Source organism: Bordetella genomosp. 6, assembly GCF_002119705.1.
Taxonomy (GTDB): Bacteria; Pseudomonadota; Gammaproteobacteria; order Burkholderiales; family Burkholderiaceae_B; genus Bordetella; species Bordetella bronchiseptica_F.
In genome coordinates this window covers 1,803,843-1,860,642 of record NZ_CP021107.1, presented here as the reverse complement: position 1 = coordinate 1,860,642, position 56,800 = coordinate 1,803,843, and the positions used below count along the sequence as shown (strand labels likewise).

The following is a 56,800-nucleotide window of genomic DNA, read 5'->3' as shown; positions in this document are numbered from 1 at the left end:
ATCCGCCTCCGAACAGGCCGCGGGCGCCACGCCCGCCTCGAGCACGATGTCGAGCTGCTCGCGCGCGATATCGAGGGAGCGCGCCAGGAAATCGGCGTTGTCATGCTCGACCATGCTGGCCGCTTGCATGCCCTTCCAGGCATAGCCGATTGCCGCCGCCGCCAGGCCGCAGGCCACAATAGGAACGGCGAAGAAAAGCAGTCTGTGCCGGACCGGAAGATATCTGATCGTCATGTTGTTGGCTTCCCGCCCGGACATGACGTGGCCCTGCGTCATGCCCATTTCGCCTGCCGGCGGGGCGTCAGACAACCGGCCGGGATTGCCGGCCACTTACTACCAGGCCCATCCTGCGCGCAATGCGGAGCTGGCGACATCGCACTCGAATCAACGGCGTTCCACGCCGCTGGATCGGATGCTAGCAGTTTGTTTGACAAAACGCATCCAAGAATTGCGTCAAATGTCAAAATTTTGCAGCATTCGCCATTTTGCCGCTATTTTTCCAACCCGGCGCGCGCCGGCGGTTTTCCGGGCCAGGACAGGCGCGCCAGCCCTCCGCCTTCGGCCAAACGCATGACATTCCCGTTCCCGCGTAAGGCCTACTGACACCGGCCGATACAAGCTGGCCCGCGCTTTCTCTATGGTTGCCCTGGAACCGTACGTGCCTGGAGGGAATCGTGAAAAGACGGAGAAAGGAGGATGCCGACGAACGCGTCGGCTGGAGCTCTTACCTGCATGTCGCCGGCATCGCGTTGGTGATCATGGTCTGCGCCGTCGAGCTGGTGGAGTGGCTGCTTGCGCGCGGTTCATGACGCCGCGGACAGGCCTCGCGCGCCCGCTTCCCGGCGCTGAAAGGCCACGCCACTTGGAACGCCCCCGCGGGCTTGTTATAAACGTGGCTGTGTTGTCTTTGCCGGGCTGGAACAGATGTACGTTCAAACATGGAGTCGATGGGCCGCGTCGCTGTCCCTCGTCGCGCTGGTTTCCGGGTGTTCCTGGATCGGGTTGGGGGATTCGGATCGCAGATCCACGTCCAGCCGGGTCAGCGACGAATGCAGGTGGAACCGCAGCGGATGTATCTACGAGGGCTCCTACGAGCCCGACGAGCGCGACTACGCCGAGGCCGAGGCCAGGCGCCTGAACCAGGCCGAATCGGCGCGGCTGCGGCGCAGCGCCGGCAACTGAACCGCAAGGGCATCGCGCCGCCGCTTTCCGGCGCCGGGCGTCCAGGGCCCGCCGACAGGCGGGCCGTGAGCAAAGCGGCCGCGGGCCCTAATAGGACTTGGGCAGCCCGAGCGCCTTCTCGGCGATGAAGCTGAGGATCATCTGCGGACTCACGGGCGCCAGGCGCGGTATCCACGCCTCGCGCAGATAGCGCTCCACGTGATACTCCTTCGCGTACCCCATCCCGCCGTGGGTGAAGATGGCGTTCTCGCACGCGGCATAGCAGGCTTCGGCCCCCAGGAACTTGGCGCTGTTGGCTTCCGCGCCGCACGGCTGCTGCTGGTCGTAGAGCCAGGCCGCTTTCTGCACCATCAGGTGCGCGGCTTCCAGTTCCATCCAGGAACGCGCCAGCGGATGCTGGATACCCTGGTTCTTGCCGATGGGCCGATCAAAGACCTCGCGCTCCCTGGCGTAGCCGGCGGCCTTGCGCAGCGCTGCCCGGCCCAGGCCGACGGCTTCCGCGGCGATCAGGATCCGTTCCGGATTCAGGCCGTGCAGGATATAGCTGAACCCCTTGCCCTCCTCCCCGATCCGGTCTTCGACCGGGATGCGCAGGTTATCGATGAACAACTGGTTCGAGTCCACGCACTTGCGGCCCATCTTCTCGATTTCATGCACTTCGATGGCGGCGCGGTCCAGGTCCGTATAGAACAGGCTGAGGCCTTCGCTGCCGGTGCACGCTTCGATGGGGGTGGTGCGCGCCAGCAGCAGGATCTTGTTGGCCACCTGCGCGGTGGAAATCCATACCTTCTGGCCGGTCACCACGTAGTGGTCGCCCTGGCGCACGGCGCGCGTTCTCAGTTTCAGCGTATTCAGGCCGGTGTTGGGCTCGGTCACGCCGAAGCAGGCCTTGTCCTGCCCTGCGATCAGCGGCGGCAGCCAGCGTTGCTTCTGCTGCGCCGTGCCGAACACGACGACCGGATGCAGGCCGAAAATGTTCATGTGCACGGCCGAGGCGCCCGACAGACCCGCGCCGGTCGCCGCTATCGTGTGCATCATCAGCGCCGCGTCGCTGATTCCCAGCCCGGCGCCGCCGTACGCTTGCGGCATGGCGATGCCCAGCCAGCCTGCCTGCGCCAGCGCCTGGTGGAACTCGTGCGGAAAGCCTCCCTCCCTGTCCCGGTTGAACCAATACTCGTCGTCGAACGGCTCGCACAAGCGTTCGATCGCCGATTTGATTTGCTCTTGTTCGTCGCTCAGACGGAAATCCATGTGTTGTCCTGCCAGGTTGAATGTGGAAAGCGTGCTTCAGCGGCCCGAGGAGACGGGGAAGTCGAACTCGAGCTGGTGCTGGCCGAAGCGCGGCGGCGGCATGCGGTAGCGCGCGGGCGTGCGGCTCAGCTTCACGGGCGAGGCCACGCCGGCGTAGCCGTCGCGCTGCACGACCATTTCCCGATGCACGGCCTGCGGGTGCCGCAATGCCTGGGGGATGTCCAGGACGCTCGAGCAAGGCACGCCCGCGCGGATGAGCCGCTCGGCCAGCTGCCGCGCCTCGTGCCGGCGCAGCAGCGCGGCCAATGACCCGGTCAGCGCCAGCCGGTTGGCGCAGCGCTGCCTGTTGGAGGCGTAGCGCGGATCGTCGGCCAGCGTGGCCGCGCCAAGCGCCTCGCACAGGATCCGGAATTGCCGGTCATTGCCGACCGCCAGGAACAGCGGATCGGTTGCCGTGGGGAAAATGTCGTAGGGAGCGATGTTGGGATGGGCGTTGCCGGTGCGCCCGGGCGTCGTGCCGGCGGCAAAATGGCTGGCCGTATGCGGATGCAGGATCGAAAGCGCGCAATCGAACAGCGCGATATCGACGAACTGCCCGCGGCCGCTGCGCTGGCGCTCCTGCAGCGCCAGCAGCACGCCGATCGCCGCGTTCATGCCCGTGACCATGTCCACGATGGGCACCCCCACGCGGGTAGGCTCGCCGCCGGCGTCGCCGTTGATGCTCATGATGCCCGACATGGCCTGGATCGCCGCGTCGTAGCCGGGCATGCCCCCCATGGGGCCATCGGCGCCGAAGCCCGATACCCGGCAATGGATCAGGCGCGGAAACCGCTCGCTCAACACCTCGAAGCCCAGCCCCCAGCGCTCCATGGTGCCGCACTTGAAGTTCTCCACCAGCACATCGGCGCCGTCGAGCTGCGCCAGCAGCGCGGCGCGCCCGGCCTCGGACGAGAGATCCAGCCAGGCGCCGCGCTTGTTGCGATTGATGCCCTGGTAATAGGCGGCGGCCTCGCCCGCGAACGGCGGCCCCCAGGTCCGGGTCTCATCGCCGCCCGGCGGTTCGATCTTGATCACGTCCGCGCCGTGGTCGGCCAGTATCTGGGTGCAATAAGGCCCGCTCAGCACCCGCGACAGGTCCACGATGCGTATGCCGTCCAATGCGCTGCCCGCCATGACGGCCGCGGGCATGTCAGCGGCGTTTCTCATGGGCGGATGTACGAGGTCTTGAGGCTGGTGAAGAACTCGCGCGCATAATGGCCCTGCTCACTGTTGCCGTAGCTGGACGCCCCGCGCCCGCCGAACGGAACGTGGAAGTCCACGCCCGAGGTCGGCATGTTCACCATGGCCAGGCCGCTCTGGACGTGGCGCCGGAAATGCGTGGCATGCTTGAGCGACTGCGTGCAGATGCCGGCCGACAGGCCGTACTCCGTGTCGTTGGCGATGGCCAGCGCGTGCTCGTAGTCCTGCGCGCGCAGCACGCAGGCAAGCGGGCCGAAAACTTCCTCGCGGGCGATCCGCGCGTCCGGGCTCACATCCAGGGCCAGGCAAGGCTGCAGGTAATAGCCGCGCTGCGCCCGCTGCAAGGCTTCGCCGCCGACGACGCGCTGCGCCTCGTCGCGCGCCAGCGCGATGTACGACAGGTCCTTGTCGAACTGGGCGCCGTTGGACACCGGACCGATCTGGCTCTGCTCGTCCAGCGCATGGCCCACGTTCAGGGCCATGACCCGTTGCGCCAGCTCCTGCACGAAACGGTCGTGGATACCCGGCGTGACAATGAGCCGGCTGGAGGCGGTGCAGCGCTGGCCCGTGGCATGGAAGGCGCCGTCGAGCGCGCAGGCCAGCGCGATCTCCAGGTCGGCATCGTCCAGTACCACCAGCGGGTTCTTCCCGCCCATTTCCATCTGCAGTTTCTTGTGCCCGGCAACCGCCGATGCGGCGATCTTCCGGCCGGTGGCGCTCGACCCGGTGAAACTGACGCCCGAGACCGCCGGATGGCTGGTCAATACCTGTCCGACGTCCGCTCCCGTGCCCAGGACCAGGTTGAACACGCCGTCCGGCACGCCGGCGGCCCGGATGATCTCGGCCAGCATGACCGCCGTGGCGGGCGTGAACTCCGACGGCTTCAGCACGACCGCATTGCCGCAAGCCAAGGCCGGCGCCGTCTTCCAGGCGGGAATGGCGATGGGGAAATTCCACGGCGTGATCAAGGCCACGACGCCCAGCGGATCGCGCGAGATCTCCACCTCGACGCCGGGGCGTACCGACGGGAACATCTCGCCGCCCAGCCGGAACACCTCGCCGGCGTAGTAGTCGAAGATGTCCGCGGCGCGCTGCACCTCGCCGCGCGCCTCGGGCAGGGTCTTGCCCTGCTCGCTGGCCAGGGTATGCGCAAGCTGCTGGCTGTTGGCCGCGATGCCGCGGCCGATGTCCTTCAGGATTTGCGCCCGCGCCGCCAGGCCCGTGGCGGCCCAGCCCGGCTGGGCCCGCCGCGCCGCCTCGACGGCTTGCGCCGCCTGCTGCGCGCTGGCCTGGGACACCAGGCATACCGGCGCCGACAGGTCGGACGGATTGATGTTCTCGCTTTCGCCGCAGCCGGCCACCCATTGGCCGTCGATCAGGCTGGTGATGGTTCGCATCTCGTCTCCTTCAGCGCGCGCCGGCCTGCTCGCGCGCGGCGCTGATCATGGCCGAATAGGGGTAGTACGGCGGGAACGGCCCGATGGCGTTCATGTCCACCTCGACCAGCGTCGGCCCGCGCGTGGCCAGGGCCTGGGCCACCGTCGCGCCGAAATCGGCGGCACGCTCGACCCGCCATGCCGGAATGCCCGCCAGCTCGGCCAGCTTCAGCAAGTCCGGCGCCAGCAGGCTGCTGTGCGCATAGCGTCCTTCGCACATCGCGTCCTGCATGTGCTTGATGACGCCATAGCCGCCGTCGTTCATGACGATCATCACGATATCCGCGGCTTCCTGCACGGCCGTCCACATCTCGGTCATGTTGAAGAAGAAACCGCCGTCGCCCGTCAGCAGCACCACCTTGCGGTCCTTGCTGCCTATCGCCGCGCCGATGCCCAACTGCAGCCCCTGCCCTATCCCCGCGCCCACCGGATAGATGTTCTGGCTTTGCTCGTGCAGCGGGAACAGGCGATGGCCCCAGGTGCTGTTGCTCAGGGTGATGTCGCGCGCGAACACGGCGCTGGCGGGCATCACCGCGCGCAGCTGCGACGCGAAATCCTTGTAGGGACCCAGCGTCTGCCGGAAGTCCTCGGCGGCCTTGGGCTTGGCCTCGCGCACCGCCTGCGTGAAGGCCGCGTCGATGTCCGGCCCCTGCTCGCGCAGGCGCTCCAGCAGCCCTTGCAGCGTGACGGCGGCGTCGCCGCACACCAGCAGCGCGCTGGCGTAGCCGCGCGCCTGCGCGGCGGGATCGACGTCGATCCGCACCAGGTTCTGCGGCAACTCCAGCTTGTGGTCGAGCGTCTCGTGTCCGCGCAGGCGCGAACCGACCACCAGCAGCAGATCCGCCTGATCGTACAAGGCCTGGACCGCGGGGCTGCCCGGCCCGTTGAGCGCTCCCAGGTTGGCCGGATGATCGTCGCTGACGACCCCGTGTCCGTTCCAGCTGGTCACCATGCCGAAGCCCAGCTCCACCAGGGCGGCCAGCTCCTTGCCGGCGGCCCGCGCGCCGCCGCCCGCCCAGATGAGCGGGCGCCTGGCGGCCCGCACCTTTTGGGCCAGCTGGTCCAGCGCCGACTGCGACGGCGCCAGCGCCTGCGGCGCGGCAACCCGATACGCCTGGCTGTCGGCCGGCCGGGCCACGGGCGTGCGCTGAATGTCGATGGGAATCTCGACGCTGACCGGGCCGCACGGCGCGCTCATGGCCTGCGTCCATGCCTGCTTCAGGACATCCAGCGTTTCCTCGGCCGACCGCACCCGGTACGCCTTCTTGCTGACGGCGCCGAGCATGCCGAGCTGGTCCGGCACATCATGCACCGCCCCGGTATCGCGGCCGAGATGGGCCGTGGCGCTCTGTCCGGTGATGTGCAGCAGGGGCGTGCCGGCAAAGCGCGCCTCGACCAGGCCGGGCACGGTATTGGAAGCGCCCGGCCCGGTGCTGCTGATCACCACGCCCATCGCGCCGGTTGCCCGCGCCAGCCCATCGGCCATGTGCGCGGCCCCCGTCTCGCCACGCGTCATCACCATGCGGATGCCCTTGTTCAGCGTGATGCCGTCCATCATGGGGATGTTGTGGACCGAGATAATGCCGAAAACGGTCGCCACGCCGTTATGGGCAAGAAAATCCGCGACCAGATGACCTGCAAGGTATTTCGACATCAAACCGCTCCCTCAGAATTGGCGAAGATTGGCGCGCTCGGCCAGGTCCTGGAATTGCTTGCCCTCGCGCGCCACGGTTGCGCCCAGTTCCTGCGGCGAGCTGGCCGTGATCGTGTAACCCGATGCCTGCATCCGGTCGCTGAACGTCTTGTCGGCCAGTATCTTGCGCGTCGCGTCGGCCAGTGTCTTGACGACGGCGTCTGGCACCCCGGCCGGCGCCAGGATGCCCAGCCATCCGTCGAAAATGAAATTCGGGTAGCCGGCCTCGGCCATCGTCGGCACGTCCTTGAACATCGGGTTGCGCTGGCCGGAGGTCACCGCCAGCGCCTTGACCCGCCCGCTTTCGACCAGCGACTTGGCCGTGGTGTTGAGGTCGAACAGCATGGTGATCCGGTCGGCGATCAGGTCGCTCTGGGCCGGCGCGTTGCCCTTGTACGGGACATGGCTGAGCTTGATGTCCGCGTTGTCCTCGAAAAGTTTGCCGGACAGATGGTTCGACGCGCCCACGCCCGCCGACCCGTACGTCAGCTTGCCGGGATCGGCCTTGGCCGCCGCCACCAGGGCCTGGATGTCCCGGTACGGCGCCTGGGCGTTGACCAGCAGCACATTGGTGTAGCTCACCACGGAGGCCACCGGCTGGAAGTCCTTCACCGGGTCGAACGGCGTTTTCTGCAGGGCCGGGGTGATGGTGACGGTCGGACTGGCCGTGAAGAACAGCGTGTATCCATCGGCCGGCGCCCTGGCCACGGCCTGCGCCGCGATCGTGCCGCTGGCGCCCCCGCGGTTTTCCACCACCACGGACTGGTTGAGCAGGCGTCCAAGATGCTGCGCGTACTCGCGCGCCACGATATCCACCGAGCCGCCCGGCGAATAACCCACCATCAACCGTATCGGCTGGTTGGGATAGCTGCCCTGCGCCATGGCCGTGCCGAACGCGAGCGCGCCCAGCCAACCCGCTGTCGCCAGTGTCTTGAACCCGATCTTCATGTTGTCTCCTGAATGTGTCTTGCGCCATACCGGAACCCGCGCGGCCGCTCTATGGCGTCTTCGGACGGGTCAGAAAACTATATCACGAATAATTCCCACCATTGAATATTTATTCCTTCACAAGAATTTTATGATGCGCAGGCGCAAAACGGCGCCGGCGCGTCGGTGCGGGCCGGAAGGCGTCGAAAGTGGATGGGGTCGCGCCAGCCTGGGCTGGCGAGCGCTTGCCGCGCGCGGGGTGTCGGCCGCGGCAAGGCGCGCGAACAGACGCGCCCGGCTCTCGGCCGGGCGCCAGGATGTGCGTGCGGGGCGCTAGCGCCCGGCTACGCCTGCGCGGGCGGACGAATCAGCCCCCGGCAGAAAAGGAAAGCCGCGCCCGGCGGCTAGTCGACCTTGGCTTTTGCCTGCCTGACGATGGGCACCCATTTGTCGATATCCGCCTTGACCCGCTTTGCCATGTCGCCGGGCGTGCCCTGTTCGAAGACCTCGAATCCATAGTTCTTCAGGGTCTCTTGCAGCTTCGGCTGCGCCATGGCGGCATTGGCGGCCTGGTTCAGCTTGAGGACGACATCCTCCGGCGTGCCCGCCGGCGCCAGCAGGCCGAAATCCACCGACATCACATAGCCGTCCACGCCCGCCTCCATCATGGTCGGGACTTCCGGCAGCATGGGCGTGCGTATGGTTCCCGTGGCGGCCAGCGCGCGCAGCTTGCGCTCCTTGACCAGGCTGGACACGCTGGGCGTGTTGTAGAAGCCGAAATCGGTTTCGCCCGCCATCACCGCGCTGACACCCTGGGGCGCGCCGCCATACGGGATGTGCATGGCCTGCGTATCCGTCAGGGATTTCAGCAGTTCCGACGACAGGTGGTGGGTCGTCCCGTTGCCGCCCGAGGAATACGTCAGTTTCCCGGGCGCCGCCTTCATCGCCGCAATCAGCGCGGCGACCGAGGTATACGGGCTGCTCGGCTTGACGATCAGGATGTTCGAGCCGCCCGCCAGGTACGCGACCGGGGCGAAATCCTCGACCGGCCGATAAGGCAGCTTCTCGTACAGGCCCAGGTTGATCGCCCATGTGCCGTTGGAGCCCATGACGATGGTGTAGCCATCGGCGGCCTGCTTGGCGACATAGCTCATGGCCAGCTGGCCGCCCGCGCCTGGGCGGTTCTCCACCACCACGGTCTGGCCCAGCGCCTTGCTCAGGCCCGGCTGCATGGCCCGCGCCAGGATATCGGCCGTGCTGCCCGCCGCCAGCGGCACGACCAGCGTCACCGGATGGGTGGGAAACTCCGCGGCCAGCGCGCCTTTAGACAGGACGCTGGCCAGCAGCGCCATCCACAACACGTTCTTCATGCACTTCCCCTTGTTTGTCGTCGGGCGCCATCATCGTGTCGGGTGGCACGCCTGCAGGGCAGGTTATCTGAAGGTCTGTGCGTGAAATAGGCGTGAAGCGCTATAGCGTCATGTCGTCATGTAATGGCCCGGGCGCCTCAAAGCCGGCGCAGCACGTCGCGCGCGACCGCCGCGAAGGCCTGCGCCGCCGGGGAAAGCGGATGGTTCGAGAGCCGCACCAGCGAAATCGGCCAGCTCAGGAAGGGGTTGCGGATCGGCACCGCCCGCACGCCGCGAGGCGCCTGCGCCGCCGCCGCATGCGGCAACATGGCCACGCCCATGCCCGCCTGGATCATGCCCACCGCGGTCGACACCAGCACGACGCGCTGTTCCACGCGCGGGTGAATGCCATTGGCCACCAGCAGGCGGCTGATCACCAGCCAGGGCGGCGCGTTGGGATTGAGCTGGATACAGGGCAGCTCGGCCAGTATCGCCGCGTCGATCGCTTCGCGATCGGCCAGGTAATGGTCGTCGCGCATGAACAGCGACACCCCGCCGTCCCATAGCAGCTCGGTCGACAGGCGCGAATCGTCGCTGCCGACCACGGCGCCCAGGCCGACATCGGCCTCATGCGAAAGCAGCTTGTTGCGGATCTGTTCGACCACGCAATCGACCACGATCAGCTCGATATTGGGGTGCCGCTGGTTGAAGGCCACCAGGATGCGCGGCAGCAGGGTCGCGGCGCTGACGTGCCCGACGGCGACGCTGACCGAGCCGGACTTGAGCGCCGACTGGTCGCGCGACTCGCGCACCGCGCCGTCGATGGAGAGGATCGCCCGGCGCGCGATGTCGGCCAGTGCCTGACCCTGGCGGGTCAGCGTCACCTCGCGGCCGCGGACCACCAGCGTTTGCCCCACCTCGGCCTCCAGGCGCCGGATGAGATGGCTGACGGAAGGCTGCGACATGCCGAGCTGCTCGGCCGCGCCGGTGAAGCTGGCCGTATCCCCGATGGAGACCAGGGCGCGCAACTGACGCAAGGAAACCGATTCGATAGCATCCATCATAACGTCGCATCATGCAGGAATAGCTCGAATACTATAGCAATATGGGCTTGTCCTCCATAGCATGGCAAAAACCCCTCCTGTACACCGAGACCGCCATGCCGCACTCCGACTACGCCCGCCACCTCATGGGCTCCGCCACCATCGATCCCACCGGCGCCTTCGAGGCGGGCAGCTTCGCCAGCTTCACCCTTACCTACACCGCCGGCTACTTCGGCATCGACGACACCGGCTCGATCAAGATCGTGCACCGCTTCGCCAGCGACATGGGCAAGCCGCAGTTCACCGATCCGCAGGGCTGGAACTACACCACCATCGAAGCCAGCAATGGCGCGGTGCTGCACGTCGAATACGACGGCAAGCGCAATATCCGCCCGTGGGACAAGACCTTGTTCATCCGCGTGGTGCGCGGCTATCTCGAAGAAGGCGAACAGATCATCGTGCGCTTCGGCGACACCCGCCAGGGCTCGCCCGGCATGCGCGTGCAGACCTTCCACGAACCGACTTTCGAGTTCAAGGTGCTGGTGGACGCTTTCGCCACGTACAACTATGTCGAGATCGAGGCGTCGCCGACGATCTCCGTGGTGGCCGGCCCCCCCGTCCGATACAAGGCCGTGCTGCCCAGCCTGTCATTGGCCGGCCAGCCGTTGCGCCTGGGCTTCAAGGGCGAGGACAAATGGGGCAACCCGTCCGACCAGGCGCAGGGCCGCTACACCCTGCGCAGCAACCTGCGCATGGCGCGGATGCCCGAGTCGTTCGACATGGCCGCCGGCGCCTATGCCCACGCGATCGAAGACATCGTTCCCGCCGAAACAGGCGACCTGCGCCTGGAAGTCCTGCACGGCGACCGGGTCGTGGCGCGCAGCAACCCGTGCCGCGTCGCCGCGCAGGCGGCGCGCAACCACTACTGGGCCGACCTGCACGGCCAGTCGGAAGAAACCATCGGCACCAACTCCGCCGAAGATCTCATCCTGTTCGCGCGCGACCGCGCCTTCCTGGACGCGATGAGCCACCAGGGCAACGATTTCCAGATCACCCAGGAATTCTGGGAGCACCTGAACACCCTGACCGCCCGCTACGACGAGCCTGGCCGCTTCGTGATCTTCCCCGGCTACGAATGGTCGGGCAATACCGGCCTGGGCGGCGACCGCAACGTGCTGTACCTGCAGGAAGGCCGTCCGCTGCACCGCTCGTCCCATGCCCTGGTGGACGATCTGTCCGACCTGGACTCCGACGCCAACAGCGCCGACGCGCTGTTCCAGGCCATCAAGGACGAAGACGCCGTCGTCTTCGCGCACATCGGCGGCCGCTACGCCGACATTACGCTGTCGCACGACCCGCGCATCGAACGCTCCATCGAGATCCACTCAGACTGGGGCACCTTCGAATGGCTGCTCGAGGACGCCTTCAAGCAAGGCTACCGTGTCGGCATCCTCGCCAATAGCGACGGCCACAAGGGACGCCACGGCGCCAGCCATCCCGGCGCCTCGCTGTTTGGCGCCTACGGCGGGCTGAGCTGCCTGATCGCCGATACGCTCGACCGCCAATCGCTGGCCGAGTGCCTGCGCCAGCGCCGCCATTACGCCACCACCGGCTGTCGCGCCTACCTGGACGTGGCGGCCCACTTCGGCGCGCCGGCGCGCCGCTACGCCGACGATCCGAAACTCGCCCCCGATGCCCCCAGCACGCAAGTGCGCAGCGCGGACATGGGTGCCATCCTCGACTGCGACACCGACATGGTGGAGTTCGAATTCGACCTCGCCACCGAGGCGCCGATCGAATCGGTGGAGGTGCGCAACCGCATGGACGTGGTCCAGACCCTGCGCCCCTTCAAGCCAGCCGACCTGGGCCGCCGCATCCGCATCGTCTGGGAAGGCTCGGAGTACCGCGGCCGCGGCCGCCAGACCGTATGGGACGGCAGCGCCACGCTGCAGGACAACGCCTTCGTCGACCCCAAGCCCATCAATTTCTGGAACCTCGACAAGACGCTGCAGCAGCCGCAGCCCGACCGCCTGTGCTGGCAGTCGCTGACCACGGGCGGCTTCAGCGGCGTGGACGTGATGCTCGAGGATGCCGAGCGCGGCACGCTGTGCATCGACACCGAACTGATCCAGGCGCGCATCCCGGTGGCCGACATCGGCCTGGAGCCGCTGGTATTCGAGAACGGCGGCATACGCCGGCGCCTGCAAGTGCTCCGCCTGCCGGACGACAACCCCGCCCGCCATCTGAAGGCGCGCGTCCAGGTGCCCCTGCATACGGGACAGGACAATGCCCTGTACCTGCGCGCCACGACGGAAGACGGGTTCTTCATCTACTCCAGTCCGATCTATATAGAACGCAAGGCGTAATCCCCCCCGCCGTGCCGCGCGCCGCAAGGCCGCGCGGCACGGCAAGCCCGGCCGGCCTCCCCGGCGGCCGCGGCAATGCCACGCATCCGCCCTGGCGCGACGGCCGCCATTTCCGCGCCTCGCCAGCGCCGGTTTCCAGGCCTGCTTCGGCCCCGCCGCCCCCCCATTCAAATTTCTTCCTTCCCGATTCCGTTTCCTGTATTATTAATTGACCGACTATTCTGACTATTATTAATCCGGACGCGCCGCCATGCCGCCTTCGCGCGCGGCGGCGCCGACGCAGGAGACAATCGCGTGTCCAACATTCTGGCTATCGGGGTCCATCTCCCGCGGCTGCGCCTGTCCCGTGGCGCCATGGCGAATGCGCTGGGCTGGCTGACCGGCGGCGCGGGCGCCGGCAAGGGCAGCCGCACCCTGGCCTACTGGGACGAAGACAGCGTCACCATGGCGGTGGCCGCCGCGCGCCACGCCCTGGCGCGGCAGGCCGCCCCCGCCATCGACGCCCTGCAGTTCGCAAGCACCACGCCGCCGTTCGCCGAGCCGCAGAACGCGGCCTTCGTGCGCGCGGCATTGCGCCTGCCGGCGACCACCCTGACCCAGGATGTCCACGGCACGCCGCGCGCCGGCCTGCTTGCCTTGCACATGGCCCTGGAAAGCGGCACGCGGACCTTGGTCGCGGCGGCGGACCTGCCCGCGGCATTGCCGGGCAGCACGGCCGAGGCGCGCGCCGGCGATGGCGGCGCCGCGGTGCTGACCGGCGACGAGCCGGGGCTGCTGCGCTACCTGGGCGGCGCCAGCCTGAGCGCCCCGTTCACCGATCGCTACCGCGCCGCCGGCCACGACTACCCGCAGGAGTGGGAGGAACGCTGGCTGCGCGAAGCCGGCTACCTGGAACTGGTCCATGACGCCATCGGCCGTGCGCTGCAGGCGGCGTCGCTGCGGCCCGAACAGATCGACCATTTCGTCCTGCCGTGCCCCGTGCACGGCGTGGCGGCGGCCGTCGCCGCCAAGGCCGGCCTGGCCCAGGCGCGCCTGGCCAGCGCCCTGGCCGATGACTGCGGCGACACCGGCGCGGCGCATGCCTTCGTCATGCTGGGCCGCGCCCTCGAAGAGGCCGCCCCCGGCCAGAAGGTGCTGGTCGCCCAGTTCGGCCAGGGCGCGACCGCCTTGCTGTTCGAGGCGGGCGAGGCGGTGGCCGGCCTGGCCGCGCCGGTCTCGCCGGCCCTGCAGGACGGGCTGGCCGAAGACAACTACATGAAGCTGCTGGCCTTTCGCGGCCGCATCGCCTGGGACCGCGGCCTGCGCGGGCGCTTCCTGGTCAACGAGGCCTTGAGCACGGCCTGGCGCAACGCGGATGCCTTGCTCGGCTTCGTGGGAGGACGTTGCCGCGAAACGGGCCAGGTCCAGTTTCCGCCCACGCGCCTGGCCGCCGCGGACGGCTTTCATCTCGATACCCAGGAACCCTGGCCGCTGGCCGACCGGCGCGGGCGCATCGCCACCTTTACCGCCGATCTCCTGGCGTTTTCGCCATGCCCGCCGAATTGCTACGGGCTGGTCGACATCGATGGCGGCGGGCGGGTGCTGATGGAGTTCACCGACCCGCGAGCCAGCCAGCTCGAGGCCGGCGCCGCCGTGGCGTTCGCCTTGCGCATCAAGGATCTCGACCCGCAGACCGGCTACCGCCGCTATTTCTGGAAAGCGCTGGCCGCGCCGACGGCCGATTGAGGACAGACTGATGGCTACAGGAATCAAGGATCGCGTCGCCATTCTGGCGATGGGCTGTTCCCGCTTCGGCGAACGCTGGGACGTGGGCCAGGAAGAATTGATGGTCGAGGCCTACGCCGAGGCGCTCGCCAGCGCCGGCATCGAGCCGCGCGCCATCGAGGCGGCCTGGTATTCGTCGCACTACGACGACATCGGCGCGGGCAAGGCCGGCACGCCAATGGCCATGGCGCTGCGCCTGCCCGACATCGGCGTGACGCGCGTGGAGAACTTCTGCGCCGGCGGCACCGAAGCGTTTCGCGGCGCCGTCTACGCGGTCGCCTCCGGCGCCGCCGACATCGCACTGGCGCTCGGGGTGGAAAAGCTGAAAGACACCGGCTTCGCCGGCCTGCCGCTCGCTTCGCGCGGCACGCTGGCGCCCATGTACCTGCCCACGCACAGCAACCCGGGCAACTTCGCGCAACTGGCGCGCGCCTACCAGGCGCGCCATGGCGTCGCCCGCGCAGACCTCAAGGCGGCCATGGCCCATACCTCGATGAAGAGCCATGCCAATGCGGTGCACAACCCCAAGGCGCACCTGCGCAAGGCCATCAGCCGCGACCAGGCCGCCGGCGCGCCGCTGGTGGCCGACCCCATCGGGCTGTTCGATTGCTGTCCGGTATCGGACGGCGCCGCCTGCGCCATCGTCACCACCCCCGAGATCGCCCGCAGCCTGGACCGCGGCCCGCTGGTCCTGGTGAAGGCCATCCAGTTGGCCACCTCCAACGGCTGGGAGTTGCAGCAGTCCGAATGGGACGGCTCGTATGTGCACACCACCCGCGTGGCGGCGCGCAAGGCGTACGCGGAAGCGGGCATCAGCGATCCGCGCGCGCAGCTCAGCCTGACCGAGTTGCACGACTGCTTCTCGATCACCGAGCTGGTGACGCTGGAGGACATCGGCCTGGCCGAACCCGGCACGGCCTGGCGCGCCATGCTGGACGGCCGCTTCGACGCCGACGGGGCGCTGCCCTGCCAGATAGACGGCGGGCTGAAATGCTTCGGCCACCCGGTGGGGGCCTCGGGGCTGCGCATGCTCTACGAAGCCTGGCTGCAGCTGAGCGGCCGCGCCGGTCCGCGCCAGCTGCCCGCGCCCTCGCTGGCCCTGACCCACAATCTGGGCGGCGCGCCCGCGCAGAACGTGTGTTCCATCACAATACTCGGCGCGGCCTGAACCCGGGCCGCCCCGGCCCGCGGGGGCCGCGCACAATCATCAACACCATCCTGCCCACAGGAGGAGACTGACATGCTTCACCCCGAGATAGAATTGCTGGACCGAGACGGCATAATCAAGCTCCAGCGCGAACGGCTGGCCCAACTGGGCCAGCGCCTGCAGCACAGCCCGCAATGGCGCGAGCATTTCGCCAGCGTCGGCATGACGCCCGCCGACCTTGCCTCGCCAGAGGCCTTCGAGCACCTGCCCTTCCTGCAAAAGGCCGACCTGCGCCAGCAGTATCCCTACCCGTTCCTGACCGTTCCCCTCGAAGACGTGGAGCGCTTCGTCGCCACCTCGGGCACCACCGGCCTGCCGGTAATGTTCGGCCTGACGCGGCGCGACCTGCACGAACTGCTGCCCAGCCAGACCGCGCGCCTGCTGGCCGCGGCGGGCGTGCGCCGCGGCGCGCGCGCCTACCAGGGCTACGGCTACGGCCTGTGGATCGGCGGCCTGGCGCTGGACCAGGGCTTCAAGGAAATGGGCTGCGTCAACTTCCCCCTGGGCCCGGGCCGCGGCGACCTGGCGGCGCGCTGGATGCGCGACCATGCCTACGAAGTGGCCTCGATGTCGCCGCTGTGGCTGATGAGCCTGGCGCAGGCCGCGCGCGCCCAGGGCATCAACCCCAAGACCGACTGGGCGCTGCGCACCGCCATCCTGGGCGGCCAGTCGGTCTCGGCCGAATTCCGCGCCCAGCTGGAAGCGGAGATGCCCGAAGGATTCGTGTCGCACAACATCTACGGCACCACCGAGGCGGGCGGCCCCATCCTGGCCATCTCGACCCCGTACACGCACGCCGACGACGAACTGCACCTCATCAACGAAGACACGGTGCTGACCGAGATCCTCGACCCGGTCACGCTCAAGCCGGTCTCCGAAGGGGAAGTGGGCGAGATCGTCATCACCACCCTGAGCAAGGAGGCCTCGCCCGTGATCCGCTGGCGCACGCATGACCTGGTCAGGCTGTCGCCGCGCCCCTATGACTGCCCGTCGGGACGGCGCGGCATGCGCAAGATCGGGCGCATCATCGGGCGCTCCGACGACATGATCAAGTTCAAGGGCGTGATCGTTTTCCCGTCGCAGATCGAGGACGTCATCACCGGCATCGCAGGCGTGGTCAAGGAAGCCTGGCAAATCTATATCGACAAGGAATGCATGACCATCGGCACCATGACCGTGGCGATCGAGGCGGCCGCCCAGGCGGGCCGTCCGGCCGAGCAGCTCAGCCATGAAGTCGGCCGGGAAATCCACGCGCGCCTGGGCATGAAGGTCTGCGTCGAATGCCACCCCGAAGGCACGCTGCCGCGGTATGAAGCGAAGGCCGTGCGCGTGCTGCATCGTCCCGAAGCATGACCGCGCGCGATCCGCTGGCCGCTATCCGCGCCCGCCTGGCCGAGGTCACGGCGTCCTGGCAAACGGCCGCCTCGCTGGCGCAGATCCGCGCCAGCTTCGCCGACTATCTGGCCGAAGCGGGCCCGCGCGGCGCGGCCATGGCCCGCCCCCAGCCCCAGCCCCTGGCGCCGGCGCTGGCCGGCGCCTGGATCGGCCAGGGTGCGCGGCGCGCGCTGTATTGCCATGGCGGCGGCTTCCAGATCGGCGGCGTCGCCTCGCACGCCAGCCTGATCGCGCGCCTGGCCGAGGCCGGCCAGGCGCGCATCCTGGCCGTCGAATACCGGCTCGCGCCCGAGCACCGCTATCCGGCGGCGATCGACGACGCCTTCGCGGCCTACCGGTGGTTGCTGGCCAACGGCGGCGCGCCGGCGGCCATCATCGGCGACTCGGCGGGCGGCGCCCTGGCCTTGCAGACCGCGCAGCGCGCGCGCGACGCCGGCTTGCCGCTGCCGCGCTCCCTCGTGCTCCTCTCGCCCTGGCTGGACCTGTCCATGCAGGGCCGCAGCTATGAGGAGCTGGCCGACCGGGACATCTTCTCCCGGCCGCAACAGCTGCGCGCGATGGCGCGCAGCTACCTGGGGCGCCACGGACCGCCGCCGGATGCGCCGTCGGCCTCGCCGCTGTGGGACGATCTGTCGGGCTTGCCGCCCATCGTCGTGCACGCCGGCGCGCACGACATCACGCTGGACGACTCGCACACCCTGGCCGAACGCGTGCGCGCCGCCGGCGGCCAGGTGCAACTGCAGGTTTTTCCCGGCATGTGCCATCACTTCCAGATCTACGAAGCGCTGGCCGAAGCGGGGGAATCGATCGACGCGCTGGGCCGGCATCTGCGGCAGGACTAGCGCGAGGCGGCGCGCAAGGCGCGCCGCCTCTCCCTCATGCCTGGACGATCAGCCCGCTATCCAGCGCGCTGGCCACGCGTTCGGGCGCCATGCCCCATTCGCGCAGCACCTCGACCGAGTGCGCCCCCACCGCCGGCGCGGCGGCAGGCTCGCGCGCCGGCGTGGCGCTCAGGCGCGGCGCGGGCGCCGGCTGCGTCACGCCCTCGACATCGACATAGGCCCCACGGGCCGCCGCATGCCCGTGATGGGCGGCTTCGCGCCAATCCAGGATGGGCGTGACGCAGGCGTCGCTGTCCTCGAACAGCGCCGCCCAGTGGTCGCGCGGCTGGGTGGCGAACAGCGCCGCCAGCCGCGCGCGCAAGGCCGGCCATCGGGCCGGGTCGCGGTCGTGGGTGTACACGGCCGGGTCCAGCCGCAGCCGTTCGACCAGCAGATCGTGAAAGCGCCGCTCGACGCAGGCCACGGCCAGAAAGCGCCCGTCGGCGCAGGCATAGGTGGCATAGAAATAGGCGCCGCCGTCGAGCAGGTTGCCCTCGCGCCGGTCGGACCAGCCGCCGCCGGCGCGAAAGCCCCAGAACATCGAAGCCAGCAGGCTCGCCCCATCCACCATGGCCGCGTCGACCACCTGGCCCGGCGCCCCGCCGCGCACCGCCAGCAAGGCGGCCAGCATGCCGAACGCCAGCAACATGCCGCCGCCGCCGAAGTCCGCCACGTAGTTCAGCGGCACCGGCGGCGGGCGGTCGGCCGGTCCGATGGCGTGCAGCGCCCCCGTCAGGCCCAGGTAGTTCAGGTCGTGTCCGGCCTGGCGGGCCAGCGGCCCGTGCTGGCCCCAGCCCGTCATGCGCCCGTACACCAGCCGCGGCTGGCGCCGCAGGCAGTCCTCGGGCGCCAGGCCCATGCGCTCCATGACGCCGGGCCGAAAGCCCTCGATCAGCCCGTCGGCGGCGCCAACCAGCTCCAGCAGCAGCTCGCTCGCGCCGGGCGCGCGCAGATCCAGCGCCAGCGAACGCCGGCCGCGCGCCAGCACATCGAAGCGGCTGTCCAGCAAGGGAAAGTCCCCCTTCCTGTGCGCCGCGTGGACGCGCACCACGTCGGCCCCGTGATCGGCCAGCATCATGGCCGCGAACGGCGCCGGCCCCAACCCCACCATCTCGATGATGCGCAAACCCTGCAAGGCGGGCGCCATGCCCTCCGCTTGCGCCGTCATTGCGGCGCGACCCGGACGGTCAACCCTTCCAGGGCCGGGGCGACCGTGATCTGGCAGGAAAGGCGCGATTCGGCGCGGACATCATGGGCGAAATCCAGCATGTCGCGCTCCATGTCGCCGGGCTCTCCCACGGCCTGCATCCATTCCCGGCCCACATGGACATGGCAGGTGGCGCAGGTGCACGCGCCGCCGCACTCGGCCGCGATGCCCGGCACATTGGCGCGCCGGGCGCACTCCATCAGGCTCAGCCCGTCGTCCGCCTGGACGACATGGCGAGCCTCGTTGGAGGTGATGAAAATAATCGTTGTCATACGAGGCGTTCCCGTCGTGTATCAAGCGCCGCAGCCCATCCCGCCGGAGACGCCCAACGCCTCGCCGGTGATGAAGCCGGCGGCTTCGGAACATAAAAACGCAATCGCCGCGGCGACCTCCTCGGGCCGCCCCAGGCGGCGCAGCAGCGTCAACGCTTCCAGGTCGGCGCGCATCTTCGCGCCCGCGGCGTCGACGGCGCGCGCCAGCATCGGCGTATCGACCGGTCCGGGCAGCACGGCATTGGCGGTCACGCCGTAGCGCGCGTTCTCGCGCGCGATCGAGCGGGTGAAGCCCAGCAGGCCCGCTTTGGCGGCGGCGTAGACCGCCCCGCCGCGCGAACCCAGGCGGCCCGCTTCGGACGACACATTGACGATGCGGCCAAAGCGCGCCGCCTGCATGCCGGGCAGCACGCCCAGCGTGAAGGCGAACGCGCTCTCCAGGTTGACGGCCAGCAGCGTGCGCCAGTCCTGCGGCGTCGTCCGGGAAAAAAACGCGTGCTGGTCGGCGCCGACGTTGTTGACCAGGATGTCGAACGGCGCGGCGTCGGCGCAGAATCCGGCCACCGCTTCGGCGTCCGTGGCATCGAGCGCGACAAAGCGCGCGCCGGTGGCCTCGGCCACGCTCGCGCCCGCCACCGCGTCGCGGTCGCAGAACGTGACGCGATGGCCGTCGCGGCGCAACTGCGCGACCGTGGCCGCGCCGATGCCGTTGGCGCCGCCGGTAACGAGCGCGTGCCGCGGCATCAATGCCTCCGGAAAACCGGCTGGCGTTTCCCGATCACCGCCGCCAGTCCTTCCCGGCTATCGGCCGTGGCCGACAGCGACGACACGGTGCGGGCCTCCTCGGGCAGGGCCCGTTCGACCTGCAGCGTGTTCCACAACAGGCGCTTGGTCGCCGCCTGCGCCAGCGGCGCCCCGGCGGCGTAGGTCGCGGCCAGGCGCGCCGCGCTCTCGTCCAGCTCGGCGTCGGCCACCACCTGGTTGACCAGGCCCATCTCGAGCGCCTCGTCGGCGCCCACCGTGCGGTTCGACAGCATCATTTCCATGGCGCGGCGAAAGCCGATCAGGTGCGGCAGGATGACCGAGCTGCCCGCGTCCGGCGCCATGCCCACGCGCGTGGCTCCGGCCAGGAACCTGGCGCCCTGCGCGGCGACGACGATATCGGCCGCGCACACCAGGCCCAGGCCGCCGCCGCCGGCCGCGAAGCCCTGCACCTGCGCCACCACGACGGCATCGAGCCTGATCAGCGCGCCGATGGCCATTTGCAGCCAGGCGGTCACTTCACGCAGGAAGTCGCCCAGGCCCTCGCCTTTGCTGGCGAACTCGCGCACATCGCCGCCGGCGCAGAAATGCTTGCCCGCGCCGCGCAGCAGCACCACGCGCACATCCGGCTCGCGATGGCAGCGCATCACCGCTTCGTGGAACGCCTTCATGAACTCGATATTCATGCCGTTGGCCGCCTCGGGGCGGTTCAGCGTGATGCGGGCCACGTGGTCCGCGTAGTCCAGCAGCACGGGACCCTCGCCGATCCAGGTCTCGGGGTTTGCTGTCGTCATCGTCATCTCCTCATACCAGGAAGGACAGGGTGAAAATCGGTTTTGCGCCATTGACCAGGGCAATCTTCTTGCGCACCAGGCGGAAGGCGCCATCGACCAGCCTGAGCCGGTACTCGTTGCGGGCGGCCCAATGCGTTTCGCCGCGCAGGTTGTCCTCGTAGATCAGCACATTGGCCAGCGCCGTCACTTCCTGCCCCGCGACATCGACGATCTCGATGTTGGAAATCAGGCGCGCCAGCGCCGAGCGCGGCGTCTGCGTATGCCGCCGGCCGGTCAGCAACTGTTCGATGCGGACACGGATGCGCGAGCGGTTGTCATAGATCACCGACATCTTCTGTTCGGGATCGATGTCCTCGCCATTGGCCGGAATCCAGTAGATGGCGTCGTCCTCCCAGAGCGACTCCCAGCCCTGGTAATCGTGCGTGTCCTGCAGCCGGGCCTCGCGGTAGAGAAACTGCGACACCCGGTGGTGCAGCGTCAGTTCGTCCAGCGCCTGCAGATCGTCAACAGCCGGACGGGTTTCGGGGCGTGCGGTCATCCGGATTACTCCTGCATCAGCTTGAAATAGTGGCGCCAGATCCCGCGCTGCGGGACTTCGTCGGTCGAGTGCGCGACGGTGTAGCCGTTCTCGTCCTTGCGCTCGCGATGCAGGCCCCGGGTCAGCATCAGCCATTCCGGGTCGCGGATCTTCGCGCCGCGGTGGTTGCGCTCGTACATCTCCGTGTCGTCGGCCAGCAGCAGGCCGGCCGGCCCGACCGAACCCATGGTCTGCTGGCGCAGCCGGCGGTTGATGTCGGGCGCGTCCTTGAACTGCACCGCCGTCACGTGCTGGATGGTCTCCTCCACCGACACCGGCTGCAGCACGAAGATCTGGATCTCCGCGATGAACAGATTGGGGAAGATCATCGTGTGCGGCGAGCCGTCGATCATGATCTGGCGCGCCCGTTCGGAACCGTAGGCCTGCTCCATCGCGGCCGCGTAGTCCGCCATCCGCTCGACCGACGAGCCGAACCAGTACAGCGGCTTGTCGATGCGCCGCCATTCCGGCCGCAGGTCGAACTCGGTATGGCCGTTGCCGTAGTCGCGCGTCAGCGCGGTCGAATCCTTGCCATAGAGATTGGCGATCGGACTGTTGGTGACCTGGAAGATGGAACCGTGCACGAAGCCGGGGTGGTATCCGTCGGTCTCGTTCTCCAGCATGAACTTCCAGTTGGCCTTGGCCCGGTGCTGCAGGAACCCGGCGCGCAGGTCCAGTTCGCCGTTGGGCGAGTTGTCGCACAACTGGTCGATGGCGGCCTTGGCCCCGCCCAGGTGCTCGTCCAGGCTCGGGCCGGTTTCGGCGAACGACCCGAACACGAAACCGCGATAAATGCCGATCCTCGCCACCTTGCCCAGCCCGACGCCGGCCTTGGAGGCGCCCTCGTAGCCGTCGGCCAGCGCATACCCCATCAGGTCGCCGGTGTTCGAGAACGTCCACGAGTGGTACGGACACGTGAAGGTGCTGCGGTTGCCTTCCTTGTAGGCGCACAGCTGGTTGCCCCGGTGCGGACACTTGTTCAGCAACAGCCGGATCTCGCCATCCCGGTCCCGCAGCAACAGCACCGGCGTCGTGCCGATGCTCTTGGTCACGTAATCGTTCTTGTTGGGCACTTCGCTGACGTGGCCCACGTACACCCAGGTCTTATGCCAGATCTTGTCCAGCTCCTCCTGGAAGATCTCCGGATCGACATACAGGCGGCTATTGATCCGCGTGGGCTCGATCAGCGCCCGGTAGTCGATCTCGTTCCTGATGGAAGACATCGCCCTCACCTCCGATGGTTTGTGAATTATTTAATAATCCGAATGGTCGTTCGATTTATAAATGAGGAGGCGCCAGCATGTCAAGCACAGATTTTTATAACCAATCGCCCATTCGGTTTTTACAACAATTTCTTCCAATCAAATCAGGGGAAACCATTAGGTCGTTTTCTTAAAATCAGCTTAAAAGAAGCGGCAATACATTGATTTATCAATGATTTTCCAAACAACAGCGCCGAATCCAGCGCGTCGGAAAAGCGCGGAAGCAGCTATAGCCAAGCCCTGCAAGCCCTGATAAATTACACGAACGGTTGTTCAATAATAGGCTCACACCATATATCGAGCCGCCATACAGGAGGAGTCATGAACACAAGCAAGGCAATCGTCGCGGGCTTGCTCGCACTGGGCTGCGCCCTGCCCGTCGCGGCCGAGATCCGGCTCGGCGCCTCGGTCTCGGCCACCGGCCCGGCCGGCATCCTGGGCGACCCCGAAGCCCGCACCCTGGAACTGCTCGTGCAGGAACTGAACGCGCGCGGCGGCATCAAGGGCGAGAAGATCAAGCTGGTGCTCTACGACGACGGCGGCGACGCCAACAAGGCGCGCACCTTCGCCACCCGGCTGGTCGAGGACGACGAAGTGCAGGCCATCATCGGCGGCACCACCACCGGCACCTCGATGTCCATCCTGTCGGTCGCCGAAGACGCCAAGGTGCCGTTCATCTCGCTGGCCGGCGCCATCGACATCATCGATCCGGTCAAGCCCTATACCTTCAAGACCCCGCATACCGACCGCATGGCATGCCAGAAGGTGTTTGCCGACATGCGCAAGAACGGCTGGACCAAGGTGGCGCTGATCGGCTCGACGGACGGCTTCGGCGCCTCCATGCAGGCGCAGTGCAAGGCCGTGGCCGGCCAGTACGGCATCGAACTGGTGGGCAGCGAAACCTACGAACCCAAGGACGCCGACATGACGGCGCAACTGACCAAGATCCGGGGCATCCCGGGCGTGCAGGCGGTCCTGAACCCGGGGTTCGGCCAAAGCGCGGCGGTGCTGGCGCGCAACTACCGCCAGCTCGGCATGAACCTGCCGTTCTATGCCTCGCATGGCGTCGCATCGCAGGGCTACATCGACCTGGCCGGCGCCGACGTCGTCGAAGGCTTCCGCCTGCCGGGAACCGCGCTGCTGGTGGCGGACCTGCTGCCCGCCAGCGATCCCCAGGCCGCGCCGTCCATCGCCTACAAGAAAGCCTTCGAAGCCAGGACCGGCGCCCCCGTGGGCACGTTCGGCGGCTATGCGCACGACGCCTTCCTGATCCTGGTCGATGCGCTGAACCGCGCCGGCTCGACCAAGCCCGCCGCGATCCGCAACGCGATCGAGAAAACCAGCAAGCTGGCCGGCACCACCGGCGTCTACACCTTCTCGCCGACCGATCACCTGGGCCTGGACCTCTCGGCCTTCCGCGTGCTCGAAATCCGCGGCGGCAAATGGAAAGTCGTCGACTGAGCGCCTGAACGGCGGCCCGTCGCCGGCGCATCGAGCGCGGGCCCGCCATCCCAGCCCAGACAAACGCCGGAGTGCCCATGTCGGAATTCATGCAGTTCATTTTCTCGGGGGTGACGGTGGGCGCGGTCTACGCGCTCGTCGCCCTCGGGTTCGCGATCATCTTCAACGCGACCGGCGTGGTGAACTTCGCCCAGGGCGAATTCGTCATGCTGGGCGGCATGATCACAGTCTTCGCGCACGGTGCGGGCCTGGCGCTGCCGCTGGCCGCGCTGCTCGCCATCGCCGCGACCGCCGCGACAGGCGTGGCGTTGAACCGCCTGGCGATCGAGCCGGCGCGCGGCGCCCCCGTCGTCTCGCTCATCATCATCACCATCGGCGCCTCGATCTTCATCCGCGGCGCGGTGCAAAGCCTGTTCGGCAAACAGATCCACAGCCTGCCCGCATTCTCGGGCGACGACCCGATACACGTGCTGGGCGCCACCATCCTGTCGCAAAGCCTGTGGATGATCGGCGGCGCGGTGGCCGTATTCATCGTCCTGTGGCTGTTCTTCACCAGGACGCTGACAGGCCGCGCGGTGCTGGCCACCTCGAACAACCGCCTGGCGGCCCGCCTGGTCGGGATCAACACCCGATTCATCATGACCCTGTCGTTCGCGCTGTCGGCGGCCATCGGCGCGCTGGCCGGCGTGCTGATCACGCCGATCACGCTGACCTCGTACGACGTGGGCCTGACCCTGGCGCTCAAGGGTTTCGCCGCCGCCATGCTGGGCGGCATGGGCAGCCCCAAGGGCGCGCTGGCCGGCGGCATCCTGCTCGGCCTGCTTGAATCCCTGACCGCCGGCTACCTGTCGTCGCAGTACAAGGACGCGGCGGCCTTCCTCACCATTCTCGCGGTGCTGTTCTTCATGCCGCAGGGACTGTTCGGACGCAAGTCCACGGATCGCGTATAAGCCATGCGGATATCATCGAAACACTGGACGCTGATCGTCCTGGCCGCGCTGATCGCCATCGCCCCGCTGTTCTTCCCTTCCGGCTATTACTTCCGGGTGGGCTCGACGATCTTCGTCAACGCGCTGGCGGTCACCGGCATCGTCATCCTGACCGGCTACGCCGGCCAGATCAGCCTGGGGCATGCGGGATTCGCTGGCATCGGCGGCTATGCCTGCGCGCTGGCGCCCGTGCACCTGGGGCTGCCCTCGGCGCTGTCGGTAGTGCTGGGCGCGACCGTCTCGGGCGTGCTGGCGTGGCTGGTCGGACGCCCCATCCTGCGCCTGAAAGGCTACTACCTGGGCGTGGCTTCGCTGGGCTTCGGCATCCTGGTCGCCATGGTGCTGAACAACGAGCGCCAGCTCACCAAAGGGCCGGACGGCATCGCCGTGCCCGACCCCGGCCTGCGCGGCTTGTTGAAGGGCTGGGGCCTGGAGCTCTCCAACGGCCAGTTCTGGTACGCCATGACCGGCATCGCGCTGCTGGCCGGGGCCTGGCTCGCGCTGAACCTCTATCACAGCCCGACCGGCCGGGCGCTGCGCGCGCTGCACGGTTCGGAGATCGCGGCCGGCACCGTCGGCATCGACGTGGCCGGCGCCAAGCTCAAGGCGTTTGTCGTATCGGCCGTGTACGCCTCGGTCTCGGGCTCGCTGCTGGCGCTGCAGAACCGCTTCATCACGCCTGACGTCGCGGGCTTCATGCACTCGATCGAAATGGTGACCATGGCGGTGCTGGGCGGCGTCGGCTCGGTCGCCGGCGCGATCTTCGGCGCGAGCCTGCTGACGCTGTTGCCGCAGGTGCTGACGGTGTTCGCCGACTACGAGCCCCTCATCCTGGGGCTGACCATGATGCTGGTCATGATCTTCCTGCCCGAAGGCCTGGTTCCGTCCATCATGCGCACGATACGAGGAAGGAAAAAATGAGCCTGCTGGAAATCCACGGCCTGGGCATCACCTTTGGCGGGCTGCGCGCCGTGCACGACGTCGCGTTCAGCGTCGAGCCGGGCGAGATCGTGTCTGTCATCGGCCCCAACGGCGCGGGCAAGACCACCCTGTTCAACATGATCTCGGGGATCTACCAGCCCGGCGCCGGCCGCGTCGTGCTGGACCGCGACGACGTCACCGGCATGGCGCCGTTCCGCCTGGCGCGCCGCGGCATGTCGCGCACCTTCCAGAACCTGCAGATCTTCCAGAACATGACGGTGCTGGAAAACGCCATCGCGGGCTTTCACCTGCAGGAGCAAGGCGCCCTGCTGTCCGATCTCTTCAACCTGCGCGCTTCGCGGACCCGCGCCCGGCGCGCCGAAGAAGGCGCCCGCGCGCTCCTGCGGCGCGTGGGCCTGGAGCGCGCGGCCGAACGCGAGGCCGCCAGCCTCTCCTACGGCTCGCTCAAGCGGCTGGAGATCGCCCGCGCGCTGGCGCTGCAGCCCAAGGTACTGCTGCTGGACGAACCGGCCGCCGGCTGCAATGCGGTCGAAACCGAGGAGATCGACCACCTGATCGCCGAGGTCGCCGCCACGGGCGTCGCCATCCTGCTGGTCGAACACGATATGAAAATGGTCATGCGCATTTCCAACCACATCGTCGTGCTCGATCACGGCGAGAAAATCGCCGAAGGCTCGCCGGACGCCATCAGCCGCGACCCGGCGGTCATCGCCGCCTACCTTGGAACCGACAGCCAGCCGGGAGAGCGCCCATGCTGACCGTGCAAGGACTACGCTCGTGCTACGGGCGCATCGAAGTGCTGCACGGCATCGACCTGCAGGTCGACAGCGGCGAGATCGTCACCGTCGTCGGCGCCAACGGCGCGGGCAAGACCACCCTGCTGCGCTGCCTGTCCGGCGTGCAGCCGGTCTCGGCCGGCGCCATTACCTTCCGGGGCGAGGCCCTGGCCACCGTGCCCGCCCATCGCCGCCTGGCGCGCGGGCTGGCGCACTCGCCCGAAGGCCGGCAGATCTTCACCAACCTCAGCGTCGAGGAAAACCTGCGGCTGGGCGCCTACCTGTACGCCGACCAACGGGTCGAGCGCGACATGGAAGATGCGTTCCAGATGTTTCCCATCCTGCGTGCAAAACGCCACCTGGCCGCCGGCGGACTGTCCGGCGGGCAGCAGCAGATGCTGGCGATGGCGCGCGCCCTGATGGGCAGGCCGTCCTGCCTGCTGCTGGACGAACCCTCGATGGGCCTGGCGCCGATCATCGTGCAGCAGATCTTCGACGTCATCCGCGGACTGAAGGCACTCGGCGTCACCGTGCTGCTGATCGAACAGAACGCCTACGGCGCGCTGCAGATCGCCGACCGCGGCTACGTCATGGAGACCGGCAACATCACCATGCAAGGAGCGGCGAGCGCCTTGATCGCGGACCCGCGCATACGCGCCGCCTACCTGGGAATATGAGCGATAACGCGCCGGCCGGCGCATTGCCCCCGGGGCCATCTGGCCCTACAATTAGAGGTTGCCTCAGTCATGAGTTCACGCGCTGCTTGTTGCTTCGCATCAGGCAGCGTCCAAGCGGGCGCGCCCGGCCTTCGTCAGGCACCGCCCACTGCAGGCGGCGAATGCACGACAAATGGCGGCACGACAAACAGCCATCGCGGCACTCGCGTCATCGGAGGTGTTTTGGCCCGTACGAGATCTGCGGATTACGAGAATATCCGCGACACCATCATCGAGCGCGCGGCGGCAATGTTTGCGCGCCAAGGTTACTCGGAAACATCCATCGGCGATATCGCCCGGGCCTGCGAGTGCTCGAAATCGCGCCTGTACCATTACTTCGACAGCAAGGAAGCGGTATTGCGCGACATGCTCACCACGCACGTCGACTCCCTGCTGGAGCGCTGCCGCCAGGTCCTGTACGGTTCGAATGAACCGAAGGCGCGCTTTCTCCAGATCGTAAAGCTGTTTCTCGAGATCTACGCCACTTCGCGCGACCGGCACGTCGTGATGCTGACCTGCCTGGACGCCCTGCCCGAAGACCAGCGCAAGGCGCTGATCGCCAAGCAGCGCGAGCTGATCGCCTATGTGCGCGACGCGCTCCTGCAACTGCGCCCCGACATGGCCGCCAACCGCACCCTGGCCCACGTCGACACCATGCTGTTCTTCGGCATGATCAACTGGACCTACACCTGGTACAAGGCCGATGGCAGCGTCTCGCCCGATGCGCTCGCCGAGCGCACCGTGCAGCTGTTCCTGGACGGCTACCTCAACCTGCCCTCGGCCTGATCGCGCAGCAACTGCATCGGCTCGAAGCCGGGACGCTCGACCTCGCCACGGCCGACCGCGCGACCGGCTTCCAGCAGCTTCTTGCCAACCATATACGCCCGCCCGTCATTGAGCGCGTCGACCGAAATCAAGCGGCCGGCGCGGAAGTACCAATGGGACTCGCCCTTGGCCGACGCATGGCTCACCACCGCGTCGTAGCCGCGGTTCAGGCCGACGATCTGCAGCTTCATGTCGTACTGATCCGACCAGAACCACGGGACGGGCTGGTACGGCCGTCCCTGCCCCAGCATATCGTCGGCCACCGCCTCGGCCTGGTCGATGGCGTTCTGCACGCTCTCGAGCCGCGCCGGCTCGCCGCCCAGCACGAACCGCGCGCAATCCCCCGCCGCCCACACACCGCGCGCCGACGTGCGTCCGAACGCATCGACCAGGATCCCGTCGTCGCAATCGATCCCGGCCGCCTCGGCCAGCGCCGTTTGCGGCGCCACGCCCACCCCGGCCACCACCAGGTCGCAGGCAATGCGCAGCCCGTTGTCCAGCTCCACGCCGGTCACGGCCTCGTCGCCCTCGGTGCGCGCCACCGAGCGACCCTCATGGATGAGCACCCCATGGCGCTGGTGCAAGGCGCGGATGGCCGCGGCCGTGGCCGGGCACGCCACCCGTTCCAGGATCCGCGGGGCGCGCTCCACCACCTGCACCGACAGCCCCGCCCGCGCCGCGACCGCGGCGGTTTCCAGTCCGATATAGCCGCCCCCCAGGACCAGCAGCCTGCGGCCGGCCAGGAACACCGGCTGCAGCCGCTGCACATCGGCCAGATTGCGCAGCTCGAACACATTGCCGCGGCCCGCGAACGCCGCGGGCAAGGGGCGTGGCGCGGCGCCGGTGGTCAACGCCAGCTTGTGCCAGCTATGGCGCTGGCCGCCGCAGCGCAGCGTGCCCGACGCCAGGTCCAGCGCTTCGACCGTGCCGCCCAGGTGCAGCGTAATGCCCTGCTCGCGCCAGAACTGCGCCGGACGCAGCCACAGACGCTCCTCCTCCCAGTCGCCCGCCAGGTACTTCTTGGACAGCGGCGGCCGCTGGTAAGGCGGCGCGCTCTCGGCGCCGAACACGTCGATGCCGCCCTGGAAACCGGCCTGGCGCAGGCGCGCCGCCAGCGCGGCGCCGGCCTGCCCGGCGCCTATGATCGCGATCTTTTCCATGGCCAATGCGTTTCCCGTAATTAATTAATCGACCGATCTGATTATTATAAGAACGCCCAGCCGGATTGCAATCTCCAAATTGCGCCGCCCGCGCGGATGCCACGCCGGGACGCACTAGAATGCCCTCATTCCCCCCCGCGCACGGACAGGAGCCGGCATGCCCAGAACCGCCCTCAATCCCGACACCGTCTTCGACTCCCTGCAATACGGCTTCAGCCAGGGACTGATCGTCACCGGGCAGCGCCGCATCCTGCTGTCCGGCCAGGTCGGCGTCGACGCCCAGGAACGCACCGTCGGCCCCGGCCTGAACGAGCAGACCGACGCCGCGCTGGACAATATCGAACGCGTGCTGGCGGCCGCCGGCGCCGCGATGAAGCACGTCATCATGCTGCGCCTCTACATCTGCGAGGACGCGCGCGGCGACCAGGAAGTCATCGCCGCCGCCCTGCGCCGCCGCTTTCCGGACAACCCGCCGCCCTCCTCCTGGATCATCGTCAGCGGCCTGTCGCTACCCGAATGGCTGATCGAGATCGAAGCCGAAGCCATGCTGGACTGAGCGACTTCTTCGCATTCAGCCTGTCCTGTTCGGCCTTGCGCTCGGCGCGTATCGCTGCGCGGTCAGCCAGCTTCACTGCTTTGCCCACGCAGGTCCGTCGGCCACGGCGCCGGCGCCGAGCAGGTACGGCGCGCGCCTCCCCTGAACGGGACGCTCACGCCTTCCCCCGCCGACCGCGCGGCAGCTGGAAATGCGGCCCGTCCTTGAGCGTCGTCCAGTCGCCGCCCCACTCCAGCGGTACCTCCAGCCTGGCCGCGCTCTGCTTCATCACCTCCGCCAACCGCTTGAACGACGCCCAGTCCGCCCAGGGAATGGTTCCGGCCGCCAGCGGCGCCAGATCCACGGCATGGGCCCAACCGTCCGGCTGGGGAATATGCAGACTGCACAGCGTCTGGCTGACGCCTTGGGCGAGCAGCCTGGACTGGCGCTGCGACGAGCGCGCGCCCTCCAGGACCATGAACCGCCCGTTGTATGCACCGGCCGCCGCCTCCACCACGGCCGCCAGGTCCGGATGCACCCCGGCCAGACGCTCGCGATCACGCGCCGATAGCTGAAACCCCATGGTCAACGCCCCCCGCGCGGCACGCCGAAGCCGAGCCGCCGGACGCGGCCACGAAGAAGAATCGACGCTGACATCGACAAGCCCCCAAACCGTTCTGAATTCCGGCAGGACGCCGGACTCTCCGGACGACGGTGTACGCCCGATGGCCTGTACCGTCATCCGCGCCCGATTAGTGGAATAGGCAACGCTCGCGTTCCATGCGTCAGCACCGCCGGCTGCAATCAGAAAGAATCAAGCCTCCCAGGCCGCGCAGGCGCCGGAAAAGAAAACAGCCGCCATTGCTGGCGGCTGCGGAAGGACTACACCTGCGGCAGAATCCAGGCCCCGTGTCCGCGCCTTGGGCGCGTCGGGCAGAAGGCGCACGGCCCAGGACTCCCGCGTGGCGAGCTCGGCATCGAGCCCAGTCCGCACCACACGAGCCTGACTAGATCGGGTAATGCCGCGCCTCATAGGCCTGCACCAGAGTCACCAACACGTCCAGCCGATCGCCATCGGGCGTACCCAGCCCAGGGTCCGACTCCATGAGCCGAGAAATTTCCTTCAGAGCCGACTTGTAATCGGCCTCGGTGCGTACGGGGCGGATTTCCATGTTCACTTCATCAGGCCACCTTGTGCTGGGCGCTCGGTTCCTTGAAGAAGAAGGCCAGCAATCCAGCACGATCAAATGCCGTACCGAATTCGTCGCAGGCTTGCCACAGTTGCTCCACGGCCTTCTTGCGCCACACTTTTCCGGCAAATCTGGTTCGTATTTCCTAGGGAAACGCGAGATAGAACGTCTTGAAGTCGGGAGCAGGCGTGGATATCTCCGTTGAGACGGCCGCCCCCAATCGGATAGGATTGAAATCCCACATACCAACCATTTCCGAGAGAAGATTGGCCATGAATCGAATTGGCGGCGTCGGTATCGCCTGGTACCGAAAAGAGGATTACGAGCGGGTACGCGCTATTTCGGACGACGCCCATACATTCCCCGATACCTTCGAGGACTGGGAGAAGCGTGCCGAGGAAAGGAGGGAAGAAATGCTCAAGCTGGGACACGTCGTCATCAAGGCATACATCGACCCGGATACATTCCCCGCCTGGTGCCGCGCCAACAGACACAAAGTCGACGCTAAAGGACGTATGGCATACGCATCCGCCGAGGCGCATCGGGTCACGTCGCACGTGCACAAGAACTGATATCGACATCACGCGCCGCCTCCTGCCGCTCTGGCAACTCGGGCCTGACGCGGTGCCACAGTCACCGGGGCGGAGATCGCACCGTCCTTCTCGCCAAATGCGCTCCAGCACGGAAATCGAAGCAGCCCTATGCATACTCAGCCTCCCGATGCGCTTTGTCCGCGCTGTCGTCAACCAGCGAACCAAGGCACAAGGCTGGCTGTGAAGATTCAATAGGTTGTATGCATGGTTCATCCGAACCGGATTTGAGAAACTGGAAATCGCCAAACCCCCAGTTCACACAAGAAGCCCGGCCGGATACCCCTGCGGTAAATCGCAGCGAAATTCAGCCCGGGCCGCTTGGCCTACACGGGAATCCGCGCGAGCACACGAGCACAATCTGAGCACAGTCCCGGTGTGGTTCCGGTATGGTGAGTGCAGAGGGCCGGAATGAATCCGGCCCTCATCTGGACTAAGTGCTTGCTGCACCTGGGTTTTTGGTAGGCCCCCCGAGAGTCGAACTCGGCACCAACGGATTATGAGTCCGCTGCTCTAACCAGGCATGAGCTAGAGGCCCAGGAAATGTTTACTGCCCTTCGAGGAAGCTCTTCAGCTTGTCGGCGCGGCTGGGGTGGCGCAGCTTGCGCAGCGCTTTGGCCTCTATTTGACGGATGCGCTCGCGCGTGACGTCAAACTGCTTGCCCACCTCTTCCAGCGTCTGGTCGGTGCTCATTTCGATGCCGAAACGCATGCGCAGCACCTTGGCCTCGCGCGGGGTGAGGGAGTCTAACACTTCTTTGACCACATCGCGCATCGAGCCGTGCAGCGCCGCGTCGGAAGGCGCCAGGGTGGCGGTGTCCTCGATGAAATCGCCCAGGTGCGAGTCGTCGTCGTCACCGATGGGCGTTTCCATGGAGATCGGCTCCTTGGCGATCTTCAGGATCTTGCGGATCTTGTCCTCGGGCATGTCCATCTTCTGCGCCAGGGTCGCGGGATCCGGCTCGGCGCCGGTTTCCTGCAGGATCTGGCGGCTGATCCGGTTCATCTTGTTGATCGTTTCGATCATGTGAACCGGGATCCGGATGGTGCGCGCCTGGTCGGCGATGGAACGCGTAATGGCCTGGCGGATCCACCACGTGGCGTAGGTCGAGAACTTGTAGCCGCGCCGATATTCGAACTTGTCCACCGCCTTCATCAGGCCGATGTTGCCTTCCTGGATCAGGTCCAGGAACTGCAGGCCGCGGTTGGTGTACTTCTTGGCGATGGAGATCACCAGGCGCAGGTTGGCCTCGGTCATTTCGCGCTTGGCCTTGCGGGCCTTGGCTTCGCCGGTGGCCATGCGCTTGTTGACGTCCTTGAGGTCCTTCAGCGGCAGCACGACGCGCGTCTGCAGGTCGATCAGCTTCTGCTGCAGTTCCTGCACGGCCGGGACCTGGCGTTCGAGGGTTTCGCTGTACGGATGGGCGGCAGCGACTTCGTCCAGCACCCACTGCAGGTTGGTCTCGTTGCCGGGGAAGGCCTTGAGGAAGTGCGAGCGCGGCATGCCAGCGCGGTCGACGCAGGTATGCAGCACCGCGCGCTCGAGCTGGCGAACTTCCTCGACCTGGGCGCGCAGGGTATCGGCCAGCTTCTCGACCATCTTGGCCGTGAAGCGGATGCCCATGAGCTCCGTCTGGATGATGTCCTGGGCCTTGAGATAGGCGTCCGACTTATAGCCTTCCTTCTCGTAGGACTGGCGCATCTTCTCGAACTGCTTGCTCACCTCGTCGAACTTGGCCAGGGCCTTGACGCGCAGGTCTTCCAGCTGCTTGCTGGACATGCCGCCGGCCGGGCCGTCATCGCCTTCGTCCTCGTCGGCGGTCACGCCGGCGCCGGCGTATTCCTCGCCGTCCTCGGGATCGACCAGGCCATCGACCACTTCGTCGATCTGGGCCTGGCCTTCGCGCACGCGCAAGATGTGGGCGAGGATTTCGTTGATGGTGGTGGGACAAGCCGAAATGGCCATCACCATGTGCTTGAGGCCGTCCTCGATCCGCTTGGCGATTTCGATTTCGCCTTCGCGCGTCAGCAGCTCGACCGAGCCCATTTCACGCATGTACATGCGCACGGGGTCGGTGGTGCGGCCAAAGTCGGAGTCCACGGTGGTGAGGGCGGCCTCGGCCTCGTCCTCGACATCGTCGTCGTTGGAGGCGACCGGCGCGTTCTCGCTCATCAGCAGGGTTTCGGCGTCGGGGGCCTGGTCATAGACCGCGATCCCCATGTCGCTGAAGGTGCTGATGATGCCGTCGATCGCTTCGGCGTCGACCAGGTCGTCAGGCAGATGGTCGTTGATTTCGCCGTAGGTCAGGTAGCCGCGGTCCTTGCCCAGCTTGATCAGCTGCTTGAGGCGATTGCGGCGCGCTTCGTATTCTTCGGGCGTGACGGGGCCGCGGGCGATCAGATCCTTGGGATCGGCCTTGCCGCGCTTGCCGCCGCGCTTGGGCGGCTTCAGGTCGGGCAGCACTTCGCCTTCGCCGTCCATGGAATCATCGAAAGCGTCGCTATCGTTGTTGGCGTTCTTCGCGGGACGGCCGGGGCGGCGGCCGCTGGGCGCCGGACGCGCGGCGCCGACCAGGTCGGCCAGCTTGTCCTCGGCCTTCTTGGCGCGCGCCTTGGTGGTCTTGGCCGGCTTGTCGGCGGCGGCCGTCTTGGCCGCGACCGTCTTGGTGGCCGCCTTCTTGGCGGCCGTCTTGGCAGCGGGCTTGGCGACCTTCACCGCAGTCTTGGCAGGGGCCTTTTCCGCCGCCATGCTTACGGCGCGCTTGGCCGTCGTGGATTGGGCAGTTGCCGCATCGATTGCAGAGGGGGATTTGCCTGTGGATTTGGTCATAGTCGCTTCCGTGGTCGTCGCAACCCATTGGGGTCATTGCACCGCATGAACGCGTTTTCGAGCATCGCACGAAACACGTCGACACGGGTAAAACAAGGCGGGTCCGCCGGCACGACGCGCTGCGCTGGTATCGCAGCCCGGCCCGCTTGCGGGCCGTGGCGCGTCCTTTCTGGCCCTGGGGCCCAAAGACGCGCCGGTACGCCATGCCGCCTGGCCGGCATGCCGGGCAACGCGCGGGGTTGTCTCGCCTGTTACAGGCCTGGTCAGCTCAATGGGCCCTGCCCTTCGCTGCTCTCCAAACACAACACCCGACTGCAATGCCACGGGACGATGTCCACGCCAGACTGCTGAACCTGCCTCCTGCTAATACGTTTGTAACATATCAGGGACGGACCTCGGGGCTGCCGCGCCGCAAACCGCAAAAGGCCATGCGCCGGCCCGGCACATAAATGCCGCCACCCGCCATGACCCTGCGCACCGTGCGTCAGCCGGCACCCGTCCATCCCCGCACACCCGCGGCAAGCGCCAAGCGCCCGCTCGCCAGTGCCACGCATTCAATTCGATGTCGCCACCGCCGCCCGCATTCCGCGGGCCTGAAAACACCCGGCGCAACGCCAGAACGGCAACACTCAAAACCGAAATTTCGCCTTTAAGCGAAAACCCTCGATCTTACCGCAATTACTGTGCCCCGGCATTCTTTAAGACCATGATTCTGCTCGACAGTTCCAGGTAGCGCCGGCGCGCCTCGTCGGTCGCCAGGCCGCTTTCGGCCAGCTTCGCCATTTCGGCGCGGGCCGCGTCGAACTCCATGCGCCGCAGCGCGTCGTCCCATTCGGTCTGCGGGTGCGGCAAGTCTTCCTGGGCCAGGACATCGGCGCGCAGGCCCTTGAGCACCACGTAGAGATCGGAATCCGGGTCGGCAGCCTCCATCAGCGCGCCCACGTGGCGCGCGCCACTGGTCTGCGCCAGCAGGATCAGATCCCTTACCAGTCCTAAATGGGGGCCATGGTCGATAACTTCAAGCTGCTGGTCACCCATGGTATCGACCAGTTCGGGGTGGGCCAGCAACAGGCAAAGCAGCCGCCTGGCCAGCGACGGCATGGTGCGGCGGCCTTCGTAACCGCCCGTATCATTGTCGCGGCGGCCCTTCCAGTCGCCCTTCTTGCCTTTCCAATCGCCTTTCTTGCCTTTCCAGTCGCCGCCCTGCCGGCCCTTGCGCTCCTGCCAGCCGCCCGAGGCCGGCATACCCGGCTCCCCGTCGACGGCGCCAACGGAATAGGCATCGGGCTCGAAGTCATGCACGGGCTCGAACGCCCAGTCTGGCGGCGCCTCGTCGGCATGCCCCGACCCGCCGTCGCGGCCGGCCGCCGGCGCGGACGCCTGGGCCGGCGCGGCGGCCGCAGCGAGCGGCCGGGCGGGTTGCTGGGCCAGCACCTGGGCCATTTCCTCGGGCGTGAGCTGCACCAGGCGCGCCAGTTCGCGTTCGATCTGCACGCGCAGCGCGCACTCGGGGATGGCGGCCAGCAGCGGCTTGGCCTCGTGCAGGCAGCTGGCCCGCCCCTCGGCCTCGCCCATGGTATGGCGCGAGGCCAGCTCGTCCAGCAGAAAGCGCGACAGCGCCACGGCTTCGCCCAGGCGGGTACGAAACGCCTCGGCGCCCAGTTCGCGCACGTACGAATCCGGATCGTGCTCGCTGGGCAGGAACAGGAAGCGGATGGCGATATCGTCGCGCAGCACCGGCAGGCAGGCCTGCAGGGCCCGCCAGGCGGCGCGCCGGCCGGCGCCGTCGCCGTCGAAGCTGAAAATGACCTTGTCGCTGGCGCGCAGCAGCTTCTTCACATGATCGGGCGTGGTCGACGTGCCCAGCGTGGCCACCGCGTTGGCGATGCCCTGCTGCGCCAGTCCCACGACGTCCATGTAGCCCTCGACCACCACGACCTGCCCCTCCTGGCGTATCGCCAGGCGAGCCTCCCACAGGCCATAGAGTTCATGGCCCTTGGAAAACAGCGGGGTCTCGGGCGAATTGAGGTACTTGGGCTCGCCCTTGCCGATGATGCGTCCGCCAAAACCGATCAGGCTGCCGCGCGCATTGCGGATGGGAAACATCACGCGCTCGCGAAAGCGGTCGTAGCGCCGCCCGTCCTCCGACTCGATCACCAGGCCGGCTTCCACCAGCACGGGATCATCGTAGTTGTCGAACACATGGGACAGGCCATGGCGGTCGGTACCCGACCACCCCAGCCCGAAATGGGCGGCGATCTCGCCGGTCAGCCCGCGTTGCTTGAGGTAGGCGATGGCCTGCGGCGAAGCGCGCAACTGGCGCAGATAGTGCGCCTGCGCGGCGTCGAGCACCTGCGTATGGCGCGACACCTCGGCCTTGCGGCGGGCCGATTCGGCCTGCTGGCGAGGACTGCGGTTTTCTTCGGGAACCGTGAGCCCCACGGCGGCCGCCAACGTGCGTACGGCCTCGGGGAAACTCGCGCCCGTATGCTCCATCAGGAAGGTGATGGCACTGCCGTGCGCGCCGCAACCGAAACAGTGATAGAACTGCTTGGTCGGACTGACAGTGAACGACGGGCTTTTTTCGTTGTGGAAGGGACAAAGGCCAAGCAGGTTGGCTCCACCCTTGCGCAGCTGCACATATCGCCCGACGACGTCAACGACGTCGACGCGGGCGAGCAAATCCTGGATGAATGATTCTGGAATCAATAGATTCGGGAATCAGGCATCAATACAGGCGCGGGGGCAGTTGCTGGCTACGAATCCGCTTGTAGTGGCGCTTCACCGCGGCGGCGTGCTTGCGCTTGCGCTCGGCCGTGGGCTTCTCGTAGAACTCGCGCGAACGCAGTTCGGTGAGCAAGCCGGTTTTCTCGATGGTGCGCTTGAAGCGGCGCAGCGCGGCTTCAAACGGTTCGTTTTCCTTCAGTCGAACGATAGGCATAAAGTGGTTGGCCTTTATGGATAGCAATAAGTGGGTAACGGTTTGACCACTAACCTGGCTTGGCTGCCGCGGCTATGCGCCCATGGCGACAAGCTAGGACAACTTGCCGCATCAGTAGCACAGCCCAACCAGCGTTTCCAGCCACCCTTGGTATTACCAGGAAACAAGACGCCAGGTTCGGTTTAGCGATAACCAGCGATTCTAGCACGATTGACGCCATTCTGACCAGGGGCAGCCCGTGGCGGGCCCTGGCCAGGCGGTCCGACCGGGCCGTTTTCTATTTGTAGCCTTTCCGGATCCAGGCTTCAAGCTGGTGCGGACGCAGGCTGTCGTAATCCTCGAACGGCTGGTGGATCCACGGATTGGTGGGCAATTTGTCGACAAAGTAGTCGGGCGTGGCCTGCGAATGCCCCTTCCACCACAGCACGGCGCTGCGCAACTCGGCAATGGCCGGGAACTGCTCGCTCAGGTGGGCATGCACTTTGTTGAACGTATGGCCGGTATCGACCATGTCGTCCACCAGCAACACCCGCCCGGACAGGGTGCCGCGCGTGATGGTGATGAACTGCGCGATGTCCAGGTTGCCCTGCTTGGTGCCGGCCGCCTCGCGATAGCTGCTGGTGGCCAGAATGCCCAGGGGCACATCGAAAATCCGCGACATGACGTCGCCGACCCGCACGCCGCCGCGCGCCAGGCACAGGATCTGGTCGAACTGCCAGCCGGACTGGTACACCTGCAGCGCCAGCCGCTCGATCAGGCGGTGGTAATCGTCCCAGGTCACCCACAAATGGCTATCGTCACTGCTCGGCGAGCTCATAGGCGGATATCTCCCTGCAAAAGAAAATGACAAGGCCGCCTGCGGAACGACCCGCGGCGGCCTGGCGAATAATAACCGAGGCCGCGCCACAACGGGGCGCGGCCCGCGGCGCCCTAGCCCTTGAAGGGGTGGCGCAGCACGATGGTTTCGTTGCGGTCGGGCCCGGTCGAGACCAGGTCGATCGGCACGCCACACACTTCGGCCACGCGCTCCAGATAACGGCGCGCGTTGACCGGCAGCTTGCTGTACTCGGTGATGCCGACGGTGGATTCGGTCCAGCCCGGCAGCTCTTCGAGCACCGCCTGCGCCTGCGCCACGGCGTGCGCGCCATACGGCAGCACGTCGCGGAACTCGCCGTTGACGCGGTAGCCCACGCCCAGCTGGATGGTTTCCAGGCCGTCGAGCACGTCCAGCTTGGTGATGCACAGGCCGGAAATGCCGTTCAGGCGCACCGAGCGCTTCAGCGCGGCGCCATCGAACCAGCCGCAGCGGCGCGGGCGGCCGGTGACCGAGCCGAACTCCTTGCCGATGGTGGCCAGGCGCGTGCCGATCTCGTCGACCAGCTCCGTGGGGAACGGGCCCGATCCGACGCGGGTCGTGTAGGCCTTGGTGATGCCCAGCACGTATTGCAGCGATTGCGGACCGACGCCCGCGCCGGCCGACGCCGCGCCCGCCACACAGTTGCTGCTGGTGACGTAGGGGTACGTGCCGTGGTCGACGTCGAGCAGCGCGCCCTGAGCGCCTTCGAACAGCAGGTTCTTGCCTTCCTGCTGCAGCGCGAACAGGTTGCTCGAGACATCGCGCACCATGGGCGCGATGGCCGGCGCCAGGGCCATGGCCTGGTCGCGCACTTCGTTGGCCGACACGGGCTCGGCGCCCAGGTATTGGGTCAGCACGAAGTTGTGGTAATCGAGCACCTCGGCCAGCTTCTCGTCGAACAGCGCCGGGTTGAAGAGGTCCTGCACCCGCAGGGCGCGGCGCGCGACCTTGTCTTCGTAGGCCGGGCCGATGCCGCGGCCGGTCGTGCCGATCTTGCCCTCGCCCTTGCGCGCCTCGCGCGCCTTGTCGACGGCCACGTGGTACGGCAGGATCAGCGTGCAGATCTCGGAGACCTGCAGGCGCGAACGGACGTCCAGGCCGGCCGCCTCGAGCTCTTCGATTTCCTTGAGCAGCGCTTCGGGCGACAGCACCACGCCGTTGCCGATGAAGCACGTGACGCCGTCATGCATGATGCCCGACGGGATCAGGCGCAGAATGGTCTTCTTGCCGTTGATCCACAGCGTGTGGCCGGCATTGTGGCCACCCTGGAAGCGCACCACGCCCTGCACGGACTCGGCCAGCCAGTCGACGATCTTGCCTTTGCCCTCGTCACCCCACTGGGTGCCGATCACAACTACGTTCTTGCTCATTTTACGAATCAATATCGAGTTTCTCGGGAAATCCGGAAATCTCCCCGCGGCCCTCCCGTTGCCAGGAGGGAGTTAGTCACAGCGTTCTGACCGTCCAGGCGCCATCCTGCAGCGCCAGCTCGCGATCGCAAACGAATTCGTCCAGGCCCTGCTCGTGACCGGGCAGTACCTGAACGACGATTTCGCCCGACCGGCGCAAACGACGCACGGCGTCGGTCAGGGCGGGGTCTTGTCCCCAAGGGGCGCGCACCGCGCGCGCCGGCTCGGCCGGCGTCAGGCCCGCCGCCAGCTTGCGCAGGTCGAGACTGAAGCCGGTGGCCGGGCGGGCCCGGCCGAAAGCGAGGCTGACATCGTCGTAGCGGCCGCCGCGCACCAGCGCGTCGTGCCAGTCTTCGGCATACACCGCGAAGGTCACGCCCGAGTGATAGCCGTATCCGCCGACGTCGGCGAGGTCCACGCTGAGCGTTACGCCAGGCATGGCATCGACCAGGGCCTGCAGGGCGTCCAGCGCCTGCGCCATGCCGGGCACCGCCGGCAGCTCGCGCCGCGCCCGGGCGATGATCTCGGGTCCGCCGTACAGCGTGGCCAGCGCCTGCAACGCGCGCACGGTATCCGCGCCCAGCCCTTCGACGCGGCTCGCCAGCTCGGCCAGCCCCGGCACGTCCTTCTCGCGCAGCAGCGTGCACAGGTCGCCGGCATGGCGCGAGGCCTGGGGATCGGCGTCGAAAATGGCGCGCATCACGCCCGAATGGCACAGGTCCAGGCGGGCATTGCGCACCCCGGCGGTAGCCAGGGTTTCCATGACCAGCTGGATGATCTCCAGGTCGGCCTCGAAGCCCGCATGGCCATAGATTTCCGCGCCGATCTGCAGCAGCTCGCGGCTCGACAGCAGGTCGGCCGGGCGCGCATGCAGGACGCTGCCGCAATAGCACAGGCGCGTCACGCCGGCACGGTTGAGCAGATGGGCGTCGATGCGCGTGACCTGCGAAGTCATGTCGGCGCGCACGCCCAGGGTGCGGCCGGACAGCTGGTCGACCAGCTTGCAGGTGCGCAGATTCAGATCGCTGCCGGTGCTCGACAGCAGTGAATCGATGTATTCGACCAGCGGCGGCGCGACCAGCTCGAATCCGTAGGTACGGTAGAGATCGAGCAATTCGCGACGCAGTTCCTCGATGCGCCGGGCCTCGGCCGGCAGAACGTCGGCAAGGCCTTCGGGCAGCAACCAGTTACCCATGGATTTCTATACCTGAATCACGCCCGGAACATGCGCGGGCGTTGCCCAAACGAAAAACGGCCGAGAGGGCGTAAGCCCGCTCAGCCGTTGCGGAATGTTTTCTAGCTTACGCGGTATTGTACATGGATCGGCACCCTGTTCCTAGGGGTTGTCCCGAACCGCCCTACTTTACCGCGCCGGCGTCAATTCGCCGGTGCCGGAGCGCCCGGCGCGCCCTTGCCTGGGTTCTTGAAAAACTGGAAGAACTCCGAAGTCGGATCGACCACCAATACGTCACCGGTTTTGCCGAACGCGGCGCGATAGGCTTCCAGGCTCTTGTAATAGGTGTAGAACTCGGTGTTGCGGCCGAACGCCTGGGCGTAGATGCTGCCGGCCTGGGCGTCGCCCTCGCCCATGATGCCCTGGGCGCGCGCATAGGCCTGGGCCACGATGACCTCGCGCTGGCGGTCGGCCTCGGCGCGGATCTTCTCGCTTTCGGCCGCGCCGATCGAACGCAGTTCGTTGGCCACGCGGGTACGCTCGGCTTCCATGCGGCGATAGACCGACTCGGAAATCTCGGGCGCGAACTCGATGCGGCGCAGGCGCACGTCGACCACCTGTACGCCCAGCGGCTCGGCGCGCTTGGCGACGTTGGTGAGGATTTCGGCCATGACCTTGTCGCGCTCGGCGGACACCACGTCCTTGACCGTGCGCACGTTGACCGCAGCGTTCAGGGCGTCGCGGATCTGCGCCTGCAGGCGCTCCTGGGCGGCGCGCTCGTTGCCGCCGAAGGTCACGTAGTACAGGCGCGGATCGGCGATGCGCCACTTGACGTACGAGTCGATCAGCAGGTTCTTCTTCTCGGAGGTCTGGATGCGCTCGGCATCGCTGGACTCGATGGTGAGGATGCGCTTGTCCAGCGTGACGACGTTCTGGAACGGCGGCGGCGCCTTGAAATACAGGCCGGGCTCGCTGATGACCTTGCGCACCTCGCCCAGCGAGAACACCAGGGCGTAGTCGCGCTCGCGGACCACGAAGACGCATGAAGACAGGACGGCCAGGATAACGAGCAGTCCGACCAGGATGGGCATGAGACGTTGCATGTTGGGGACTCCTCCGGATTAGCGCGACATGCGGTCGCGAGGCAGCGTGTTGCTATTGCTGCTGCCGGATGAAGGCTGGCCGCTGGCCGAACCGCGCGCCGGCGCCTGCGGAATCGCCGGCTGGTTCGCGCCGGGCAGGCCCAGGCTGGAGGAGGACGGCTTGCCGGCGTCTTGGGCGGCCTGCTGCATGATCTTGTCCAGCGGCAGGTACAGCATGTTGTTGCCGCCCTTGGTATCGACCATGACCTTGCTGGCGCGCGTGAAGACTTCCTGCATGGTTTCCAGGTACAGGCGTTCGCGCATGACCTGCGGCGCCTTCTCGTACTCGTTGAGGATGGAGGAGAAGCGCGCGGCATTACCCTGCGCATCGCCGATCACCTTGGCCTTGTAGCCCTCGGCCTGCTCGATCATGCGCGAGGCCTGGCCGCTGGCCAGCGGCACGACCTGGTTGGCGTATGCCTGGCCTTCGTTGATCTGGCGCTCGCGGTCCTGGCCCGCCTTGACGGCGTCGTCGAACGCGGCCTGCACCTGCTCGGGCGGCTGGACGTTCTGGATGGCGACCGTGCTGATCTGGATGCCGGCGTTGTAGCGGTCCAGGATCTGCTGCATGAGATTCTGCACTTCGGTGGCGACTTCGGTACGGCCCTCGTAGAGCACGAAGTCCATCGGCTTCTTGCCGACGATTTCGCGCATGGCGGTTTCCGCCGCCTGGCGCACGGACTCGTCCGGGTCGCGCATCTTGAACAGGTAGTCGGGCGCGCCGTCGGCGCGCAGGCGATACTGCACCACGAATTGCATGTCGACGATATTCTCGTCGGTGGTCAGCATCAAGGCCTCGGGCAGCACCTTGTTGCGCGAACCGCCGCGAAAGCCCACCTCGAACGTGCGCAGCTGCGACACGTTGACCATTTCGTGGTTCTGGATGGGGTAAGGCATGCGCCACTGGAAGCCCGCCGGCGCGGTGTTCTTGTACTTGCCGAACTGGGTGACGACCGCGACCTGGCCTTCCTGGACGATGAAGAATCCACTGGCCAGCCACAGCAGCACCAGCACCAGGGCGATGATGCCCAGGCCGATGCGGGCGCCGCGCGGCGAAGGCGGCGTCATGCCGCCGCGGTTGTTGGGACGATTGTTGCCCCCCCCGCCCTTGCGGCCGAACAACGCGCCTATGCGATTGTTGAAATCGCGCCAGACCTCGTCGAGGTCGGGCGGACCGTCGCCGCCGCCCTGAGGACGTCGCGGCGGCTCGGAGCCGTTGCCGTTATTGTTGCCGCGGCCCCAGCCGGGGTCATTCAGATTGAAGAGTTTGGTGATTCGAGACATTGTTTCCCACAATCTGGCCGATCTCTGCAATTGCCCCGCGCAACGCATCCAGACCGGCGCGCTCGGTAGCGCTTACGAATACTCGCGCAATCGTACCATGGGCATCGCGGTCGACCCGTGGCTCCAGGCCCGCGCGGTCGATCTTGTTGTATACCAGAATGGTCGGAATCTGCGCCGCGCCGATCTCGGCCAGCACCTTGTCGACCTCGGCGATCTGCTCGTCGCGCTGCGCGCTGGCCGCGTCGACCACGTGCAGCAGCAGGTCGGCATGCACGGTTTCCTCGAGCGTGGCGCGAAATGCCGCGATCAGGTTGTGCGGCAGGTCGCGGATGAACCCGACCGTGTCCGACAGCACCACCGAACCCGCGCCGTCGATCCAGATGCGCCGCGTGGTGGTGTCCAGGGTGGCGAACAGCTGGTCCGCGGCATAGGCCCCGGCGCGCGTCATGGCGTTGAACAGCGTGGACTTGCCGGCGTTGGTGTAGCCCACCAGCGAGACCGACAGCGCGCCGCCGCGCGCCCGCGCCCGGCGCTGCGTGACCCGCTGGCGCTCGACCCGGTCCAGGCGCTCGCGCAGCACCTTGACCTTGGCGCCGATCATGCGGCGGTCCATTTCGAGCTGCGCCTCGCCCGGCCCGCGCATGCCGATGCCGCCGCGCTGCCGCTCCAGGTGGCTCCACATGCGCGTCAGGCGCGTGGCCAGGTGCTGCAGCTGGGCCAGCTCGACCTGCAGCTTGCCTTCGTGGCTCTTGGCGCGCAGCGCGAAGATATCCAGGATCAGCGCCACGCGATCGACCACGCGCAGGTTGAATTCGCGCTCGAGGTTGCGCTGCTGCGCCGGCGACAGCGGCTGGTCGAACAGGATGATGTCGGCCAGCAGCGCGCCGGCCATCGCCACGCCCTCCTCGACCTTGCCCGAACCGATGAAGAACTTGGCGTCGGGCCGGTCGCGCCGCGCCGTCAGCGTGCCGACGATCTCGGCGCCGGCGCCCTTGGCCAGCATGGCGAACTCCTCGGCGTGGGCCGGGTAGTCAGGATTGCCGAGATCGACGCTGATGATCAGTGCGCGCATACATGCACCATTTTGGAGCCAAAGCGAAAATGCCCGCCGGCGCTGGCCGCGCGGCGGGCAATCAAGGGTAATGCTGGAGCGAGGCGATTATTCAGCGGGAACTTCCACCTGGAAATTGACGGCGCGCGCCGGAACCACGGTGGAGATGGCGTGCTTGTACACCATCTGGGTCACGGTATTGCGCAGCAGCACGACATACTGGTCGAACGATTCGATCTGCCCCTGAAGCTTGATGCCGTTTACCAGGTAGATGGACACGGGCACGTGTTCCTTGCGCAGCGTGTTCAGAAACGGATCTTGCAAAGTTTGCCCTTTATTGCTCATTGGCCAGGCTCCATTTGTTTGTTTTAAGTGGCGGCACAGTACGCCGAAATCAGTACTCTACAGGGTTTTCCCGGGCGGTGCCACTTGCGATATACGCAAATATGACACCAGAGTTTTCAGGAAATTCCCCAGTGCGCGTCACAACGAAAAAATTTTCTTCAGCGCGCTGATCAAGGCCTCGCATTGGGCGTCCGTGCCCACCGTGATGCGCAGGAATTGATCGATACGGGCCTGCCGGAAGTGGCGCACCAGGATGCTGCGTTCGCGCAGCTGGCCGGCCAGCTGCGCCGCGTCATGCTCCGGGTGGCGCGCGAACACGAAATTGGCCGCCGAGGGCAGCACGTCGAACCCCAGCGCCCGCAGATCGGCGCTCATGCGCTCGCGCGTGGCCATCACGGCCTGGCGCGTCTGGTCGAAGTACGCCTGGTCCTGCATGGCGGCCTGCGCGCCGGCCGACGCGAGCCGGTCTATGGGATAGGAGTTGAAGCTGTTCTTGACCCGCTCCAGGCCGTCGATGAGCGCCCGGCTGCCCACCGCGAAACCGACGCGCAGGCCGGCAAGCGAGCGCGACTTGGACAAGGTCTGGACCACCAGCAAGTTGTCGTGGCGTTCGACCAGCGGCGCGACCGACTCGGCGCCGAAGTCGACATAGGCCTCGTCCACCACCACGACGGTGTCGCGGTTGGCGGCCACGATGCGCTCGACCTCGTCGCGCGCGAGGGCGCGGCCGGTCGGGGCATTGGGATTGGGGAAAATGATCCCGCCGGCGGCCTGGTCGCCGGGCTGGTAGTCGGCCGGGTCGATGCGGAAGTCATCGGTAAGCGGCACGACCTGATAGGGAATCTCGTACAGGCCGCAGTAGACGGGATAGAAGCTGTAGCTGATATCCGGAAAACGCACCGGCCGCCCATGCCTGAACAGCGCCATGAAGACGTGCGCCAGCACCTCGTCGGAACCGTTGCCCACGAACACCTGGTCGGGCTGCACGCCGACGGCCGCGGCAATCGCGCCGCGCAGGTCGTCCGAGGCCGGATCCGGGTACAGCTTGAGCATGTCGCCGGCCGCCGCGGCGATGGCCTGCAGCACCTTGGGCGACGGCCCGTACGGGTTCTCGTTGGTATTCAGCTTGACCAGGTCCGGCAGCTTGGGCTGCTCGCCTGGGACATAGGGACTGAGCGTCCCGACCACGGGACTCCAGTAGCGGCTCATGGATCAGTTTTCCTGGACGTAGGGATTGCGCGACGACTTGAACTCGATGCGCAGCGGCGTACCGGCCAGGTCGAAGGCATTGCGAAAGCGCGTCTCCAGGTAGCGGCGGTACGAATCGGGCACCGCGTCCAGCGCGTTGCCATGGATCACGATGAGAGGCGGGTTCTGTCCACCCTGGTGCGCGTAGCGCATCTTGGGGCGGAAAATGCCCTTGCGCGGCGGCGGCTGCTGTTCGACGGCGGCCTGCAATTCGCGCGTCAGCCGGGGCGTGGACAGCTTGGCGAAAGCCGCCGCGTGCGCGGCGTTGACCGACTTCAGCAAGGGCTTGACGCCCTGCCCCTTGAGCGCCGAAATCGTGTGCATGCGCGCAAAGCCGAGAAAGCGCAGCTTGCGCTGGAACTCCCGCTCGATGCGCTCGCGCTGGTCGCTGTCCAGGCCGTCCCACTTGTTGATGGCCACCACCACGGCGCGGCCGGTCTCGAGCACGAAGCCGGCGATGTGGGCATCCTGTTCGGACACCTCGGCCTGCGCGTCGATCATCAGCAGCACCACGTTGCTGGCCTCGATGGCCTGCAGCGTCTTGATGACCGAGAACTTCTCGATCGCCTCGAACACCTTGCCGCGCTTGCGCAGGCCGGCGGTGTCGATCAGGGTGTACTTCCTGCCGTCGCGCTCGAAGTCGATCTCGATCGCGTCGCGCGTGGTGCCGGGCATGTCGAAGGCGATCACGCGCTCTTCGCCCAGCAGCGTATTGATCAGGGTGGACTTGCCCACGTTGGGCCGGCCGACGATGGCCAGCTTGATGCGGTGGTCGACGACATCCTGCTCGAGCTGTTCGCCGGTGTCGACCGGCGGCGCGACCAGGCCGCTCAGGGCGACCTCGATCAGGTCGACGATGCCGTCGCCGTGCGCGGCCGAAATCGGATGCGGCTCGCCCAGGCCCAGCTCGTGGAAATCGCTGGTGGCGTTGCCCACGCCCATGCCTTCGGCCTTGTTGACCGCCAGCAGCACGCGCTGCTGGCCGGACTTGCGCAGCAGGCGCGCGATCTCGTGATCGTGCGCATTGACGCCCGCCCGCGCATCGACCAGGAACACCACCACGTCGGCCTCGGCGATGGCCTGGCGCGTCTGGCGCGCCATCTCGGCCAGGATGCCGTCCTTGGCGACCGGTTCGAAGCCGCCCGTGTCGATCACCAGGAAGGGCGTGTCGCCCACCCTGCCCTCGCCGTAGTGGCGGTCGCGGGTCAGGCCGGAGAAATCGGCCACCAGCGCCGCGCGAGAGCGCGTCAGGCGGTTGAAGAGGGTCGACTTGCCCACATTGGGACGGCCGACCAGGGCAACGACAGGCTTGAAAGACACGGTATGAGGCTTGCTCTAGGAAAAGTTCAGTTGGCGCGGACCATCACCAGGCTGCCATTGCCGGTCTGCACCAGCACGCCCTGGGAGGTGGTCTGCGGCGGCGAGACAATGGCGCCCCCGCCCACCGACAGCCGCGCCAGCAGGCGGCCGTCGCTACGCGACAGGAAATGGACATAGCCTTCGAAGTCGCCCACCGCCACGGCCTCGCCGAGCAAGGCCGGCGCGGTCAGCAGGCGATTCTTCAACTCGGCCTGTTTCCATACGTTGTTGCCGCTGTCCAGCGCGAAGGCGCTGACCACGCTGCCCTGGTCGGGCGCGTAGGCGAAGCGGTCGTCGATGACCATGCCGCTGGCGCTGGAGAAATCCTTGGCCCAGATGGGGCGTCCGCCCGCCGACACGTCGAAGCACACGATACGGCCCTGGTAGGCGACCGCGCACATCAGGCGGCCGGCGATACGCGGGGCGCCCACCACGTCGGTCAGGCGCTCGAGGTCGCTGGCGCCGCGCGGCGTGGCCACCGTGCCTTCCCATTGGACGTTGCCGGTGGCGCTGTTGATGGCCAGCAGCTTGCCGCCCGGCAGGCCGCTGATGACCAGGCCCTCGGCCAGCACCATCTGCGCGGCGCTGCGCAGCGCCAGCGCCGGGCCCGGCCGCTGCATGCTCCACATGCGCTCGCCGTTCTCGGCGTTGAAGGCCTGGATGCGGTAGTCGCCGCTGCGCACCACGACCACCCCATAGCCGACCACCGGCGGAATGGCGACGTCGCTGGTGGCGCGGGCGCGCCATTTGATCTTGCCCGTATCGTCGAAGGCGATGACCTCGCCGTCGGGCGTGGCCACCGCGGTGGTCTGGCCGTCGCTGCCGGCGCCCGCCGACAGCTTGGCGTCGGCCGAGGATTTCCAGATGGCCCGGCCGCTGAGCAGGTCGAACTTGCCGACCGACCCGTCGGGCGTGGCGGCGTAGATCGACTCGCCCAGCACCGTGGGCGCGAAGCCCAGGCCCGAACCGCTGCCGACCGAGGCCGTCCAGGCCGTGCGCACCGACATGCCGGGCGCATATTGCGTAAGCTCGGCGGGTTTGTAGCGATCGTCGTCGCTGGAGAACATCGAGCAGCCGCTCAGGGCCAGCAGGCCCGTCAGCACGACGGCGCCGCGCCACGCGCGGCCGGGGCGGGAATTACGCATCAAGATCAGGCTCCGCTCAAGGCATCGAGTTTCAGTTGCACGACCTGCGTCAACGGGTTGCTGGTTCCCAGGCCGTCGATCGCGCTTTGCCATGCCGCGCGCGCTTCATCGCGCTTGCCCTGCGCGGCCAGCACGTCGCCGCGCCGGTCGGCGAACAGGGCCGCGAAGGACGCCGGCGGGTTGTTCAACTGCGCAAGCGCCGCATCGTATTGCTTCTGGTCCAGCAGGATGCCGGCCAGGCGCAGGCGGGCGACGGGCTGCAGGGCCGGCTGCTTGGCCTGCGCGGCCAGCCATTCGAGCTGCTCGCGCGCGCCGTCGACGTCCTGCTGGCTTTGCAGCGCCTGGGCCGCGATCAGCACGCCGCGGCCGGCGTAGCCGGTGGCCGGATAGTCGCTGCGCAGCGTGGCGGCCGCGGCCTTGATGCGCGTGGCGGCATCGGCGCCGCCCAGGCGGGCGGCGTCCTCGAGCGCCTCGAAATAGCCCATGGCCTGGTTGGCGCGGTAGTTCTGGTAGGCCTTCCAGCCCGACCAGCCGCCCCATGCCAGCACCACCAGCGTGGCCAGCGTCAGGATCAGCGTGCCGTAACGCGCCCACCAGGCCCGGATTGCGTCGAGTTTTTCCTGTTCTTCGAGATCGTATGCCATGCTAACCCTTGGATTTCAAAACATCGGCCAACTGCGCCAGCGGCACCTGCTGCTGCGCCGCCTCGGCGCCGACCGGCCCGCGCAGGTGCTTGATGCTGGCGGTGCGGCTGGCCACTTCGTCGCCGCCAAGAATAACCGCAATACGCGCGCCGCTGGCGTCGGCGCGCTTGAATTGCGCCTTGAAGCCGGCCGGGCCCGCGTGCACGATGACATCCAGGCCGGCGTCGCGCAGCTGCTCGCCCACCTGGGCCGCCAGCCGCTGGCCTTCCTCGCCCTGGTGCACGATATAGACCTCGCACTCGGCCGGCTGTTCGATCTCGACGCTTTGCTCCCAGAGGTCGAGCAGGCGCTCCATGCCGATGGCGAAGCCCACCGCCGGCGCCGGCTTGCCGCCCAGCAGCTCGATCAGGCCGTCATAGCGCCCGCCCCCGCATACCGTGCCTTGCGCGCCCAGGCGATCGGTCACCCACTCGAACACGGTCAGGTTGTAGTAGTCCAGCCCGCGCACCAGGCGCGGATTGAGGCGGTATTCGATACCCGCGTCGGCCAGGCGCTGGCACACGCCATCGAAATGGCTGCGCGATTCCTCGCCAAGGAAATCGAACAAGCGCGGGGCGCTATCGGCCATTTCCTGCATGGCAGGGTTCTTGGTGTCCAGCACCCGCAAGGGGTTGCTGTACATGCGGCGGCGGCCATCCTCGTCGAGGACGTCCTGGTGGCGCTCCAGATGCTCGATCAACGCGGCGCGGTGGGCGGCGCGCTCGGCCGGCTGCCCGAGCGAGTTCAGCTCCAGGCGGACATCCTGCAGGCCCAGCAGCTTCCAGAGCCGGGCCAGCATGACGATCATTTCGGCATCGACATCGGGGCCGGCAAAGCCCAGCGCCTCGACGTCGATCTGGTGGAACTGGCGGTAGCGGCCCCGCTGCGGACGCTCGTGGCGGAACACGGGACCGATCGCGTAGACCCGGTGCGGCCGGTCGTACAGCATGTTGTGTTCGATGCTGGCGCGCACGATGCCTGCGGTCATCTCCGGACGCATCGTCAGCGAGTCGCCGTTGAGCGCGTCCGTGAAGGTGTACATCTCTTTCTCGACAATGTCCGTGACTTCGCCGATGCCCCGGGCAAACAGCCTGGTGTGCTCGAGCACCGGCGTGCGCACATTGCGATAACCGTAGCCGCGCAGCCAGCCACGCACGATATCTTCGAATTTTTCCCAGCGGGCGCTGGGGCCCGGCAGCACGTCGTTCATGCCCCGGATGGCGGAGACTTTCTGGAAAACTTGCGTCATCTTCGTCATGCCCGCCACACCCGCAGCGAAGCGGGCCTGGCGGCTTGGTCCCTTATTCCTGATGAATGATGCCGGCGCCGTAGCGGCGCGCGACGTAGTCTTCGACGATGGCCTGGAATTCCTGGGCGATATGGTCGCCCTTGAGCGTGACCGTGCGCTCGCCGTCGATGAAAACCGGCGCGGCGGGCACCTCGCCCGTGCCGGGCAGGCTGATGCCGATGTCGGCGTGCCGGCTTTCGCCCGGCCCGTTGACCACACAGCCCATCACCGCGACATTCATGCTCTCGACGCCGGGGTAGCGCGTGCGCCACAAGGGCATCTGCCGGCGCAGGAACGACTGGATGCTGTCGGCAAGTTCCTGGAAGAAGGTGCTGCTGGTGCGCCCGCAGCCCGGACACGCCACCACCATGGGCGTGAACGCGCGCAAGCCCATGGTCTGCAGGATTTCCTGCGCCACGATGACTTCGCGGGCCCGGTCCCCGCCCGGTTCGGGCGTCAGCGAGATTCGAATGGTGTCGCCGATGCCTTGTTGCAGCAGCACGGCCAGCGCCGCCGTGGAGGCGACGATGCCCTTGCTGCCCATGCCGGCTTCGGTCAGGCCCAGGTGCAGCGGATAGTCGCAGCGCGCGGACAGGTCGCGGTAGACGGCGATCAGGTCCTGCACATGGCTGACCTTGCACGACAGCACGATGGCGTCGGAACGCAGGCCGAGCTCCTCGGCGCGGCGCGCATTGCTGATGGCCGAGACCACCAGGGCGTCGCGCATGACGGCCCGGGCCTCCCAGGGCTGCGCACGCCGGCTGTTCTCGTCCATCTTGCGCGCCATCAGCTCGTGATCGAGGCTGCCCCAATTCACGCCGATGCGCACGGGCTTGTCGTGGCGGCACGCCACTTCGATCATCTGGGCGAAATTGTCGTCGCGCCGCTTGCCGCCGCCCATGTTGCCCGGGTTGATGCGGTACTTGGACAGCGCCTGCGCGCACTCGGGGAACTGCGTCAGCAGCTTGTGGCCGTTGTAGTGGAAATCGCCCACCAGCGGCACGTCGACGCCCATGCGATCGAGCTGTTCGCGGATGGCGGCGACTTCGCGCGCGGCCTCGGGGGTGTTGACGGTGATGCGCACGATCTCGGAGCCGGCCTGGGCCAGTTCCTTGACCTGGATGGCGGTGGCCATCGCGTCGGCGGTGTCGGTATTGGTCATGGACTGCACGACCACGCTGGCATTGCCGCCCACGGTGACCGTGCGCCCGCCCCACTGCACCCGCACGGCGCGCGTGGCGCGGCGCGGCGCCGCGCCGGCGTCCGGCGGCGGCGCATCCTGGCAGGGCATAGAGCTATCTTGCATGTATCGCACCCGTTGTTACTGGGTCACCGGAGAAAACCATTGCGCCGGCAGCCACTCCTGCGGCAGCCAGCCTTGCCAAAAAGCATAGGCCACCCCGGCGGCGACCACCACGAGGATGGCGAGCAGCCATCCCCAGGAACCGGAGGAGCGCTCGTCATCGACCGAGATATTGACGCCGGCCGGACGCAGGCCCTGTCCGCCGCGCGGCGCCAGCCTGGCCGGCGCGGGCGCGCGCGCCGCCTCGAGATCCAGCGAATCGACCACGGCCTGGGCGTCGGCGCCCAGCATGCGGGCGTAGTTGCGCACCAGGCCGCGCAGCGACACGCCCTTGGGCAGGGCTTCCCAGCGTTCTTCCTCGAGCGCCTGGATCATGCGCGTCGAAAACTTGATGCGGCTGGAGACCTCCTCGAGCGACCAGCCCTTGGCCTGGCGCAGCGTCCGCAGCGCCGAACCCACCGTAGGCGCCGCGGCACCGGGAGCGATTGCGGCGGGCGTGGCGGCCGAAACGGAATCCTGCGTCATGCGTGCACCTGTTGGATGGGAATGGTTCGGGTGGCGTTGCGTTCAGTGATGCGCGTGCGATCGCGCACTTCGCCGGCCAGCTGGCCACAGGCCGCGTCGATATCATCGCCGCGCGTCTTGCGCACCGTGGTGACGATGCCGGCATCCATGAGGCGCTGGGCGAATACCTTGACTCGCGCCGACGGCGAACGCTTCAGGCCGGAGGCCGGGAAAGGATTGAAGGGGATCAGATTCAGCTTGCAGCGCACCTGGCGCGCCAGCTGGATCAGTTCCCGGGCATGCTGGTCGGTATCGTTGATGCCGTCCAGCATGCAGTATTCGAAAGTGATGAAATCGCGCGGCGCATGGGCGAGATAGCGCTCGCAGGCGGCCAGCAGCGCGTTCAGGGGGTATTTCCTGTTGAGCGGAACCAGCTCGTCGCGCAGCGCATCGTTGGGCGCGTGCAGGGACACGGCCAGCGCCACCGGGCAGTCCTGGGACAGGCGGTCCATCATGGGCACCACGCCCGAGGTCGAGACGGTGACGCGCCGCCGCGACAGGCCGTAGGCGTTGTCGTCGAGCATCAGGCGCAGCGCGGGCAGGACCTGGTCGTAGTTGAGCAGGGGTTCTCCCATGCCCATCATCACCACGTTGCTGATGACGCGCGTGTCCTCGCCGGCCTTGCCGCCGGGCAGCCTGGCGGTATCCACCGCGGCCTCGAGTACGCGCTTGGCCCACCACAGCTGGCCGATGATCTCGCTGGCGCGCAGATTGCGGTTGAAGCCCTGGTGGCCCGTGGAGCAAAAGCGGCAATTGACCACGCAGCCGGCCTGGCTGGAAATGCACAGGGTGCCGCGGTCGTCCTCGGGGATGAAAACGGTTTCGATGGCATTGCCCTGGCCGACGTCGAACAGCCACTTGCGCGTGCCGTCGGACGAACGCTGCTCGGTATTGACCGGCAGCGCCTCGATCACGCAGTCCCGCGCCAGCTGCGCGCGGAAATCGCGCGCCAGGTCGGTCATGGCGTCGAACGAATCGGCGCCGCGCTGGTGCACCCAGCGCTGCAATTGCCGGGCGCGAAACGGCTTGCCGCCCCACTGCCCCACCAGCTCGGACAATGCGGCGCCATCCAGGCCCAGCAAATTGACGCGTTCGACGGATTCCATGATCGGTTCAGGCGTTATATCCGGGAATCAACGGCTGTGGATGTTGATTTCGGGAAAGAAGAAAGCCACTTCGACGGCGGCCGTCTCGGGCGCGTCCGAGCCGTGCACGGCGTTGGCGTCGATGCTGTCGGCGAAGTCGGCGCGGATGGTGCCCGGCGCGGCCTTCTTGGGATCGGTGGCGCCCATCAGGTCGCGGTTCTTCTGGATGGCGCTTTCGCCTTCGAGCACTTGCACGAAGACCGGGCCGGAGACCATGAAGTCGACCAGGTCCTTGAAGAAGGGGCGCTCTTTGTGCACGGCGTAGAAACGCTCGGCGTCGGTGCGCGACAGTTGCTGCATGCGGGCGGCGATCACCTTCAGGCCGGCCTGCTCGAAGCGGGCGACGATCTGGCCGACGACGTTCTTGGCGACGGCGTCGGGCTTGATGATCGAAAGGGTGCGTTCGATGGACATGAAAACTCCAGGATCTGACTAAAGAATATATTTCCGAGGGGCTATGACGCTCAAATCCGCGCAGCCTGCTGCCCGGGCGCCCGGGGCGGCGCGCCGCCGCGGGCGGCCTGCGCCATGGGCGCGCGAAACGCCCGATAGGCTCGGGCCGAACGTCAAAGCAAGGATTCGCGACTGCACACCGATCAGATTTTCCCAATAAAAACAGGCACTTCTAAAAGGTTTACAGTAACCGGGTATTCTAACACGCCGGCAAGAACGTATTACATCCTAAAATCTACCGTTTGCTTGCCCCCTATTCTTCCCAGGCTGACCGCCGGAACCCGCAATGACTGACGCCGCACCCAATCAACCCGTGAACGAATCCCAGGAACTGTCCAAGAGCTTTGAACCCGCCGAAATCGAAACCCGCTGGTACGACGAGTGGGCCAGGCGCGGCTACTTCGACGCCGGCCAGCACGTAGAAACGGGGACCGACCCCCAGCCCTACGTCATCCAGTTCCCGCCCCCCAACGTCACGGGCACCCTGCACATGGGCCATGCGTTCAACCAGACCATCATGGATGGCCTGGTGCGCTACCACCGCATGCTGGGCGACGACACCGTGTTCGTGCCCGGCACCGATCACGCCGGCATCGCCACCCAGATCGTGGTCGAGCGCCAGCTCGATGCCCGGAAGGTTTCGCGCCATGACCTCGGCCGCGAGAAATTCGTGGAAAAAGTCTGGGAATGGAAAGAACAGTCCGGCAGCACGATTACCGGCCAGGTTCGCCGCCTCGGCGCATCGGCCGACTGGCCGCGAGAGTACTTCACCATGGACGCGCGCATGTCGCGCGGGGTGGCCGAGACCTTCGTGCGCCTGTACGAGCAAGGACTGATCTACCGCGGCAAGCGCCTGGTCAACTGGGATCCGAAGCTGCTGACAGCCGTATCGGACCTTGAGGTGCAGTCCGAGGAAGTGGATGGCCACATGTGGCACATCCTCTACCCCTTCGTCGATGGCCCGCAGACCATCACCGACGAGGACGGCAACACCGTCACGCTGCGCGGCATGACGATCGCCACCACGCGCCCGGAAACCATGCTGGCCGACGGCGCGCTGTGCGTGCACCCCGACGATCCGCGCTACAGGCACCTGGTCGGCAAGCTGGTCGAACTGCCCTTGTGCGACCGCAACATTCCCATCATCGCGGACGATTTCGTCGACCCCGACTTCGGCACCGGCTGTGTCAAGATCACCGGCGCGCACGACTTCAACGACTACGCCTGCGCGCTGCGCCACGACATTCCGCTGATCGTCATCTTCACGCTCGACGCCCACATCAACGAGAACGGCCCCAAGCAGTTCCAGGGCATGGAGCGCTACGAAGCGCGCCAGGCCGTGGTGGCCGAGCTGCAGGCGCAGCAGTACCTGGTGAAGGTCGAGCCGCACAAGATGATGCAGCCCAAGGGCGACCGCACCGGCGTCGTGCTCGAGCCGATGCTGACCGACCAGTGGTTCGTCGCCATGAGCAAGCCCGCCCCGGCCGGCACGCTCAACCCCGGCAAGAGCATCACCGAGGTGGCGCTGGACGCGGTGGCCGATGGCCGCATCGCGTTCTACCCCGAGAACTGGACCACGATCTACAACCAGTGGCTCAACAATATCCAGGACTGGTGCATCTCGCGCCAGTTGTGGTGGGGCCACCAGATCCCGGCCTGGTACAGCGAGGACGGCCAGGTGTTCGTGGCGCGCTCCGAGGAAGAGGCGCGGGAACAGGCGCGCGCCGCCGGCGTGGCCGGCCCGCTGACGCGCGACCCGGACGTCCTCGACACGTGGTTCTCGTCGGCCCTGGTGCCCTTCACCACCTTCGGCTGGCCCGAGGACACGCCGGACCTGCGCCGCTACCTGCCCTCCAGCGTGCTGGTCACCGGCTTTGACATCATCTTCTTCTGGGTCGCGCGCATGGTCATGCTGACCATGCACATGACCGGCAGCGTGCCGTTCAAGCACGTGTACGTGCACGGCCTGATCCGCGACGCCGACGGCCAGAAGATGAGCAAGTCCAAGGGCAATACGCTCGATCCGGTCGATCTCATCGACGGCATCGACCTGGACGGCCTGGTGCGCAAGCGCACCTTCGGCCTCATGAACCCCAAGCAGGCCGGCGCCATCGAGAAAGCCACGCGCCGCCAGTATCCCGACGGCATTCCCGCGTTCGGCACCGACGCGCTGCGCTTCACCATGGCGGCCTACGCCACCCTGGGACGCAATATCAACTTCGACCTGAAGCGCTGCGAAGGCTACCGCAACTTCTGCAACAAGCTGTGGAACGCCACCCGCTTCGTGCTGATGAACACCGAAGGGCACGAGCTGGGCGGCGACGGCGGCGAACTCTCGTTTGCCGACCGCTGGATCGTCAGCCAGCTGCAGGCGCTGGAAGCCGAGGTCGAGCGCGGCTTCGCCGACTATCGCTTCGACAACGTGGCCAACGCGCTGTACCGCTATGTATGGGACGAATACTGCGACTGGTACCTGGAACTGGCCAAGGTGCAGATCCAACAGGGCACGCCGGCCCAGCAGCTGGGCACCCGCCGCACGCTGATCCGCGTACTGGAGGCGGTGCTGCGCCTGGCCCACCCCATCATCCCGTTCATCACCGAAGAACTGTGGCAGAAGGTCGCGCTGGTCGCCGGCAAGCGGACCGCCGGCGCAGTGGCCAGCGTCAGCGTGCAGCCCTACCCGCGCGCCAATCCGCAGGCCGTCGACGCCGAGGCGGAGGCCGCGGTGGCCGAGCTGAAGGCCCAGGTCGAGGCCGTGCGCGCGCTGCGCGGCGAAATGAACCTGTCGC

The 56,800-nt window shown here is 67.2% G+C and carries 51 protein-coding genes, 1 tRNA gene and 1 pseudogene (2 of these 53 only partly in view); 16 read left to right on the top strand and 37 right to left on the bottom strand.

What is annotated here, in order from left to right; genetic code table 11:
- A protein-coding gene (locus tag CAL11_RS08790; RefSeq protein WP_244172928.1) for an EAL domain-containing protein crosses the window boundary here: on the bottom strand, positions 1-129 show its 5' portion. 1,290 nt of this gene lie to the left of the window's left edge; 129 of the gene's 1,419 nt are visible here — the first part of the coding sequence; its start codon is at positions 127-129; its stop codon lies off the left edge, out of view.
- A gap of 545 nt (positions 130-674) precedes the next feature.
- On the opposite strand from CAL11_RS08790, the gene CAL11_RS24605 reads away from it, so the two are divergent.
- Together CAL11_RS24605 and CAL11_RS08780 are read left to right on the top strand one after the other, a co-directional pair.
- Positions 675-809, top strand: coding sequence for a hypothetical protein (locus CAL11_RS24605; RefSeq protein WP_086094536.1), 135 nt, complete (start codon positions 675-677; stop codon positions 807-809).
- 115 nt (positions 810-924) lie between these two features.
- Complete coding sequence (locus CAL11_RS08780; RefSeq protein WP_068925838.1) at positions 925-1,182, top strand: hypothetical protein; 258 nt, start codon at positions 925-927, stop codon at positions 1,180-1,182.
- 87 nt (positions 1,183-1,269) lie between these two features.
- On the opposite strand, the gene CAL11_RS08775 is transcribed toward CAL11_RS08780, so the two are convergent.
- The 7 genes from CAL11_RS08775 to CAL11_RS08745 form a co-directional block, all read right to left on the bottom strand.
- Entirely contained in the window at positions 1,270-2,433 is a 1,164-nt protein-coding gene (locus CAL11_RS08775; protein ID WP_033466088.1) for an acyl-CoA dehydrogenase family protein, read from the bottom strand.
- Positions 2,434-2,469: 36 nt separating this feature from the next.
- Positions 2,470-3,639 (bottom strand): CaiB/BaiF CoA transferase family protein, encoded by a 1,170-nt coding sequence (locus tag CAL11_RS08770; protein WP_086092691.1) that lies wholly within the window; start codon positions 3,637-3,639, stop codon positions 2,470-2,472.
- A complete protein-coding gene (locus CAL11_RS08765; RefSeq protein ID WP_086092690.1) occupies positions 3,636-5,069 on the bottom strand; it encodes an aldehyde dehydrogenase family protein in 1,434 nt (477 codons plus the stop codon). The genes CAL11_RS08770 and CAL11_RS08765 overlap by 4 nt, the downstream gene beginning before the upstream one ends.
- Positions 5,070-5,079: 10 nt before the next feature.
- On the bottom strand, positions 5,080-6,762 hold the full coding sequence (locus CAL11_RS08760) for a thiamine pyrophosphate-binding protein (RefSeq protein ID WP_086092689.1): 1,683 nt from the start codon (positions 6,760-6,762) through the stop codon (positions 5,080-5,082).
- A gap of 12 nt (positions 6,763-6,774) precedes the next feature.
- Entirely contained in the window at positions 6,775-7,749 is a 975-nt protein-coding gene (locus CAL11_RS08755) for a Bug family tripartite tricarboxylate transporter substrate binding protein (RefSeq protein WP_086092688.1), read from the bottom strand.
- Positions 7,750-8,132: 383 nt separating this feature from the next.
- A complete protein-coding gene (locus CAL11_RS08750) occupies positions 8,133-9,098 on the bottom strand; it encodes a Bug family tripartite tricarboxylate transporter substrate binding protein (protein ID WP_033466098.1) in 966 nt (321 codons plus the stop codon).
- 137 nt (positions 9,099-9,235) lie between these two features.
- The gene (locus tag CAL11_RS08745) at positions 9,236-10,141 is read right to left on the bottom strand and encodes a LysR family transcriptional regulator (protein ID WP_033447736.1); all 906 of its coding nucleotides are present in this window, start codon (positions 10,139-10,141) and stop codon (positions 9,236-9,238) included.
- Between the two features lie 95 nt (positions 10,142-10,236).
- On the opposite strand from CAL11_RS08745, the gene CAL11_RS08740 reads away from it, so the two are divergent.
- The 5 genes from CAL11_RS08740 (at position 10,237) to CAL11_RS08720 (ending at position 17,694) form a co-directional block, all read left to right on the top strand.
- Positions 10,237-12,486, top strand: coding sequence for a DUF3604 domain-containing protein (locus tag CAL11_RS08740; RefSeq protein WP_086092687.1), 2,250 nt, complete (start codon positions 10,237-10,239; stop codon positions 12,484-12,486).
- 294 nt (positions 12,487-12,780) lie between these two features.
- Positions 12,781-14,211, top strand: coding sequence for a 3-oxoacyl-[acyl-carrier-protein] synthase III C-terminal domain-containing protein (locus CAL11_RS08735; RefSeq protein ID WP_244172927.1), 1,431 nt, complete (start codon positions 12,781-12,783; stop codon positions 14,209-14,211).
- 10 nt (positions 14,212-14,221) lie between these two features.
- The gene (locus tag CAL11_RS08730) at positions 14,222-15,418 is read left to right on the top strand and encodes an acetyl-CoA acetyltransferase (protein ID WP_015063909.1); all 1,197 of its coding nucleotides are present in this window, start codon (positions 14,222-14,224) and stop codon (positions 15,416-15,418) included.
- Between the two features lie 72 nt (positions 15,419-15,490).
- Positions 15,491-16,810, top strand: coding sequence for a phenylacetate--CoA ligase family protein (locus CAL11_RS08725; RefSeq protein ID WP_015063910.1), 1,320 nt, complete (start codon positions 15,491-15,493; stop codon positions 16,808-16,810).
- Positions 16,807-17,694, top strand: coding sequence for an alpha/beta hydrolase (locus CAL11_RS08720; RefSeq protein ID WP_086092686.1), 888 nt, complete (start codon positions 16,807-16,809; stop codon positions 17,692-17,694). Before CAL11_RS08725 ends, CAL11_RS08720 begins: the two co-directional genes overlap by 4 nt.
- Positions 17,695-17,728: 34 nt before the next feature.
- Here the strand turns inward: CAL11_RS08720 and CAL11_RS08715 are convergent, their stop codons facing one another.
- From CAL11_RS08715 to CAL11_RS08690, 6 genes are read right to left on the bottom strand one after another with little or no spacing between them, the layout of a single operon-like run.
- Positions 17,729-18,880 (bottom strand): CaiB/BaiF CoA transferase family protein, encoded by a 1,152-nt coding sequence (locus tag CAL11_RS08715; RefSeq protein WP_167382601.1) that lies wholly within the window; start codon positions 18,878-18,880, stop codon positions 17,729-17,731.
- Between the two features lie 17 nt (positions 18,881-18,897).
- Positions 18,898-19,212 carry a 2Fe-2S iron-sulfur cluster-binding protein gene (locus CAL11_RS08710; RefSeq protein ID WP_015063913.1) on the bottom strand — a complete coding sequence of 105 codons (315 nt, stop codon included), beginning with the start codon at positions 19,210-19,212 and terminating at the stop codon, positions 18,898-18,900.
- A 21-nt stretch (positions 19,213-19,233) separates the two neighbouring features.
- On the bottom strand, positions 19,234-19,956 hold the full coding sequence (locus CAL11_RS08705; RefSeq protein ID WP_086092684.1) for an SDR family NAD(P)-dependent oxidoreductase: 723 nt from the start codon (positions 19,954-19,956) through the stop codon (positions 19,234-19,236).
- Positions 19,956-20,774 (bottom strand): enoyl-CoA hydratase/isomerase family protein, encoded by an 819-nt coding sequence (locus tag CAL11_RS08700; protein ID WP_086092683.1) that lies wholly within the window; start codon positions 20,772-20,774, stop codon positions 19,956-19,958. The genes CAL11_RS08705 and CAL11_RS08700 overlap by 1 nt, the downstream gene beginning before the upstream one ends.
- 4 nt (positions 20,775-20,778) lie before the next feature.
- Positions 20,779-21,306 carry an aromatic-ring-hydroxylating dioxygenase subunit beta gene (locus tag CAL11_RS08695; RefSeq protein WP_015063916.1) on the bottom strand — a complete coding sequence of 176 codons (528 nt, stop codon included), beginning with the start codon at positions 21,304-21,306 and terminating at the stop codon, positions 20,779-20,781.
- Between the two features lie 5 nt (positions 21,307-21,311).
- Positions 21,312-22,568, bottom strand: coding sequence for an aromatic ring-hydroxylating oxygenase subunit alpha (locus CAL11_RS08690; protein ID WP_167382469.1), 1,257 nt, complete (start codon positions 22,566-22,568; stop codon positions 21,312-21,314).
- A 360-nt stretch (positions 22,569-22,928) separates the two neighbouring features.
- On the opposite strand from CAL11_RS08690, the gene CAL11_RS08685 reads away from it, so the two are divergent.
- From CAL11_RS08685 to CAL11_RS08660, 6 genes are all read left to right on the top strand, one after another.
- Complete coding sequence (locus CAL11_RS08685) at positions 22,929-24,068, top strand: ABC transporter substrate-binding protein (protein ID WP_086092681.1); 1,140 nt, start codon at positions 22,929-22,931, stop codon at positions 24,066-24,068.
- A 77-nt stretch (positions 24,069-24,145) separates the two neighbouring features.
- Positions 24,146-25,018 carry a branched-chain amino acid ABC transporter permease gene (locus tag CAL11_RS08680; RefSeq protein WP_033466108.1) on the top strand — a complete coding sequence of 291 codons (873 nt, stop codon included), beginning with the start codon at positions 24,146-24,148 and terminating at the stop codon, positions 25,016-25,018.
- Between the two features lie 3 nt (positions 25,019-25,021).
- The gene (locus CAL11_RS08675; RefSeq protein WP_068925822.1) at positions 25,022-25,978 is read left to right on the top strand and encodes a branched-chain amino acid ABC transporter permease; all 957 of its coding nucleotides are present in this window, start codon (positions 25,022-25,024) and stop codon (positions 25,976-25,978) included.
- Complete coding sequence (locus CAL11_RS08670; protein ID WP_033466111.1) at positions 25,975-26,757, top strand: ABC transporter ATP-binding protein; 783 nt, start codon at positions 25,975-25,977, stop codon at positions 26,755-26,757. Before CAL11_RS08675 ends, CAL11_RS08670 begins: the two co-directional genes overlap by 4 nt.
- Positions 26,751-27,452 carry an ABC transporter ATP-binding protein gene (locus tag CAL11_RS08665; protein ID WP_086092680.1) on the top strand — a complete coding sequence of 234 codons (702 nt, stop codon included), beginning with the start codon at positions 26,751-26,753 and terminating at the stop codon, positions 27,450-27,452. Before CAL11_RS08670 ends, CAL11_RS08665 begins: the two co-directional genes overlap by 7 nt.
- 222 nt (positions 27,453-27,674) lie before the next feature.
- Entirely contained in the window at positions 27,675-28,277 is a 603-nt protein-coding gene (locus CAL11_RS08660) for a TetR/AcrR family transcriptional regulator (protein ID WP_033466115.1), read from the top strand.
- Here the strand turns inward: CAL11_RS08660 and CAL11_RS08655 are convergent.
- The gene (locus CAL11_RS08655) at positions 28,253-29,476 is read right to left on the bottom strand and encodes an NAD(P)/FAD-dependent oxidoreductase (RefSeq protein WP_244172925.1); all 1,224 of its coding nucleotides are present in this window, start codon (positions 29,474-29,476) and stop codon (positions 28,253-28,255) included. The genes CAL11_RS08660 and CAL11_RS08655 overlap by 25 nt on opposite strands.
- Positions 29,477-29,633: 157 nt before the next feature.
- Here CAL11_RS08655 and CAL11_RS08650 point away from each other — a divergent pair, with 157 nt between their 5' ends.
- The gene (locus tag CAL11_RS08650) at positions 29,634-30,032 is read left to right on the top strand and encodes a RidA family protein (RefSeq protein WP_086092678.1); all 399 of its coding nucleotides are present in this window, start codon (positions 29,634-29,636) and stop codon (positions 30,030-30,032) included.
- Between the two features lie 154 nt (positions 30,033-30,186).
- Here CAL11_RS08650 and CAL11_RS08640 read toward each other — a convergent pair whose 3' ends face one another.
- Positions 30,187-30,594 carry a M15 family metallopeptidase gene (locus CAL11_RS08640; RefSeq protein WP_086094535.1) on the bottom strand — a complete coding sequence of 136 codons (408 nt, stop codon included), beginning with the start codon at positions 30,592-30,594 and terminating at the stop codon, positions 30,187-30,189.
- Positions 30,595-31,021: 427 nt separating this feature from the next.
- A pseudogene (locus tag CAL11_RS08635) lies at positions 31,022-31,189 on the bottom strand (transcriptional regulator); the annotation flags it as partial.
- A gap of 284 nt (positions 31,190-31,473) precedes the next feature.
- On the opposite strand from CAL11_RS08635, the gene CAL11_RS08630 reads away from it, so the two are divergent.
- Positions 31,474-31,773, top strand: coding sequence for a hypothetical protein (locus tag CAL11_RS08630; RefSeq protein WP_086092677.1), 300 nt, complete (start codon positions 31,474-31,476; stop codon positions 31,771-31,773).
- A 477-nt stretch (positions 31,774-32,250) separates the two neighbouring features.
- Here the strand turns inward: CAL11_RS08630 and CAL11_RS08620 are convergent.
- The 20 genes from CAL11_RS08620 to ndk all read right to left on the bottom strand — a co-directional run bounded on the left by CAL11_RS08620 (position 32,251) and on the right by ndk (position 53,972).
- Positions 32,251-32,329, bottom strand: a tRNA-Ile gene (locus tag CAL11_RS08620).
- Between the two features lie 9 nt (positions 32,330-32,338).
- Positions 32,339-34,621, bottom strand: a complete 2,283-nt coding sequence (gene rpoD, locus CAL11_RS08615; RefSeq protein WP_167382468.1) for an RNA polymerase sigma factor RpoD — start codon at positions 34,619-34,621, stop codon at positions 32,339-32,341.
- A 678-nt stretch (positions 34,622-35,299) separates the two neighbouring features.
- Positions 35,300-37,330, bottom strand: a complete 2,031-nt coding sequence (gene dnaG / locus CAL11_RS08610; protein ID WP_033466125.1) for a DNA primase — start codon at positions 37,328-37,330, stop codon at positions 35,300-35,302.
- Between the two features lie 19 nt (positions 37,331-37,349).
- Positions 37,350-37,562, bottom strand: coding sequence for a 30S ribosomal protein S21 (gene rpsU / locus CAL11_RS08605; RefSeq protein ID WP_006218592.1), 213 nt, complete (start codon positions 37,560-37,562; stop codon positions 37,350-37,352).
- Positions 37,563-37,839: 277 nt separating this feature from the next.
- Positions 37,840-38,379: a phosphoribosyltransferase gene (locus tag CAL11_RS08600; RefSeq protein ID WP_015063925.1), complete on the bottom strand. Its 540-nt coding sequence runs from the start codon at positions 38,377-38,379 to the stop codon at positions 37,840-37,842.
- A gap of 113 nt (positions 38,380-38,492) precedes the next feature.
- Positions 38,493-39,788 (bottom strand): adenylosuccinate synthase, encoded by a 1,296-nt coding sequence (locus CAL11_RS08595; protein ID WP_033447747.1) that lies wholly within the window; start codon positions 39,786-39,788, stop codon positions 38,493-38,495.
- A gap of 76 nt (positions 39,789-39,864) precedes the next feature.
- Positions 39,865-41,022, bottom strand: a complete 1,158-nt coding sequence (locus tag CAL11_RS08590; RefSeq protein ID WP_086092675.1) for an ATP phosphoribosyltransferase regulatory subunit — start codon at positions 41,020-41,022, stop codon at positions 39,865-39,867.
- A gap of 182 nt (positions 41,023-41,204) precedes the next feature.
- A complete protein-coding gene (gene hflC, locus CAL11_RS08585; RefSeq protein ID WP_086092674.1) occupies positions 41,205-42,104 on the bottom strand; it encodes a protease modulator HflC in 900 nt (299 codons plus the stop codon).
- An 18-nt stretch (positions 42,105-42,122) separates the two neighbouring features.
- On the bottom strand, positions 42,123-43,427 hold the full coding sequence (hflK, locus tag CAL11_RS08580) for an FtsH protease activity modulator HflK (protein WP_086092673.1): 1,305 nt from the start codon (positions 43,425-43,427) through the stop codon (positions 42,123-42,125).
- On the bottom strand, positions 43,393-44,499 hold the full coding sequence (hflX, locus tag CAL11_RS08575) for a GTPase HflX (RefSeq protein ID WP_033447752.1): 1,107 nt from the start codon (positions 44,497-44,499) through the stop codon (positions 43,393-43,395). Before hflX ends, hflK begins: the two co-directional genes overlap by 35 nt.
- Positions 44,500-44,586: 87 nt before the next feature.
- Positions 44,587-44,823: an RNA chaperone Hfq gene (gene hfq, locus CAL11_RS08570; protein WP_003810707.1), complete on the bottom strand. Its 237-nt coding sequence runs from the start codon at positions 44,821-44,823 to the stop codon at positions 44,587-44,589.
- 138 nt (positions 44,824-44,961) lie between these two features.
- Complete coding sequence (hisC, locus tag CAL11_RS08565; protein WP_086092672.1) at positions 44,962-46,032, bottom strand: histidinol-phosphate transaminase; 1,071 nt, start codon at positions 46,030-46,032, stop codon at positions 44,962-44,964.
- 3 nt (positions 46,033-46,035) lie between these two features.
- Positions 46,036-47,391, bottom strand: a complete 1,356-nt coding sequence (gene der / locus CAL11_RS08560) for a ribosome biogenesis GTPase Der (protein ID WP_033466131.1) — start codon at positions 47,389-47,391, stop codon at positions 46,036-46,038.
- A gap of 26 nt (positions 47,392-47,417) precedes the next feature.
- Positions 47,418-48,578 carry an outer membrane protein assembly factor BamB gene (gene bamB / locus CAL11_RS08555; RefSeq protein ID WP_003810701.1) on the bottom strand — a complete coding sequence of 387 codons (1,161 nt, stop codon included), beginning with the start codon at positions 48,576-48,578 and terminating at the stop codon, positions 47,418-47,420.
- Positions 48,579-48,580: 2 nt separating this feature from the next.
- Positions 48,581-49,219: a YfgM family protein gene (locus CAL11_RS08550; protein ID WP_015063932.1), complete on the bottom strand. Its 639-nt coding sequence runs from the start codon at positions 49,217-49,219 to the stop codon at positions 48,581-48,583.
- Between the two features lies 1 nt (position 49,220).
- Positions 49,221-50,507, bottom strand: coding sequence for a histidine--tRNA ligase (gene hisS / locus CAL11_RS08545; protein ID WP_208617577.1), 1,287 nt, complete (start codon positions 50,505-50,507; stop codon positions 49,221-49,223).
- 52 nt (positions 50,508-50,559) lie between these two features.
- Positions 50,560-51,861 carry a flavodoxin-dependent (E)-4-hydroxy-3-methylbut-2-enyl-diphosphate synthase gene (gene ispG, locus CAL11_RS08540; RefSeq protein WP_086092670.1) on the bottom strand — a complete coding sequence of 434 codons (1,302 nt, stop codon included), beginning with the start codon at positions 51,859-51,861 and terminating at the stop codon, positions 50,560-50,562.
- A gap of 6 nt (positions 51,862-51,867) precedes the next feature.
- Positions 51,868-52,374, bottom strand: coding sequence for a helix-turn-helix domain-containing protein (locus CAL11_RS08535; RefSeq protein WP_086092669.1), 507 nt, complete (start codon positions 52,372-52,374; stop codon positions 51,868-51,870).
- On the bottom strand, positions 52,371-53,519 hold the full coding sequence (gene rlmN / locus CAL11_RS08530; protein WP_086092668.1) for a 23S rRNA (adenine(2503)-C(2))-methyltransferase RlmN: 1,149 nt from the start codon (positions 53,517-53,519) through the stop codon (positions 52,371-52,373). Before rlmN ends, CAL11_RS08535 begins: the two co-directional genes overlap by 4 nt.
- Before the next feature lie 27 nt (positions 53,520-53,546).
- Positions 53,547-53,972 (bottom strand): nucleoside-diphosphate kinase, encoded by a 426-nt coding sequence (gene ndk / locus CAL11_RS08525; protein WP_003810689.1) that lies wholly within the window; start codon positions 53,970-53,972, stop codon positions 53,547-53,549.
- A gap of 325 nt (positions 53,973-54,297) precedes the next feature.
- On the opposite strand from ndk, the gene CAL11_RS08520 reads away from it, so the two are divergent.
- Positions 54,298-56,800, top strand: partial view of a valine--tRNA ligase gene (locus CAL11_RS08520; protein WP_086092667.1) — the 5' portion only. 380 nt of this gene lie beyond the right edge of the window; only the first 2,503 of its 2,883 coding nucleotides appear in the window; its start codon is at positions 54,298-54,300; its stop codon lies off the right edge, out of view.

Excerpts from the sequence above, each read along its gene's own strand:
- CAL11_RS08780 (WP_068925838.1), top strand. The coding sequence starts at position 925 with ATGTACGTTCAAACATGGAGTCGATGGGCCGCGTCGCTGTCCCTCGTC.
- CAL11_RS08775 (WP_033466088.1), bottom strand. The coding sequence starts at position 2,433 with ATGGATTTCCGTCTGAGCGACGAACAAGAGCAAATCAAATCGGCGATC.
- CAL11_RS08770 (WP_086092691.1), bottom strand. The coding sequence starts at position 3,639 with ATGAGAAACGCCGCTGACATGCCCGCGGCCGTCATGGCGGGCAGCGCA.
- CAL11_RS08765 (WP_086092690.1), bottom strand. The coding sequence starts at position 5,069 with ATGCGAACCATCACCAGCCTGATCGACGGCCAATGGGTGGCCGGCTGC.
- CAL11_RS08760 (WP_086092689.1), bottom strand. The coding sequence starts at position 6,762 with ATGTCGAAATACCTTGCAGGTCATCTGGTCGCGGATTTTCTTGCCCAT.
- CAL11_RS08755 (WP_086092688.1), bottom strand. The coding sequence starts at position 7,749 with ATGAAGATCGGGTTCAAGACACTGGCGACAGCGGGTTGGCTGGGCGCG.
- CAL11_RS08750 (WP_033466098.1), bottom strand. The coding sequence starts at position 9,098 with ATGAAGAACGTGTTGTGGATGGCGCTGCTGGCCAGCGTCCTGTCTAAA.
- CAL11_RS08745 (WP_033447736.1), bottom strand. The coding sequence starts at position 10,141 with ATGATGGATGCTATCGAATCGGTTTCCTTGCGTCAGTTGCGCGCCCTG.
- CAL11_RS08740 (WP_086092687.1), top strand. The coding sequence starts at position 10,237 with ATGCCGCACTCCGACTACGCCCGCCACCTCATGGGCTCCGCCACCATC.
- CAL11_RS08730 (WP_015063909.1), top strand. The coding sequence starts at position 14,222 with ATGGCTACAGGAATCAAGGATCGCGTCGCCATTCTGGCGATGGGCTGT.
- CAL11_RS08725 (WP_015063910.1), top strand. The coding sequence starts at position 15,491 with ATGCTTCACCCCGAGATAGAATTGCTGGACCGAGACGGCATAATCAAG.
- CAL11_RS08720 (WP_086092686.1), top strand. The coding sequence starts at position 16,807 with ATGACCGCGCGCGATCCGCTGGCCGCTATCCGCGCCCGCCTGGCCGAG.
- CAL11_RS08715 (WP_167382601.1), bottom strand. The coding sequence starts at position 18,880 with ATGGCGCCCGCCTTGCAGGGTTTGCGCATCATCGAGATGGTGGGGTTG.
- CAL11_RS08710 (WP_015063913.1), bottom strand. The coding sequence starts at position 19,212 with ATGACAACGATTATTTTCATCACCTCCAACGAGGCTCGCCATGTCGTC.
- CAL11_RS08705 (WP_086092684.1), bottom strand. The coding sequence starts at position 19,956 with ATGCCGCGGCACGCGCTCGTTACCGGCGGCGCCAACGGCATCGGCGCG.
- CAL11_RS08700 (WP_086092683.1), bottom strand. The coding sequence starts at position 20,774 with ATGACGATGACGACAGCAAACCCCGAGACCTGGATCGGCGAGGGTCCC.
- CAL11_RS08695 (WP_015063916.1), bottom strand. The coding sequence starts at position 21,306 with ATGACCGCACGCCCCGAAACCCGTCCGGCTGTTGACGATCTGCAGGCG.
- CAL11_RS08690 (WP_167382469.1), bottom strand. The coding sequence starts at position 22,568 with ATGTCTTCCATCAGGAACGAGATCGACTACCGGGCGCTGATCGAGCCC.
- CAL11_RS08685 (WP_086092681.1), top strand. The coding sequence starts at position 22,929 with ATGAACACAAGCAAGGCAATCGTCGCGGGCTTGCTCGCACTGGGCTGC.
- CAL11_RS08680 (WP_033466108.1), top strand. The coding sequence starts at position 24,146 with ATGTCGGAATTCATGCAGTTCATTTTCTCGGGGGTGACGGTGGGCGCG.
- CAL11_RS08675 (WP_068925822.1), top strand. The coding sequence starts at position 25,022 with ATGCGGATATCATCGAAACACTGGACGCTGATCGTCCTGGCCGCGCTG.
- CAL11_RS08670 (WP_033466111.1), top strand. The coding sequence starts at position 25,975 with ATGAGCCTGCTGGAAATCCACGGCCTGGGCATCACCTTTGGCGGGCTG.
- CAL11_RS08665 (WP_086092680.1), top strand. The coding sequence starts at position 26,751 with ATGCTGACCGTGCAAGGACTACGCTCGTGCTACGGGCGCATCGAAGTG.
- CAL11_RS08655 (WP_244172925.1), bottom strand. The coding sequence starts at position 29,476 with ATGGAAAAGATCGCGATCATAGGCGCCGGGCAGGCCGGCGCCGCGCTG.
- CAL11_RS08650 (WP_086092678.1), top strand. The coding sequence starts at position 29,634 with ATGCCCAGAACCGCCCTCAATCCCGACACCGTCTTCGACTCCCTGCAA.
- CAL11_RS08640 (WP_086094535.1), bottom strand. The coding sequence starts at position 30,594 with ATGGGGTTTCAGCTATCGGCGCGTGATCGCGAGCGTCTGGCCGGGGTG.
- CAL11_RS08630 (WP_086092677.1), top strand. The coding sequence starts at position 31,474 with ATGAATCGAATTGGCGGCGTCGGTATCGCCTGGTACCGAAAAGAGGAT.
- rpoD (WP_167382468.1), bottom strand. The coding sequence starts at position 34,621 with ATGACCAAATCCACAGGCAAATCCCCCTCTGCAATCGATGCGGCAACT.
- rpsU (WP_006218592.1), bottom strand. The coding sequence starts at position 37,562 with ATGCCTATCGTTCGACTGAAGGAAAACGAACCGTTTGAAGCCGCGCTG.
- CAL11_RS08600 (WP_015063925.1), bottom strand. The coding sequence starts at position 38,379 with ATGAGCTCGCCGAGCAGTGACGATAGCCATTTGTGGGTGACCTGGGAC.
- CAL11_RS08595 (WP_033447747.1), bottom strand. The coding sequence starts at position 39,788 with ATGAGCAAGAACGTAGTTGTGATCGGCACCCAGTGGGGTGACGAGGGC.
- CAL11_RS08590 (WP_086092675.1), bottom strand. The coding sequence starts at position 41,022 with ATGGGTAACTGGTTGCTGCCCGAAGGCCTTGCCGACGTTCTGCCGGCC.
- hflC (WP_086092674.1), bottom strand. The coding sequence starts at position 42,104 with ATGCAACGTCTCATGCCCATCCTGGTCGGACTGCTCGTTATCCTGGCC.
- hflK (WP_086092673.1), bottom strand. The coding sequence starts at position 43,427 with ATGTCTCGAATCACCAAACTCTTCAATCTGAATGACCCCGGCTGGGGC.
- hflX (WP_033447752.1), bottom strand. The coding sequence starts at position 44,499 with ATGCGCGCACTGATCATCAGCGTCGATCTCGGCAATCCTGACTACCCG.
- hfq (WP_003810707.1), bottom strand. The coding sequence starts at position 44,823 with ATGAGCAATAAAGGGCAAACTTTGCAAGATCCGTTTCTGAACACGCTG.
- hisC (WP_086092672.1), bottom strand. The coding sequence starts at position 46,032 with ATGAGCCGCTACTGGAGTCCCGTGGTCGGGACGCTCAGTCCCTATGTC.
- CAL11_RS08550 (WP_015063932.1), bottom strand. The coding sequence starts at position 49,219 with ATGGCATACGATCTCGAAGAACAGGAAAAACTCGACGCAATCCGGGCC.
- hisS (WP_208617577.1), bottom strand. The coding sequence starts at position 50,507 with ATGACGCAAGTTTTCCAGAAAGTCTCCGCCATCCGGGGCATGAACGAC.
- CAL11_RS08535 (WP_086092669.1), bottom strand. The coding sequence starts at position 52,374 with ATGACGCAGGATTCCGTTTCGGCCGCCACGCCCGCCGCAATCGCTCCC.
- rlmN (WP_086092668.1), bottom strand. The coding sequence starts at position 53,519 with ATGGAATCCGTCGAACGCGTCAATTTGCTGGGCCTGGATGGCGCCGCA.
- ndk (WP_003810689.1), bottom strand. The coding sequence starts at position 53,972 with ATGTCCATCGAACGCACCCTTTCGATCATCAAGCCCGACGCCGTCGCC.